Here is a 52,950-nt window from a genome sequence, read left to right as displayed (position 1 = left end):
GCTCGATTTTTCGGTATCTCGCCGCGCGAGGCGGCGCAAATGGACCCGCAGCAACGGCTCCTGCTGGAAGTGGCCTACGAGGCTATTGAAGACGCCGGACAGCCGCTCGACCGACTTTCGCAACGACGCACCGGCGTCTTTGTCGGCATCTCCACGAATGACTACGCGCAGATTCAGTCTACCCATCAGGAGCGCAATACAATTGACACCTACACGACGACGGGCGGCGTCATGAGTATCGTCGCCAATCGCCTTTCGTACTGTTTCGATTTCAAAGGCCCGAGTCTGATTGTTGACACGGCCTGTTCATCGTCGCTCGTGGCGGCGCATCTAGCTTGCCGTAGTCTTTGGACAGGTGAATCGGATGTGACGATAGCTGCCGGTATTAACATCATCATCTGCCCGGAGGCATTCATTGGATTCAGCCGATTATCCATGCTGTCACCGCACGGACGATGCAAGGCGTTTGACGCCGATGGCAATGGGTTCGTTAGAGCGGAAGGCGTCGGCGTAGTGCTCCTGAAGCCGCTCTCGCAGGCGCTGGCCGATGATGATCCGATTTATGCGCTCATTCGCGCGACGGCCATCAACCAAGACGGACGCACCAACGGCATCACCGTCCCCAATGAACAAGCGCAAGCGGCCATGTTGCGCGAGGCCTGCCAGCAAGCTGGGATTGCTCCAGAACAGATTCAGTATATCGAAGCGCACGGCACAGGCACGCTCGTCGGTGACCCTATCGAAGCCAACGCGTTAGGTCAGGTCTTGTCGGCCAATCGGCCTGATGGCGATTATTGCCGTGTTGGCTCGGTCAAAACCAATATCGGTCACCTGGAAGCCGGATCAGGCATTGCCGGCCTGATTAAAACGGCGCTGGCGCTGCACCATGGCATGATCCCTCCCAACTTGCATTTCAACACGCCCAACCCTTACATCAATTTCGAGCAACTCAAATTGCGCATTCAAGACCGACTGGAACCGTGGCCGCAAAACGGCGGTGGGCCGCGCCTGGCCGGCGTCAATTCGTTTGGCTTTGGAGGAACCAATGCGCATGTCTTGTTGCAAGGCTTTGAAGACCACAGACGTCAGACATCAGAAGTCAAACATCAGAAGTCAAACATCACAAGCCAAACATCAGACATAAGCCTTCAGACGGTGCAATCAATTTCAAGTCGGCCATCTGACGTGTCCGGTCGGCAGGAGCAACATGCAGCGGCTCATGCAGAAGCGCCATTGCCAATCCTTGTGCCACTTTCGGCTCGCAGCCCTGAAGCGTTGAAGGCACTAGCACAATCCTACGTCACGTTCTTGCGTGAGCAGGCTGGGGCAATTTCCTTAGCGGAGCTGGCCTACAATCTCAGTCATCGTCGAACTCATCATGATTACCGACTCACGATCGTCGCTGAGACGATTGACGAGCTGATTGCGCAGCTCGAAGCATTTGTGGCCGGCGAAACGCGCCCTGCCATGCGCGTTGGGCAAGCCGCGCTCGGCCCGCGACCGCCGCTTGTTTTCGTCTTTTCCGGTCAAGGGCCGCAATGGTGGGGCATGGGTCGTCAACTGCTGGCGCAAGAGCCTGTCTTCCGTCAGGTGATCCAAGAGTGTGACGAGTTGCTACGGCCGATTGCGCCATGGTCTTTGCTCGAAGAGCTAACCAAAGACGAAGCCAACTCGCGCATGCATGAAACGGCTATCTCGCAACCTTCCATTTTCGCCATACAAGTGGCATTGGCAGCTCTGTGGCGCAGTTGGGGGATTGAACCTGATGCGGTCATCGGCCATAGTGTGGGTGAGGTGGCCGCCGCTCACATCGCCGGCATTTATGATCTGGAAACGGCGTTGAAGGTGATTTACCATCGCGGTCGCTGCATGGACCTCGCCTCATCTAAGGGTCGGATGCTCGGCGCCGGCGTCACGGCTGAAGAGGCGCTCCAGTTATTGCAACCATACGGAGAGCGTGTCTCGCTGGCTGCTATCAACAGTCCTACGTCGGTCACGCTGTCGGGCGAGGCTGAGGCGCTCGAAGAGATTGCGCAACAGTTGGAACAGCGACAGCTCTTCTTCAGCTTCCTTCGCGTTCAGTATGCGTTTCACAGCGCCCAGATGAATCCGGTTCGTGATGAATTACTTGCCTCGTTGGATGGATTGCGCCCACAGCCGGCCGCCCGACTGATGTACTCGACCGTGACCGCTCAACCGACAGATGGATCGCATCTGACAGCCGATTATTGGTGGAGCAACGTGCGTCAGAGCGTGCGGTTCGGTCCGGCCATCAACGGGCTCATTGAGCAAGGCTATCGGCATTTCGTGGAAATTAGCCCTCACCCGGTGCTTGCTGGCTATGTCAATGAATGTCTGCAACACCAGCAGCAACGCGGCTTGGTGATTCACTCGTTGCGCCGACAAGAGCCTGAGCGCCTTCACCTGTTGGGTTCGCTGGGCGCGTTGTTTGGCGCCGGCTATCCGATTAACTGGGACGTGGTACATCCAGAGCGAAGCCGACCGCTCAAGCTGCCGCTTTATCCTTGGCAACATCAATCCTACTGGCATGAGTGCGAAACGGTGAAAGCGACGCGCTTGGCCACTGTTGCTCATCCGCTGTTGGGTCACCGGCAGACCGCTGCCGATCCGACCTGGCATGCAGAAGTCAGCCGTGTTCTCTTCCCGTACCTGCTTGATCATCGCGTGCAAGGTCATGTGGTGTTTCCTGCGGCGTGCTACATAGAAATGGCCTTGGCGGCTGCTCAAGAAATCTTCGGCGCCGGCACATTGATTGTCGAAGATGTAGATTTTCATCGAGCGCTGTTTATTCCCGAAGCGGGGCCATCGCCAATCATTCAGACAGTGGTTTATGCGACTGACTCTTCATTTGCCATCAGCAGCCGTCCTGCTACTCAACACACCTGGACGTTGCATGCCACCGGCAAAATCCGCTGGGAACCGGCGCAACAACCCACAATTGATTTCGAGATTGAACAAGTACAAAAACGCTGCCCTGAGCGCGTTTCACGCCAGACGCGCTATCAACGCTTTCGCGACAACGGCCTGGAGTTCGGTCCCTGCTTCCAGGGCGTCGAACAAATCTGGCGTCGCTATGGCGAAGCTATTGGCATCGTCGTACAGCCCGAGGCAATCGCTGCTGAGTCAGCGTCCTACCTCTATCATCCGGCATTCCTCGATGGTTGTTTCCACGTCTTTTCTGAAACAGTGGACGCCGAATCCGATGTGTGCTTGCCTGTGCAGGTGGAGCAAATTCGGTTTTACCATCGCCCCGAAGGCCGCATGTGGAGCCATGCCCAGTTGGTACAGAAAACTGATAAAGCGCTCGCCGGCAACATGCGCTTCTTTGACGCTGAGGGTAGGCTGTGCATGGAGATTCGCCGACTCACGGCTCAGTCAATTGACACGGTTCGCGACATCTCATCCGAGTCGCTTGAAAACTGGATATACGATTACCCCTGGCGACTCAAAGAGAGAGCAACCGCTTCTACATCGCCGCGCGTCGTTGATTTTCTGCCACCGGCAGCAGCGATGCGCGATCAATTGCAAGCTTACGTTGATCAAACTACCGAAGAACTGGGCTGGCTGCGCCGATTCCGTGAAATTGAGCCAGACCTAGACCGCTTGTGCGCCGCCTATGTGATCAACGCCTTCCGCCAGCTTGGCTGGGATTTTCAACCCGGCGATGAAGTGACCATTGCGTCACTGACCGAACGATTAGGGATCATCCCACCACATCATCGCGTGGTCGGCCGTTACCTGGACATGCTGGCGCGCGATGGATACCTCGAAAAGCAGGATCAGCGCTGGCGCGTTCTGCAGACGCCCCCGCCGCTGGAGACCGAATCGTTGTGGCGTTCTCTGGTCTACCGGTTCCCGGCGGCATATTCGGAATCAATGTTAGTCAGCGAATTCGGCCAACGATTAGCCGATCTGCTGACAGGGCGGATCAACCCGCTGCACCTGTTGTTCCCCGATGGAAATCAAACCACGGCTGAGCATCACTATCAAGATTCGCCGTCGTTCAAAGTCTACAACCTGCTCGCGGCGAAAGCCGTGTCGCTGGCGCTCGATCAACTGCCTGAAGGACGACGGGTGCGCATCCTGGAAATCGGTGCCGGCACAGCCGGCATGACATCCTACATACTGCCGGCGCTGCCCCCCGACCAGGTGGAATACGTGCTCTCAGACATCTCACCCGTATTTCTTCACAAAGCTGAAGACAAATTCCAATCTTATCCGTTCCTCAGCGCGCGCCTGTTGGACATCGAGAAAGACCCTACCGAACAAGGCTTCACGCCTCATTCGTTCGATTTCATCATTGCTTCAGATGTGCTTCATGCCACGCAGGACTTGCGCGTCAGTCTGCAACATGTGAAACAGTTGCTGGCGCCCGGCGGATTGTTCATCTGTTTGGAAGTGGACATTCCGGTGCGCTGGGCCGACCTTGTCTTTGGCTTGATGGAAGGCTGGTGGCGCTTCACTGATACCGACCTGCGACCCTCGTATGCCCTGTTGACCCGCCAGCGTTGGATCGCGTTGTTTGAGGAGATGGGATTTTCAGACCCGTTTGCTATCTCTGATACCGACGGCGTGACCGAGACAGGACAGGTTGTGTTGTTTGCTCGTCTTCCGCTGGCGGCTGACACAGCGCCTACCGAGATCACCTGCGCGCCAGCCGCGGCTGAGCAACCATCGCGCCGCTGGTTAATCTTTGCCGACGAGGGCGGCATCGCCGAGCAATTGGCCGACCGATTGATCAAAGCTGGCGATCAGACAACGCTGGTCACTCACGGCGAGAGTTTTCAATGCTACGACGGGCGACGCTATCAGATTCGCCTCAATCAACCAGACGATTTTGAGCAATTGCGTCAGGCTGTCGGCGGTTCACTTGACGGGTTGATCTACTGTTGGAGCCTGGATAGCCCATCAGCGGCCACTGCGGACGCCGCCGCGTTGGAACGATCCGTTGATCTGAGCTGTCATAGCGTGCTGCATCTTGTTCAAGCCTGGTTGCACGCCTCAGCCGGTCCGCAGCCGCGACTGTGGCTGATTACCAACGGCGCGCAGCCCGTCGGCCGGCAGGGCCAACTGGTTTCGCCGATGCAATCGCCATTGATCGGCCTGGGCCGCGTCATCAGCAATGAGCTACCCGAATTCGAGTGTCGGCTCGTTGACCTCAGCCCAACGATCACGCCGCGTGACATTGACTCACTCTGCGAAGAACTGCTCAATCCAGATGAAGAAAACGAGATTGCACTGCGGGGAGCGGCTCGCTATGTGTCGCGCGTAGCGCGCGCTTCGTTGCACAAATCCTCGGCGCGCGCGAAAAAGCAGCTTGATCCGCAACGCGACGCGATTCGCCTGCAAATCACCACGCCGGGCGTGCTCGATGACCTGATGCTCACAGAAGTTGAGCGCCGGCAACCGCAAGCGGATGAAGTCGAGATTCAGGTGCGGGCTGTTGCTTTGAACTTCCGCGATGTCATGAAAGCGCTCGGCATTTATCCCACCGATGGTGACGATTACCTGTGGCTCGGTGATGAATGCGCTGGCGTGATCACGGCTGTTGGCGATGCCGTGAAGGAGTTTGCGGTTGGCGACGAGGTCATGGCCATCGCGCCGCAAAGTTTTGGTTCGTTTGTCATCACCAAGGCAGCGTTCGTCGCTCGCAAGCCAGCCCATCTGAGTTTTGAAGAGGCCGCGACGGTGCCGATTGCGTTCCTCACCGCGCATTACGCGCTCTCTCACTTGGGCCGCTTGACAGCGGGCGAGCGCGTGTTAATACAGGCCGGCACCGGCGGCGTTGGATTGGCAGCCATTCAACTGGCTCAACGCGCGGGCGCTGAAATTTTCGCCACTGCAGGGACGCCCCAAAAACGAGCATTCCTCAAAGCGCTCGGCGTCGCGCATGTGATGGATTCTCGCTCATTGGCCTTCGCCGATGAAATTCATGCGATCACCAATGGCCGCGGTGTTGACCTCGTGCTCAACTCGCTGGCCGGCGAAGCCATTGCCAAAGGACTGGCCTCGCTCGCGCCCTATGGACGATTCCTGGAAATCGGCAAGCGGGACATTTATCAAAACAGCAAATTGGGATTGCGAGTGTTCAAAAATAACCTGTCGTTTTTTGCGATTGATCTGGCCCGCGTGATGGCTGACCGTCCCAGCTTGATTGCTTCGCTTCTGCGGGACATCGTTGGCTTGTTGGAGCAACGAGAGATTCACCCGTTGCCTTACCGGGTGTTTACTCTTGGCGATGCCATTCAAGCCTTCCGTCACATGGCGCAAGCCAAGCACGTCGGGAAAATCATCGTCTCGCTCTCGGACAAGCGCGTGCCGGTCGAACCGTTGGTTGAACAGACAATCTCGTTCTCGCCGGAGAGTAGCTATCTGATCGTTGGTGGCACAAGCGGCCTGGGATTGGCCATCGCTGCGTGGATGAGCGAGCATGGCGCGCGCCACCTGGCGCTGATGAGTCGTAGCGGCCCGAGCACGGATGAGGCCCAAGAGATCATCGGTCGGCTGGAGCAGCGCGGCCTCAACGTTCGCGTCTTCAAGGGAGATGTCAGTCGAGCAACAGATGTTGAGCGCGTCATCGCCGAAATAGATCGCGCCATGCCGCCGTTGCGCGGCGTGATTCACTCGGCGTTGGTGCTCGACGACGGCGTCCTCATGCAGCAAACAACGGAACGGTTCAAAAAGGTGATGCAACCAAAAGTGGCCGGCGCGTGGCATCTGCATCGCTTGACGCAAGACCGACCGCTCGACTTCTTCATCATGTTTTCTTCGCTCACGTCAATCTTGGGCAATCCTGCTCAGAGCAACTATGCGGCAGCCAACGCCTTTTTGGACGCCATGGCCTATTATCGCCGGACGCATGGTCTGCCGGCGCTCACGATCAACTGGGGGCGCGTGGCTGATACCGGCTATGTGGCGCGACATGAGGAAATCGGACAACACGTGAGCAACTTCGGGTTCAAGGGCTTCACGGCTCGACAAGCCGCTGAGGCGATGGCCCGATTGATGCTCAAGCACGCTGTCCACGCCGGCGTGATGAACGTGGATTGGCGACAATGGTCGCATACGGTCGCCGCGCGCACCTCGCCGCGATTCTCGTTGCTGGTGAATCCTCACGCCACTGATCAGCAAACAGCGCAAGATGGTGTTCGGCTCCGTGACCTCGTCATGGCTGCTGAACCGGCAGACCGTCAGCCGTTGATTGAAGCGCACCTGAAAGAACAGGTGGCTCGTGTGCTCGGCGCTTCAGCAGCCCATCTTGATGCGGAGCGGCCGCTCAATGAATTAGGTCTCGATTCGCTCATGGCCGTTGAACTGAAAAACCGCATTGAAAAAGAGATCGGCGTCACGCTGCCGACGGTGGAATTGATGCGAGGGCCAACCGTGCTCAAATTGTCCCACGTCGTCTTAAAACTGTTGACCGGCGCGGACGCGGCTGCGCCGACCGAAGCCGACATCCGGCCCAGCGTGGTCGAACAACAGCCGGAAACGTTATTGCAGCAACTGGATCAACTCTCCGAACAGGATGTTGATCAACTGCTCAGCGACCTCGTTGATGAAAATGAACTAGCCCAACTGCTGGACGATAACGTGGACATGAGCAAAGCTCAACATGCTGCCGGCGATTAGACGCAGCAGGGGGCGACACCACGGAGGTAACTGGTGGTATCAGCATGAAACCACGACCAGAGCGCCTATCGGGTGTCGTGGTCTTACCCAGCTCTGATGAACTCTGACCATGGCAAAACGATTCGCTGATCTTAGTCCTACGGAAAAACGCGCGCTACTGGCCAAAGCGCTTCAGCAGAAAGCGCGTCAGAACACAACCGCGCCGCTCTCGTTTCATCAACTGCGTCTCTGGTTTCTCGACCAGATGGACCCGGGCAGCCCCGTGGCCAACGTCAGCGGCGCATTGCGCGTGATCGGCCACGTCAATCTGAACACCGCTCAACGCGTGTTCCAGGAGATCGTCCAGCGGCACGAGATTTTGCGCACCACCTTTCATTACCAAGATGGCGAACCGCTCCAAGTGATCGCGCCGGCGCCAACCGTGCCGCTCAGGCTGATAGACCTGAGTGAACTTCCCACCGAACAACAACAGACCGAGATCAACCGCTTGGTGAAAGAGGAGGCGCGCACGGCGTTCGATTTATCCACCGGCCCATTATTTCGCATCCTCTGGGCCCGCTGCGGCCCTGATGAACACGTCGTTTGCATTACGTTGCATCACATCGTCTCCGATGGCATCTCGATGGCCATCTTTGCCAGCGAACTTGGGCAGCTTTACGACGCGTTCTCGCGTGGCGCGTCATCGCCCTTGCCGGCTCTGCCGATTCAATATCGCCATTACGCGCGCTGGCAGCGAGAGCATCTGCAAGGCGAGCGCCTGGCCACGTTGCTGGCCTACTGGCGCAATCACCTGGATGGAGCGCCTCAGACATTCGATCTGCCCTCTGACCGACCGCGACCGGCCATCCGAACATTCAACGGCGATATTCATCCATTCGCGCTGCCTCCCGGCCTGATTCAATCGCTCAAAGCCTTTAGCCGTCAGGAAGGCGTGACCATGTTCATGTTGCTACTGGCAGTGTTCAGTCTGCTGCTGCACCGCTTGTCCGATCATGACGACATCTTAATCGGAACACCGGTGGCCGGACGCGACCGTGCGGAGACGCAGAGTCTCATCGGATTCTTCGTGAACACGCTGGTGGTGCGGACTCGCTACGCCGGCCATCTGACGTTCCGACAATGGCTCCGCCACATTCAAGACGTCGCGCTCGGCGCATTCGCTCATCAGGATTTACCATTCGAGAAATTGATCGAAGCGTTAAATCCTCCGCGCCAGTTAAACCGGCCAGTGTTGCAGCATGTCGCGTTCGTCCATCAACCGGCGATTCAACCGACCGTTGAACATCAGGGCTTGACCGTCAGCCCCCTGCATGTGGACAACGGCCTCACCCCGCTCGACCTGTCGTTATTCGTCTGGGAGGGACCGACCACACTCTACGGACACTTCAAGTATCATACCGATCTATTCGACGCCGAGACGATTGCTGGCTGGGCAGAGCAGTTTCAGACACTGCTTGAACGCGTGCTGGACGCTCCCGAACAATCCCTGACCGAACTCTCCTCGTTCATCGGGAGCGCAGCTCCATCAACGGCGTCAACCAACCTCACAGCTTCATTCGACGAATTTGCTGAGCAATCGGACCTGACCAAAAATCAGTTACTCATCTGGCTGGGCCAGCAACTCATGCCAGACGTGCCACTCTACAATCAACCACGAACGTTCACCATCCCAACACGGGTTGACCTCGACCACTTCCGGCGCGCGTTCCAAACGCTGGTCAATTCCAGCGACGCGCTGCGCACTGTCATTGACACTGTTGACGGCGTGCCGCAGCAACGGGTGCTTGCTCACCTGAGAGCTTCAGTTGAGTATGTGGACTTTTCTGGAGAGCCGGACCCTGACCAGCGAGCGGCAATATGGTTAACCGAGCACGCCCAGATGCCGTTTCAGTTGGACCAACGATTGTTCTACACGGCCCTGATTAAGCTCGCCGAGGAGCGATTCATCTGGTTCATCAATACCCACCACATCGTCAGCGACGGTCGCTCTTCCATCGCCATTGCTGAACGATTGGCCGAGCTCTATCAGGCCTCGCAGCAGGGCGCGCTGCCGGAGACGATCCCGCTCCCACAGTTCCAAGAGTACGTCGCCGAGGAACGCGCTTATCGTCACTCGGACCGTTACCGGCAGGATCACGAGTACTGGACCAAAAAGCTAGCTGAGCCGGTTGACGCCATTACATTCTACGGCCAAGCGCCGTTGATCAAAACGACGCGCGTGCGACGCATCTCGATTGAGCTGAACGCCGAGCGAACGAGCCGCATTAAAACGCTCGCGGCGCAGCCTCCATTCACGGCAAAGACGCCGGAAGCTTCCGTATTCAATCTCTTTCTCGTCGCGCTGTGCGCCTATTTGTCACACATTGGCGATCATCGGCGCCTTTCCATCGGCACAGCATTTCATAACCGCCGATCCCGGGCGTTCAAAGACACCATCGGATTGTTGATGCAGGTTGCGCCGTTGCGCATCACTGTTGACCAGACAGATACATTCGCCTCGCTCGCCGAAAAAGCGCGAGCCGAAATGCTGGCAACGGCTCGCCACGCGCAATATACCATTCGCAATCCGGCGCAAGAAAAAACTTATGAGGTGCTCATCAATTATCGAACGGGCACAATGCCGCGGTTTGCCGGCGCGCCGATGCACTATGAACCGATTCACAATGGCCATGAAGTGGATAGTCTGGCCCTGCTCATTCATGACCTGAACCAGACGGGCCGACTGACTCTCGTATTCGATTTTCACGAAGATGTGTTCTCACCGGAGCAGTCGGAACTAGCCACGCAGCACTTCCTGAGCGTGCTTGACGCGCTGCTGAGCGATAGCGCCGCGCCGATCAACCAGATTAGTCTGTTGAATGAAAATGAGCGACGTCGGCTGCTGGTCCAGTTCAACCAAACCGCTTGGCAGCCGGCGGCGCGCGAGCGAACGTTACCCGCGCTGTTTGAAGCGCAAGTGCGTCAACACGCAGCTCGCACGGCGATCATGGACGAAGCGCAGTCGCTGACCTACGATCAGTTGAACCGTCGCGCCAACCAACTGGCTCACTACCTGCAAAAGCGTGGCGTCGGCCCTGAGGCGATTGTGGGCGTGTGCTTGCAACCAAGCGTTGAGGCGGTCGTCGCGCTGCTGGGCATCCTCAAAGCCGGCGGCGCGTTCATGCCGCTTGATCCGGAGTATCCCAATGAACGGTTGGCCTTCATGCTTCGCGACGCTCAGGTTTCGCTCGTGCTGAGCCAGCAGACGGTTCGTTGCGCCCTCCCCGACGTGATGGCGCCAGTGATCTCTCTGGAGGACGAACTAGAGGCCATTGCCGCCGAGCCTGAACAAAATCCTATCAACGATCTAGCCGCGCATCATCTGGCATACGTCCTTTACACGTCCGGCTCCACCGGTCAACCCAAAGGCGTCATGATCGAACATGAGGGCTTGTGTAACCGCTTGCTCTGGGGCGTGCAGACGTATGGCATCAACCCGTCTGATTGCATGCTGCAAAAAAATTCGCTGGCCTATGATGCTGCTTTGCAGGAGCTGTTTGAACCACTGCTGGGCGGCGCGCGCGTCGTCATCGCTCGTCCGGGCGGTCGCCATGATAGCACCTATCTGGCGCGACTCATCAAAGAAGAACAGGTGACCCTGCTGGAGTGTGTCCCATCATTACTGCACCTGCTGCTGGACGAGCCCGACTTCAAGCAATGCCGCGCGCTGCGTTACGTCTTTTCCGGCGGCGAAGCGCTGCCCGTCAACCTGATCGAACGGTTTTATCAATGCCTCAACGCGCAACTGGTCAACACCTATGGCCCGACGGAAACGACCATTGACGTGACACATTGGATTGCCGAGCGCGGATGGTCGCATTCAACCGCTCCCATCGGACGCCCTATCGGAAATGTCCAAGCCTACGTGCTCGACACGCACGGACGGCCAACACCGACAGGCGTTCCGGGTGAATTACATATTGGCGGCGTGTGCGTGGCGCGGGGCTACCTGAATCGGCCTGAGCTGACCGAAGAAAAATTCATTCAATGGTCAGGCTTCGATGGTCAATCGGCCACCAATGAGAAAGAACTCCGGCTCTACAAAACTGGCGATCTTGCGCGTTATCGGCCTGATGGGTCTCTTGAATTCCTGGGCCGCCTTGATCAACAGGTCAAGATTCGCGGTCAGCGCGTCGAACTCGGTGAGATTGAGAGCACACTGCGACAACATCCGGCAGTGCGCGATGTGGCTGTCATTGGCACGTCTGAGGACAGCTCTGCCACCTCCATTGGCGCCCCGCTCAACGTGACGCGGCTGGTCGCTTACATCGTCCCGCATGACGGGCAGGGCTTGTCAGTCGGCGACATGCGCGCCTACTTAAAACCGATCTTGCCTGAGCACATGATTCCCTCAGCCTGCGTCTTGCTGGAACAGCTTCCCAGGTTACCCAACGGGAAACTGGATCGCGCGAAGCTGCCCGCGCCGGATCGAGCCAATCTGGCACGTGATGGCGTCTATGTGCCGCCGCGCACGCCGACGGAAAAAACATTGGCCACGATGTGGGCAACAGTGTTGGGAGTTGAGCGCGTCGGCGCGGATGATGATTTCTTTGAATTGGGCGGACACTCGCTGCTGGCCATGCGACTTGTTTCGCTCATTCGCAAACAATGGGACGTCAGCATTGCTGTGAAGACATTGTTTGAGCATCCGACGGTCGCCGGATTGGCTCGAATCATTGACACAGCCTGCCTCCACTCGGCGAAGCCAGCTCAGCCCATCCAGCCGGCCCCGCCTGACGCGCTCTTGCCGTTGTCCTACAGTCAACAAGCGCTGTGGGCCATTGAACTGTATGAACGCGGCATGCGCTACGAACGCCCCATCGCCTATGATTCTCCGGTCGCCCTCCGGCTGCAGGGTCAACTCGACATCCCTGCGCTCGAACGGAGCCTCAATGAGATCGTTCGGCGTCACTCCATTCTGCGCGCCACGTTCACCACGCACAAAGGACAACCGATTCATCGCATCCATGACTATGCGCCGTTCCCGCTGGCGGTGCGCGATCTACGCAACTCCCCGCCGAACAAGCGAGAGGACGAAGCGTGGCGACTGGGCCAAGAAATCATCAACACGCGATTCGATCTGACGCGCGGGCCGCTGTTTCGCTTCTTGCTGGCGCGGCTGGCCGACGATGACTTCATTTTGTTCATCTCGATTCACCACTTGCTGTTCGACGGCTGGTCAGCGGGTGTGTTGGTGCGAGAACTGACCACGCTCTATGAGGCTTTCGCGCATCAGCGCTCATCACCATTGCCCGATCTGAAGCTGCAATACACCGATATCGCCTACTGGCAACGGCAGCAACCGCCGATTGATCTGACGGAGGCAATTTCCTACTGGAAGCGACAACTGGGCGGCGAGCTGCCGATTCTTGACATGCGCACGGATTTTCCTCGACCGCCAGCCATCAAGCTGGATGCTGACAAACGCGCCGCAGAGATTCCAGCCTCCACGCTGCACGCGCTCGAAACGCTGAGCCGACAGGAAGGCGTCACGCTCTTCGCCTTGTTGCTCGCTGCCTACCTGACGCTCCTGTACCGTTACTCAGGACAGGAGGACTTGATCGTGGGAACGCCGGTGGCCAATCGAACGCGCCCGGAAATACAGGAGTTGATCGGCTTCTTTGCCGGCGGCCTGCCCTTGCGCGTGAATCTATCGGGCGATCCAACGTTTCGCCAGTTGCTGCATCGTGTGCAGGCTGTCTGCCTGGAGGCGCTCTCGCATCCTGACATCCCGTTTGATCATCTGAGAGACGCTATTCTGCCGCCATCGGACCCCAGTCGGATGCCTGTCCTTCATACGTTCTTCACCCTCCAGCAATTTCCTACCGAGCCGATCACGCTCGGTCAGCTCACGGTGACGCCACTCGAATTTCATAACAAGCCGATGACCGGCTTCGACCTGATCCTCAGCGTCAGTCAGCGCAATCAGAAGACGACGACCACACTGTTTTATCGAACGGATCTGTTTACCGATCAAACTGCCGAGCGCCTCGTCAAACATTGGATGACATTGCTGGAATCAATCGTCGCTCAACCTGAGCAACCGCTCTCCCGCCTCGCGCTGATGAGCGATGAAGAGCGCCGGCGCATCCTCGTTGAGTGGAACCAAGCCGATGTTCCGTTTCCTCGTGATGCCTGTTTACACGAGCTGGTTGCAGCGCAAGCCGAACGAACGCCGGAGGCCATCGCCATCGTCAGCGAAGGCCAATCGTTGACCTATGATGAGTTGAATACACGCGCCAATCATCTGGCGCATCATCTGCAATCGCTGGGCGTCGGCCCTGACGTGCCTGTCGGCATCGCGTTGGAGCGCGGTTTTGACGTGATCGTCGCCATGCTGGCGACACTCAAGGCTGGCGGAGCTTACGTGCCACTGGACCCGGCGTACCCACGCGAACGGCTGGCATTCATGTTGCGCGATTCACAGTGTCCTGTGTTGCTCACCGATGAACGCTTGCAAGCCCGACTCTTTGCCAGCAGCGAGTCCAGCGGGTCAGCTCCCACAGAGACTGAGCAAGATCGGCGCGCGCCGCGCGTTGTGTGCCTCGCCACATTCCCGTGGGAAACGAACAGGCAAAATCCTACATCGCCCGTCACAGCCGACCATCTCGCCTACGTGATGTACACCTCCGGCTCCACCGGCGCGCCCAAGGGCGTGATGATCCCCCATCGAGCGATTGTCAATTATTTGCTCACCAGCCGGACAATGTCGGGCATGACGGCTCACGACCGGATTCTTCAGAAAACGTCCATCAGCTTTGATGTGTCGGTGTGGGAAATTTTCGCTCCCCTACTTGTCGGCGCGCGCATGGTGCTCGCCCGAGCAGGCGGTCAACGAGACAGCGCCTATCTGGTCAAGTTGATGGCCGAGCAGCAGATCACCTACACTGGCTTTGTCCCTTCGATGCTGGAGCTGATATTGAACGAACCGGAGCTGCACAGGTGCGATGCTCTCCGTGTAGTCATTGCTGGAGCCGAAGTGTTGCCCATGTCGCTTGTGCGTCGCTTCCACCAGCGCCTGCCAATGGCAGAGTTGCGCAATGCGTATGGACCAACGGAAACGACCATTGACGTCACCTGCTGGGTGTCGCCCGGCAGCGTGGAACGCCGAACTGTGCCGATTGGTCGAACCAATGCCAACATGCGCGTCTACATCCTGGATGAGCAGATGCAACCAACACCCATCGGTGTGCCCGGCCAGTTGTATATTGCCGGCGTTGGCCTGGCGCGAGGCTATTGGAATCGGCCGGAACTGACCGCCGAACGATTCATCTGGTGGCCGTGCCCTGATGGAAGCAGCAACGGTCTGGTGCGCCTCTACAAGACGGGCGATCTGGGGCGCTTCCTGCCGGACGGCAACATTGAGTTCCTTGGCCGCAATGACGAGCAGATTAAAATTCGAGGGTATCGCGTTGAGCCGGGAGAAATTGAAACGGCGATCCTGCGGCATCCAGCCGTGCGAGAGGCCGTTGTGGTCTCTCGCGCAGACGGCGACAGGCCGGCGCATCAGTTAGTTGCCTATCTCGTCCTGCATGAGGGTGAGGCCGTGACGCCTGATCACATGCTCCAATTCCTCGGAGCCACATTGCCTGAGTACATGATCCCTTCAGCTTATGTCACGCTGGAGCGACTGCCGCTGACGGCGACCGGCAAGCTCAATCGGCGGGCGCTGCCGCCGCCTTCGTCGGACGACGTCGGGCGAGCAAAATCCTATGTGGCGCCGCGAACGCCGCTGGAAGCTACACTGCAAACCATCTGGTCGGAAGTGCTCAAAGTGGACAGGATCGGGATTCATGATAATTTCTTCACACTTGGCGGCCACTCGCTGCTGGTCGTTCAAGTCGTCTATCGCATGCAGGAAGTGTTGCAGCGAGACATCCCTGTGAGCATCCTGTTTGACGCTCCCACTATCGCTGAGTCAGCCGCCGTCATTGAAAGCCTTAATACCATTGAGGCCTCGCCGACGCTGGCGCCGATGACCGTCACGGAACTCACCAGCGAGGCCGTGCTCGATCCGGCTATTCAACCGGCAGCGCCAGCGCCCGATTTGAGCCGCTTGCCGCAGGCGGTGCTGCTGACCGGAGCGACCGGTTTTCTGGGCGCCTTCTTGCTTCATGAACTTCTCTGTCAAACGGAGGCTCAGATCAACTGCCTTGTTCGCGCAGCGGACGCCGAAGCCGCTCGGCGCAAGATTCAAACGAGCATGGAATCTTACCGCATCTGGCAGCCGAGCTACGCTGATAGGATTTTGCCGGTGCTCGGCGATCTTACGGAACCACGCCTGGGCTTGACCGACGCGCAATTCGACGAGCTAGCGCGACGCATTGACGTGATCTACCACAACGGCGCAGCCGTCAACTTCGTCTATCCCTATTCAGCCTTGAAACCGACCAATGTGCACGGCACGCATGAAGTCTTGCGGCTGGCCTGTCATGCGAAAACCAAACCGTTGCACTATGTTTCCACGCTATCCGTATGGGCGCTGCCGGAGCGCTCAGCCGATGTGAGCTTCCGCGAAGAAGACCACATTGAGACCACGGGGCCGCTCTACGGCGGGTACGCGCAAAGCAAATGGGTCGCTGAAAAGCTGGTCACACTAGCGCGACAGAGAGGTCTGCCGGTGACGATCTATCGGCCTGGTCGGGTAACCGGCCACAGTCAAACAGGCGTCTGGAACCACAGCGATCTGCTCTGTCAAATCATCAAAGGTTGGATTCAATTGCAATCCGTGCCCGACCGAGAAATCCAGCACCAGCTTGATCTGACGCCGGTGGATTACGTCAGCCGAGCGATTGTCTACCTGTCACGACAACCCGAAGCAGTTGGTCAATCATTCCACCTGCTCAACCCGGAGCCGATGCCAGTCCAGATGTTGGTCGAGTGGATGCGCACGTACGGCTATCGGCTGCGCGTTGTGCCAACCGAACAATGGCAACGAGAAATCGCCGAATTGGCCGCCACGCTGGCGCAGGCATTGATAGGCTCCTCGACGGCGATGATAATGGGCGCTGCTCATTTCGATAAGCTACGGCTGACGGAAGGGCTCTTCACGCCTGCGCGCGTCATCATTGATCAACAACGCGCCAGAGCCGGCTTGGCCGGGTCGTCCATCGTATGCCCGCCGGCTGACGAAAAGCTGCTTCAGGTCTACTTCCAGTATTTAATTGACAGCGGCTTTCTGGAGGTGCCACCCGCACTTTCCGCCAATTCCGAGGGAGCATGACAGTATGGGTCGGCCATCAACAGACGCAACAATTGAGCAGATCAAATTGCCCTGGCTGCTGCGAGCCGTCAATTGGATGGCAGAGCGCAAGCCACTTGGCCATCGCTCATGGGTAGACCTGTCGGAAGCAGGATTGCTGAACGCAGCAGAGCGCATCGCGGGTCTGTCAGACTGGGGCGACGAAGAGTTCCAACCTCAGTTCAGATTGCTGCTGGAGACCTACCAAAACGATGCTGATCTGACGTTGATCGGTCGTCTGATGATTCGTCAGATGTTTCTCCGCATGCTTTTCAATCGGCTGAGAATCCAGGATACATTGAAACGGCATCCGGACATCCGAGCCATCCCCATACGACGGCCGATCTTCATTATCGGCCTGCCGCGCACAGGCACGACGCTGCTGCACAACTTGCTGGCCCAAGACCCGTCAGCGCGCGTTCCACGGTACTGGGAATTGCTCTACCCGTGCCCACTCGTGGTCGGTCAACCGCCCGCCAAAGACCCACGTCGCCGCAGAATTCAAATCGTCAATTGGATGATTCGCCAATCACTGCCTGCGCTGCGCCGGATTCATCTGTCAGGGGCGCTTGATCCTGAAGAGTGCATCATTCTGCTGCAGAACCAGTTCATTGATTTTCTCCCGCTGGGACTGCAGGGCGGCGCGGGGTATCGGCATTGGCTGGTCAACCACGATATGATCCCTGACTACCGCTACTATCGCCGCCAACTCCAATTGCTGCTGTCACGGCAATTCGGCGAACCGTGCATTCTCAAATCACCATGCCATTTGTTCTGGCTCGATGCGCTGCTCACGGTGTTCCCTGACGCCAGTCTCGTGTGGACCCATCGAGACCCGCAAAAAGTCATACCCTCGATGTGCAGCTTGGCCGCCGCCTATAGGAAATTGGGAAGCAACCGCGTTGAGCTGTCACTGATCGGCGAACGTGTCGTTTCGATGCTGCGCCTGGCGCTCAGCCGCGCAATCGAAGTTCGTGAACGAGCCAACCCGTCCCAGTTTCTCGATGTGGACTATCACGCGCTGATGGCCGATCCCATCGGGACCGTACAGCACATCTATCAGTTTTTCGATTATCCGTACAGTGCTGCCATGCAGCGCGGCATGAAGCGTTGGCTCGATGCCCATCCTCAATACAAACATGGAGTCCACCGTTATTCGCCGGACACATTTGGCTTGAGCCGCGCCACGATTGATCAACAATTCGGTGAATACAGCCGCAGGTTCGACATCAAACCTGAATAACTGCGATATGCCATCGGAGTGGGCTGCACCGCCAGAAGGGTTGTTGTTGCTACCCGATCACGTGCATGTGTGGCGTGTGACGTCGCGCCAGCCGGATACGGTTGTGGCATGGCTCCGCTCACTGCTGGCATCAGATGAGCAGCAACGCGCCGACCGATTTCACTTTGAGAAGGACCGTCGCCAGTTCATCGTCGCGCGCGGCGTTTTGCGAACGTTGCTCGCCGGCTACCTGAACATCGAGCCGGGCCAGATACGATTTTGCTATAGCCGCTATGGAAAACCTCAACTCGATGGTGATGATCCCAATAACCTGCTTCGCTTCAATCTCTCGCATTCGCACGGCTTGGCGCTGATGGCGTTTGCGCTCAATCGGGAGCTGGGCATTGACGTGGAATGGCTTCGAGCTGACCTGGCCTGTGATGATATTGCCAAACGGTTCTTTTCACCGGCAGAGCAAGCGGCCCTCCGAGCATTGCCCGCCGCTCAGCGTTTGCAAGGCTTTTTCAATTGCTGGACGCGCAAAGAAGCGTACATCAAAGCCATCGGCACGGGTCTCTCGATGCCGCTCGATCAATTTGATGTATCGCTCGCACCGGGCGAGCCGGCTCGCTTGCTGGCAGTAAGATCACAGCCGTCACAGATGCAGCGGTGGTCGCTTGAAGCGTTAGACCTGGGACCGGACTTTGCAGCCGCGGTCGCCGTTGAAGGCCATGGTTGGCAGCTCCGTTGCTGGCAATGGAGGCCTCATTGCCACTGGGTTCAACGCGGCTGATTGCAGCCGCCGCTCAACAGACTTGCCAATTGATCCCATTATGTGTAACAACACGCCACGAACGATGAAAATGGAGATTTCTCCGTCGTTCACATGTGTTAAACCTATTGAAGGAGGAAAGTGATGATAGAATGGAAAAATGCCCTCATCGTCATTGTATTAAGCTTGTCATTGCCTGCTTCGGCATTGGGGCAGGCTGGCGCGACCGGTCAAATCAGCGGGTTGGTGAGCGATCAGACCGGCGCTGGGATTGCCGGTGCTCTGGTGAAACTCACCAACATCGGCACGTCCGAAGAGCGCCAAACAACAACCAACAACTTCGGCGATTATGTCTTCTCGCTACTGGCGCCCGGCCGGTATAAATTGGAAGCATCAGCGCCAGGATTTAAGACCATCGTTGTCGAGAACGTCGAAGTGCGTATCACACAGACAACGTCGGTTAATATCACATTGCCGCCGGCAGCGCAGATCGAAGTGGTCACCGTGACAGCCGAGCCGCCACTCGTGCAAGAGACGACCTCGCAGCAAGGTCGTGTGGTAGAGGAACGAAGCATTCGTCAACTGCCGCTGCCGACACGTAACTTTCAACAATTGCTCGCGCTCTCTCCCGGCACGGTGGCCAGTCTCTCCAACAACACGGAGATGGGGCGTGGCGACATTACCATCTCGGTCAACGGTCAGCGCACGACCAGCAATAATGTGCTGGTCAATGGCGTGGAAATTAACAGCCCCGGAACGAACTCAACGCCGAATCTGGCCTCGCCAGCCCCGGATGCCATTCAGGAATTTATCGTTCAAACTAGCCTGTATGATGCATCGCATGGACGCAATCCGGGCGGCAACGTGATGGCGGTAACCAAATCCGGCTCCAATGAATTTCACGGCAATCTGTATGAGTTCTTTCGCAACCGCGTCCTGAATGCCAACGATTTCTTTTTGAACGCATCGGGTCAGGAACGACCGATTCTGACACGCAATCAATTCGGCGGGACATTGGGTGGACCGATCGCTCGTGACAAACTGTTTTTCTTCGGTTCGTATCAAGGCACACGCGAGCGCAACGGCGCATCGCTCTCCAATAGCCTCGCCTTCCTCAACCTCAACTTTCCCGTCGGCAATCAACTGGTCCCATTGACGAATGATCGCACGCGCGCCGGATTGGCGGCGCGGTTTGGCGTGCCGGAAGCGCAAATCAACGATGTGGCGCTGGCCATTCTCAATGCGCGATTGCCCAACGGACAATTTGCCATCCCCTCCTCCACCAATCCAGCCGGTCCAACGGCTGTATCCGGCATATCCCGATTCCGTGAAGACCAATTCAACGCCAATCTGGATGCGCAACTGACCGTCAACAATAAGCTATCGGGGAAATTCTTCTTCTCTCACGCGCCGGCCTTTCAAGCTTTATTCAGTTTTGTCGGCATCAACCCATTTCAAGTGCCCGGCTATGGCGGCGATTTTGAACTGGGGCATCGGGTCTTCTCGCTTGCCGACACGCACGTGTTCGGATCAAACGCCGTCAATGAAGTTCGGTTCGGCTTCAGTCGCATTCGTGCTGAATCGGCGCCAGAAGAGCCGTTCACTGCGGCTCAGTTCGGGATTCGGAATCCGTTGGCGAATCTCTATCGCGGCATGCCAACTATCGCCGTGACGGGCGCATTCACCATCGGCTCGACCGCGCTGTCCGATCAAGCTTCGGCCGTCAACACCTATCTGGTCGGTGATACGCTCTCGCTCATACGTGGGCGACACACGATGAAGCTGGGAGGCGAAGCGCGGCGCTATCGGGTTGATTTCTTTTTCAACTTTTTCTCGCGCGGTCAATTGACGTTCAATACTTTCTCCGATTTCCTGCGCGGCAGTGTGGGAACGGCGTTGCTTGGCTCTGGCGTTCCGGATCGCGGGATTCGCGCTAATGACTACACTCTCTTCTTTCAGGATGACTTCCGCGTGAACAAGCAATTGTCGCTCAACCTTGGTCTCCGCTATGAGTTCTTTGGCGGACTGACCGAGTATCGTGGCCGATTGGTGAATTTTGATCCGAGGCAGTTTCGCGCCGGCACGGTCACAGCGCCAGCCGGTCCTCCTAACGGGCTTGTGCAACTGAGCAACGCCACTCGACCATTGCCCGGCGTGCCCACCATCGGCGACACGATTAACGATAATACGTCGAATGTGGCGCCGCGATTTGGTTTTGCCTGGAAACCTTACTCGCGCTCCGACACGTTCGTCGTGCGCGGCGGCTACGGCATTTACTATGATCGCTTCGCCACGCGCTTTGCCAACTCGCAGGTGTTCAACTATCCGTATGGCATCATCGCGGTCGGTCTGGGTTTGCCCGGCGCTCCGCTGCCTTTTGCCAATCCGTTCCCTGATGTTCCGCCGCCAACAGCGTTTCCGCTGCCGCCGGTCAACCCGTCCCCGATTGCGATCAACGTTGGTGGGCGGCCTGTGCCGACACTGCCTGTGCCCATCAGTGGATTGTTTGTTTCGCTTGATCTAAGCACGCCGTATGCTCAACAGTATACGCTCGGTTTTCAGTGGCAAGTCGCCACGCATTACCTCGTTGAAGTGAACTATGTCGGCTCAAAAGGCACAAAGCTGATCACATTGTTCAACCTCAATCAAGACCCGCCAGGACCGGCGCCGGCGCCATTTGCCGGCTACGCCAGCAACAAAGGCGCCGTCAACGGCCTGCAAATCGTTTCAACCAACGGCGTCTCCAACTACAACTCGCTTCAGGTGAGCTTGACTCGACGTTTCGCGCGCGGTTTGCAGATGCTCGCTTCATACACCTTGGGCAAGTCCATTGATGAGTACTCCGGCGAACCGGCCAATGATTTGACCACGCTGCCAGGCGATCAAACCAATAATCGCAGTCATCGCGGTCTGTCCAACTTTGACCGGCAGCATCGGTTCATCACCAGCTTCGTGTACGATTTGCCAAATTTCTATGACGGCGATTCGGCAATCGGCAAGTACCTGCTCAACGGCTGGCAAACGAGCGGCATCATCACCCTGCAATCAGGATTACCGTTCACCGTGTTTCAGGCGGTCGGCGCCAGCGTTTTCAACCGCGCCGACTTTGCGCCCGGATTCACTGGCTCGGCTGAGCTAGGCGGCTCGGTCCACGACAAACTCACCCAGTTCTTCAACACCAACGCCTTTGTGGCGCCGGCCGCATTTGGCAACGCTGGTCGAAATATCTTGCGCGGACCCGACCAACGCAACGTGGATTTTTCGCTGGTGAAGTTCATCCCGATTGTTGAGCGCCTTACCGCCGAATTTCGCACCGAGTTTTTCAATCTGTTCAACACGGTGAATTTTGCCAATCCGAATGCCAACATCGCCGTGCCGGCCACCTTTGGGCGTATCACCGCCACGAGCGCCGGCCCGCGGGTGATCCAGTTTGCATTCAAATTGAATTTCTAAGGACGGCTGCGCTCTGAAGGGGGAAACCTAACGCGATTCGAGATTCGTGATTCGTGGTCCTTGATGCGTGGTTCGTGATCCGTGATTCGCAGGATCGTGACCCGTGGTCGGTGATCCGTGATTCGCAGGATCGTGGTCCGTGATTCGAGGTTCGTGATTCGAGGTTCGATTCATGAGGCTCGATCCTCACTGCCTCTGGCGTGTTTCGCCGGCAGAAATCACTTTGACGTTCGGCCAACAAATAGGTAATGTTGTAGGCCCGGTTAAAGTAGAAAATAATTTGGAGGAGAATTGATTATGGTACGTTTGAGAGTCATTCGGCTTAGCATTGTCTTCGTGTTTGTCTGCTCATGGCTCATGCCGGCGGCAATCGGAGCGCAGCAGCTACCGCCCTCTGTCACGCTGCGCTATCAAACCGGTGAGGCAGGTCAAATCGGCGCGGTCATCGAGAATCTGGGCGCTGGTCCGGCGACCACTGATCTGCTCGCTTTCCTCACCGGACAATTGATCCAGCCGATTGCCCTAACCAGAGTGACCGGCTCAAGCATTACACCTCTGTATGACGAACAGGAATTTCCCAATGGCCCCAAGCGCGTCACCGTGACATACGCCGAGGTGACGCTTCCTGCCGGCGTCACCATCATTCCCGGATTCGTCGGTTCATTCTTGCCGGCCCGGCTGGGAGCCAATCTGACGCCACAACAATTCATCAACTCGTACATCTCCGACTACACGCTTGAAGTCAACGGCGTCCGGTTCATGGACAGTGATCTGCTGACGCCACAAAACATCGCCGTTCTCGGCCCGATCACCAACGCGATCCTGCCGACGCTGCCCCCTGGTGAATTCTATATCTACGGACTGAATGTCACGATGAGATTCCCTGGGCCAGGCACATACAGGATTCGCAACATCATGCGAATTCCTAAGACGACGCCCATCCCTGAGCTGAATGCCGCCTTTCTGGCCGGTGAGTTTATCAATGAAATCACGGTGAGAATCGCTTCGGCTGGATCAGCAACGACCGAACTGAGCGCCCATCCGGGTCTCAACTTGTTCGGCGCGTTGCCGACGTTGGAGCAAGCGGGCCTCAGATAAACCAATCGAACCCGGAGATCATGGCGAAGGTCGCATAGAAAGCGCCATCTATGCGCCTTCGCCCCCAGTGGGGAGAACTCGTTATGATGCTGCTCACTTGTCTTGTCACGCTCGTTTCACTACAGGTTGCTCCGGCGGAGGCCTCGGCGCGCAGCGTGCAAATCTCCAACGTCGCCGTTTCCAACATCACCCACCGCATCGTCACAATCACCTGGAAGACGACAAGCGAATCAACCACGCAGGTGACCTACGGAAAGAGTCATCCATACGAACGCCACGCTGCCTCGGCAGGCCTTCGCACCGACCACACGCTCATTCTGACAAATCTTGAACCGAATACGAGCTACCTCTATCGCATTGTGGCGGTGGACGCATCGGGACAGACAGCGCTCAGCCCAACACAGTCCTTCCGCACGGCGGCTGTTCCGGCTGTGCCCAGTAGCTTGCCAAGCGATTTTCCATCCCCTGTTGACACGACGACCCGATTGCCCATGCCAGGCGTAGGCGGTGGGCCCGGCGTGCTGTATCACCATCCGATCATCTTCGTTCATGGCAATAACGAATCGGCCCGCTTCTGGCTCGGCGAGTCATATTCGCTGGCTCGGCTCTTCGGCAATTTCGTGACACCTGTGCCGATCATCAGCGCCGGAGAAGTGCAAGCCCAGAACTTTTTTGAACGCTTCATCGCCGAAGGATATACGCCGGCGGAACTGTGGGCAATGAGTTACTTGGGTCGTGATGGAGTCAATAACTTCAGCGATTTCGCGAGCGCCAGCATTGGCCATTCACACGCTGCGAATGTGCCGGATGTCGGCGCTTTCATTGAAGCCGTGCTGGCCTACACAGGCGCAGAGAAAGTGGACATTGTAGCTCATTCGCTCGGCGTCACCATTGTGCGTGAGTGGATTCGTCAACAACTCAGCCGTGGCGCCGATCCGCTCTCCAAACTGGACGATCTGGTCTTCATTGCAGGCGCTAATCATGGCGCTCACTTCTGTGGCTTTCCCTATGTGCGCGGCACGGAGCCGCCCTCATTGCTCCAGTTGTGCCAGGAAGTTGGACAGCCCGATTCACCATTTCTTCGCGCCCTGAACGCCAACGAAACGCCGCAGTCCAACGGCAAGCCCGATTACATGACCATTTTCGCGGCTGGTCCATCGGAGGACTTCGCCTATCCGTCAGACGGCGTGGACAGCGCGAACCGGCCGGTGAATTTGCGACTCAGTCCCGTGTTGAACGGCGCATTGAACGTCGGTTTGGCCTTCTCGCTGCCGCCAGACCCGCGCTTTCCGTTTATCTTGCCGGGCACGCCCCCGCTGAATCTCGGTGATCCACGAACACACTTGCTGCTCGCTGTGAGTCGGCAAACATTTGACATCATTTTTCCCTTCGTCAGCAACCTGAGGAAATAAACTATGCCGAAAGCACAAACCAATGGGATTGAGCTCTACTACGAAATTCATGGTCACGGCGAGCCGCTCGTGTTGATCGCCGGATTCGGCGTCGGCCTATGGGTCTGGTATAAGCAAATTCCTACGCTCTCACAATCATTCCAAGTAATCGTCTTTGACAATCGCGGCGCCGGTCAGTCGGACAAGCCCGAAGAGCGACACACCATCCGAACTATGGCTGATGATCTGGCTGGGCTGCTCGTCGCATTGGGCATCCAACAGGCCAACATCCTGGGAGCATCGCTTGGAGGATTCATTGCCCAAGAATTCGCCCTCGCTTATCCGCAGATGACGCGCCGGCTGATCCTCTGCGCTACTGGCTTCGGCGGCCCTCACTACGTGCTCCCATCAGAAGACGTTCTATCAGCGATGTCTGACATGGAAGGCCTCGGCACTGAAGAACGCGCGCGGCAAAACATCCGCCTCTTTTACTCGCCGACGTTCATCCAAGAGCACCCCGATGAAATCGAAATGCTGATCCGGCTGTATCTAGAGAACCCAATGCCGGAACACGCGCGGATGAACCAACTGATCGCGGCAATGGCCTTCGATACCGAAGCGCGCCTCAGCGCCATTACGGCGCCGACGCTGGTGCTCACAGCCGATCAAGACATCTGCGTCCCACCGGAAAATAGTAAGAATTTGGCTGAACGCATCCCCAACGCCACATTGATGACGATCAGCGGCGCTGGTCACGGCTTTTTCATTGAGAAAGCCGATGAGTTCAATCGCCTTGTCACTGAGTTCATTCAGCAACACGGATAAACGCCTATGGCTCGATTCGCGCAGATTATCGGCACTGGATCATACGTTCCCGAACGGGTCGTCACGAACGAAGACTTCAACAGGATGCTTGGCGAAAACATTGATGAATTCGTCTCCCAAGTCGTCGGCATCAAGCAACGTCATTTCTGCGCCGAGCACGAGAGCACGGCTGATCTGGCCACACAGGCGAGCCTCCGGGCGCTCGACGCCGCCGGCATCACAGCGCAAGCATTAGACCTCATCGTGGTGGCGACCGATACGCCTGAATACATCTCACCGGCTACGTCGGTCGTCGTTCAGCATCGGCTCGGCGCTCGAAACGCAGGCACATTCGACATCAATTGCGCCTGCGCTGGCTTCGTCACCGCGCTGGACGTGGCTGCCAAGTACATCATCGCTGATTCGGCCTACCGACACATCTTGGTCATCGGGGCTTACGCAATGAGCAAATTCCTCGACTGGACCGAGAAAAAGACGGCGACGATCTTCGCTGACGGCGCCGGCGCGGTGGTTCTTCGCGTGTCAGAGGAACGGCCCGGCTTCTTGGCGTCCAAGCTCATCGCCGATGGTCAGTACCACAACTATCTGGGCATCCTCGCCGGCGGCGCGTTCATGCCGATCACAGAGGCGGTCCTGCAAGAAGGCAAGTACAACAAAGTTCGATTTCTCCAGAAGTATCCACCTGAAGTCAACATTGAAGGCTGGCCGGCGATCATTCACGATGTGTTGAATAAGGTAGATTTGACGCTCGACGACGTGAACATGTTCTTGTTCACACAGGTCAACTTGACCGCTATCAAAGCCGTCATGCAAAAGCTGGGGCGACCAATGCACCAAACCCATACGATCATGGACAAGTGGGGCTACACCGGCTCCGCGTGCATCCCGATGGCATTGGATGACGCTCTTCATCTTGGCAAAATCCAATCAGGCGACATCGTGGTGATGTGCGCCTCAGGCGGTGGCATGAACATGGCGTGCGCAGCTTTTTGCATGTAGTCGTGGTTGAGGCCTTCGGCTTCAGCTCGACCAATCTGGAGTCGAGGTTGAGGCCTTCGGCTTCAGCTCGACCAATCGTTGGTGTTATGAACTATCCGAACATCGCCACACTCTTTTGGGAACGCATTGACCGGTATCACCACCGTGAGGTGTTTTATGTGCGACAACAGGGCCGCTGGGTTGGCATCCCGTGGTCACAACTGGGTCAACAGGCGCACGAATTTGGCTGCGCTTTGATTGCCGACGGGCTAGCCCCTGGCACGTCCGTCTGTGTGCTCATGGGGCAGGTCCCCGAATGGCCGATCAGTGACCTTGGCACGATCCTAGCCGGCGGCGTGACCGTCGGGATTTATCCAACAGCATCGGCTGAGCAGTGCCAGTACATCATCAATCACTCAGACGCGGCATTCGTGGTTGTGGATACCGCATCGCAACTGGACAAAATCCTACTCGTTCGTCACACGCTTCCCCGTCTCAAACGCATCATCGTGCTCGACGAAGCGTTAGCCGACGCCGGCGCCGACGTGCGCAGTTTTCAACAATTCCTTGCCCACGGACGCCAACATTGGCAGATGGCTTATCCGGTCTTGCAGCAGAGAGCCGCCAGTGCCCAGCCCGACGACACTGCCATCATGGTTTACACGTCAGGGACCACCGGCCCGCCAAAAGGAGCCTGCTTGAGCCATCGCTACATCATCAACAGCGTCGAGTCATTGCTGGCCACCATTCCCATCTATGACACCGACCGCTCATTTTCCTATTTGCCGTATTGCCACGTTGCTGAGCGGATCGCCGGCTTTTATAACCGGCTCTACGCGGGAGCGCCGGCCTACTTTGTGGATGATTTGACAAAACTCTGGACATACATGCTGGAAGTGAAACCGACAGTCTTTGGCAGCGTGCCGCGTTTCTATGAGAAGATTCACGCGCGCATCATCGCCGATCTTGAACAGGCTTCCGGAGCAGAACGAGACCAATTTTACCAGGCGCTTGAACTGGGCCGTATCATCAGCCGACGCCGACAAGCCCGACAACCGATACCCTCTGATCTTCAGCAACGCTATCAAGACTGGGCGCAGCCTCTGCTCAGTCGTGTGAAAGATTACTTTGGCGGCGAGATTCGCATTACCACGTCAGGCGGCGCGCCGCTTCCGCTAGACATCGCCGAATTCTTCGACGCTGCCGGCATCCCCATTCTTCAAGCGTATGGACTCACCGAAAACATCTGCGTCGCTTTCAATCGGCCAGACAACAATAAATTCGGCACAGTGGGGCCACCGATGCCCGGCTGTGAAGTCAAATTAGCCGACGACGGCGAATTGCTCGTTCGTAGTCAGATGATGTTCACCGGTTATTACAAAGACCCTGAGCAAACCGCTGCGATGTTTCAGGATGGTTGGCTGCTGACCGGCGACCTGGCAGAAATTGACGATGAGGGCTTCATCAAGATCATCGGTCGCAAGAAAGAATTGATCGTCACTTCAACAGGCAAAAACGTATCGCCCATGTTGATAGAAAACATGCTGAAAGAACATCCGTTGATCAGCCACGCCATGGTCTACGGCGATGGAAAAAGCTATCTGGTGGCGCTCATCACATTGAATCAGATGGAGACCGAAGAATATGCCCGCTCGCGAGCGATTCCCTTCTCTCGGTTTGCTGAATTGACACAACATCCGGAGATCGTTTCGCTCGTCGAGCAGATCGTGACCGCAGCAAACAAGCGCGTGTCATCCACTGAAGCGATCAAGAAATTCGTCATCTTAGACCACGACCTGAGCATTGAAGCCGATGAGATTACGCCCACGTTGAAGGTCAAGCGAGCTGTCGTCGCTCGCCGTTACCGGGCGCTGTTGGAGCGTTTGTACGAAGTTAGCGCGTGACCGAAAGATAGCCTAGCTGCTGGGAAATGCGTCGCGCCGATTCCATCAACACGCCGGCCAGCTTCGAGATGGCGCTTCGCTCCATTTGAGCAGTCGTGCCACTGACGCCCAAGGCTGCTTCAACCCGACCAAGCCGATTGAAAATCGGCGCAGCCACACAGCGAACGCCCAGATTGTTCTCCTCATCGTCCACAGCAAAGCCACGCGCGCGCACGCGCTCCAGCTCTCGAAGAAATTCATGGACGGTGGTGATCGTCTTGGGGGTGATCTTCCGCAAGCCGCGCTCTTTGATAATCGCTTTAATCTCCTCATCGGGCAGATGAGCCACCAGAACTTTCCCTACGCTCGTTGAATGAACCGGCAAACGGCGTCCGACCCAGGTGTCCATCTTGATGAAGCCGGGCGCATCTGCTTTCTCGATATAAACCACTTCGCCCTGATCGAGAATCGCCAAATGCGCGGTGATGTTGTACCGCTCAGCCAGCGAGCGCAGCACCGGCATCGCCACATCAGTGATGTCCAATCCGCGGAGCGCGCGATGACTGAGACTGACCACCCGCAACCCTAAGCGATATTTGTTGGCTTGATCCCGTCGAAGATAGCCATGCGTTTCTAACGTTCGCAGGATGTAACTGGCCGTGCTCTTGGGGATGGCCAGCTTTCGACTGATCTCGGAATTGGTCATCCCGCCATCCCGTTGAGAGACGGCTTCAAGGATGGCGAGCGCGCGCTCGACGGCTGTCGAAGCGCTCTCCTTGGTCGCGGCGGTTGCTTTTTTGGACTTGAGCGTCACGCTCGTTATGTTAGCAAGCTTGGCTGACACGTGTCAAAATGTTCAACAGTCTATCGCTCCGATTGCGCATGGCGAGGCCCCGCGTGTTCTACATAATGAATTTTTGTTCAATATATCGAACACACGATAAGTTTTCGCTTGACGCCGCAAAGTCATCGCCTTATCATAATGCCGAACGTTTGTTCGATATTTTGAACAACGGGACACGACGCGAAACCTCTTCGGGCGCTCGCCAATACGCGAGCATCGCGGGGGTGGAGGCTCAACACGATGCAATGAAACAACCAAGGAGATTCGCATACCATGAGGAAGGAGAATGTCATGATTGATCAGCACGGACTATCAGAGGTTGAACGCTTGAAGGAGACATGGAACACCGACACACGTTGGCACGGCGTGCAGCGTCCGTACACCGCCGAGCAAGTCGTTCGATTGCGAGGGTCGCTTCAGATTGAGCACACACTGGCGCGGCTGGGAGCCGAGCGATTCTGGCGGCTGCTTCACACGGAACCATACATCCACGCGCTCGGCGCATTGACGGGCACGCAAGCCGTACAAATGGTGCAAGCCGGATTGAAGGCCATTTACGTCAGCGGCTGGCAGGTTGCCGCCGATAACAATTTGTCGTGGCAGACCTACCCGGATCAAAGCCTCTATCCGGTTGATAGCGTCCCGGTCTTGGTGCGACGCATCAATGCCGCGCTACAACGCGCTGACCAAATCCAGCACGCTGAAGGACGCCACGACGTCTATTGGTTTGCGCCAATTGTGGCCGATGCCGAATCGGGATTTGGTGGCACGCTCAATGCGTTTGAGTTGATGAAAGCCATGATCGAAGCCGGCGCAGCAGCCGTACACTTTGAAGACCAACTCTCGTCACAAAAGAAGTGCGGACACATGGGTGGAAAGGTGTTAGTGCCGGTGCGCGATTTCGTCCAGAAATTGATCGCCGCGCGATTGGCGGCGGACATCATGGGCGTTCCGACGATCATCATTGCCCGGACCGACGCACAGAGCGCGAAATTGGTCCGCGCTGATTATGATCCCGTTGATCAACCCTTCCTGACCGGCGAGCGCTCAGTTGAAGGATTCTTCTACATCAAAGGCGGTCTCGAAGCGGCCATTGCCAGAGGTCTTGCGTATGCGCCGTATAGCGACATGATCTGGTGCGAAACGTCGGAGCCGGATTTAGGCGAGGCGCGGCGCTTTGCTGAAGCCATTCATGCTAAATTCCCCGGCAAGCTGCTGGCCTACAATTGTTCACCATCGTTCAACTGGAAGCGAAAACTGGACGACGCCACCATCGCCAAGTTCCAGCGCGAACTGGGAGCGATGGGATATAAGTTTCAATTTGTGACGCTGGCCGGCTTTCATGCGCTCAATTACAGCATGTTTGAGCTCGCCAAAGCCTACAAAGAAACCGGCATGACAGCCTACGTCGCATTGCAGGAGAAGGAATTTGCCAGCGAGCGAGAGAGTCAGTATACAGCCGTCAAGCACCAGACATTTGTCGGGACCGGTTACTTTGATGAGATCGCCCAAACCATTGCTGGCGGCGCGATCTCAACGACGGCGCTGGCCGGCTCGACCGAGACCGAACAGTTCATCGAGGCAAAAGTCGCATAGCACGAGAACTCATCCACGCCGTTGGCGACAAACCCTAAACACGATGAAAAACAAGCACAGATTCACTGATGACGATTGAAAATCTGTTCATCAGTGGCTCTGTGCCTGCCTTTTCAGAGGAATACATGGCTATGAGCACAGCAGGTGTCCATCACCCCTCACATCACGCGCTTGAAGTAGACGGCGTTACTGTCACAGGTCGCATGCCTGAGGCCTATGAACAGATTCTGACGCCATCAGCTTTGCGCTTTCTTGCCCTGCTAGCCCGGACGTTTGAAGACCGGCGACAGGAATTGATGACCCGTCGGCACGTCAGACAACACGAGCTGGACGAGGGACACAAACCTGATTTCCTTGAAAAAACAAGGTGGATTCGCGAGTCCTCCTGGACGGTTGCGCCCATCCCGGCTGATTTGCAAGATCGTCGCGTGGAGATCACCGGACCGGTTGATCGAAAAATGATCATCAATGCGTTGAACTCCGGCGCAAACGTGTACATGGCCGACTTCGAGGATGCCAACTCACCAACATGGGATAATAACCTGCAAGGTCAACTCAACCTGCGCGACGCCATAGAAGGAACTATTTCGTTTGTCAATCCGGATGGCAAGCGCTACCAACTCAATCCACAGACCGCCACGTTGATGGTCCGACCGCGCGGATGGCATCTGCACGAGAAACATCTGCTCGTGGACCATCGTCCCATCTCAGCCTCGTTATTCGATTTTGGATTGTTCTTCTTTCACAACGCGCACAAGCTGATTGAAAAAGGGACGGGTCCCTATTTCTACTTGCCGAAACTGGAAAGCCATCTGGAGGCGCGTCTGTGGAACGACGTGTTCAATCTCGCTCAAGACTCTCTGGACATCCCTCGCGGCACGATCCGGGCGACGGTGCTCATCGAAAACATCCTGGCAGCATTCGAAATGCACGAAATCCTCTATGAGCTGCGCGAACATTCGGCTGGGCTTAATTGCGGGCGCTGGGACTATATTTTCAGTTACATTCGCAAGTTCCGGAACCATCCAGCATGTATCTTGCCGGATCGCGCGCAAGTGACGATGACCCGGCATTTCATGAAATCCTATGTTGATCTGTTGATTCAGACTTGTCACCGACGTGGCATTCACGCGATGGGTGGAATGGCGGCGCAAATTCCTATCAAGGACGATCCCGTCGCCAATGAAGCGGCATTGGAGAAGGTGCGGCAAGACAAGCGGCGTGAAGTCGCTGCTGGTCACGATGGCACATGGGTTGCGCACCCCGGCCTTGTTCCAGTCGCCAAAGAAATTTTCGATACGCACATGAAGGAGGCTCATCAGTTGACGGTCACCAGAGATGATGTGCGCGTCACAGCCGAAGACCTGCTGCAAACGCCTGACGGAACAATTACCGAACAGGGGCTTCGGATCAACATTGATGTTGGCATTCAATATCTGGAGTCGTGGCTCCGCGGCAGTGGCTGCGTCCCAATCTACAACCTGATGGAAGACGCTGCGACGGCCGAGATTTCCCGCTCACAGGTCTGGCAATGGATCAAGCACGGCGCCAAGCTGGACGACGGTCGCACAGTAACGCCTGAGCTGGTCCGGCAAATCATGCGCGACGAGTTGGGGAAAATGCGCGAGCGGCTCGGCGCGGAACGCTTTGACGCAGGCCGATTCGACATCGCCTCGCGCATCTTTCAGGACATTGTGACCCGTCAGCACTTCGTTGAGTTCATGACGCTCGTCGCGTATGACTACCTGGAATGATGGATGGATATAAATTTGTCTGTCACTCAGCCAGAAAATTTGCGATAATAACAGCGCATGAGCAATCAACAACGGCGTTGGCCGAAAATTGGATTAGCACTGGGCGGCGGCGGCGCCAAAGGGTTAGCCCACATTGGCGTATTAAAGGTTCTTGAAGAACTCGAGATTCCGATTTCCTACATTGCCGGCACCAGTGTTGGCGCGTTTGTTGGCGGCGCATACGCTTGTGGCATCCCGATTGAAGAAATGATCCGAAAGGTGCGCAAAATGCGCTGGAGCGATCTGGGAAAACTGGCGGTCTCTCGACTCGGACTCCGCGATGGCTCACGCATGGAAGCTTACATTCGGACGCACTTTCGCGCGACGACGTTTGAAGCGCTGCGCATTCCGCTGGCTGTAGTTGCAGCCGACATCATGTCGGGCGCGAAAGTGGTTATTCGGCATGGCGATCTAGCCCGCGCGATCCGCGCCAGCACGGCTATTCCCGGCTACTTCACGCCGGTGCCATACGAGGGGAACCAACTGCTGGTAGATGGCGGCATTGTGGATTGCTTGCCTGTTTCAGTGGTCAAGTCAATGGGAGCTGAGCGCGTCATCGCGGTTGACGTGCATCCATTTTCGCGCCTGGAACAACCTCCAACGAATCTCTACCAGATTTACAGTCAGGCGTATGCCATTGTTGGCTACAACTCAGGCAATCAGGCTCGGCAAATGGCTGATCTGCTGGTTGCGCCGAATTTGAGCCATGTGGCTTGGGACGATCTGAGTCGAGCTGACGAAATCATTCGCATTGGCGAGGAGACCATGCGCCGACTGGCGCATAGATGCCAACAGTGGCTCAAGCAGGAAGAGGCCGGCCTCTTTGCCCGCTGGCGCTTGGCATGGACGCACCGCGATCCTGAAACGAGTTAATACCACCGCAGGTTGGTATAAGTCCATGGAGCGAGCCGAGCGATGCGTCCGGAAGATTGACTCAGGGTTCACCCAACGGCGCGCCAACCAACGTCTCTAACACATGGATCGGCGCCTTCTCGGGCGCGACCATCGCGTGTCGAGAGACAATGTAAGTTTGTTCCAACGCATATTGGCCTGACAACACTGCATGAGCCAGCATGTCAGTGAACACGATCCAAGTGGAATTAGGTGGGAACTCCCAAGCGTCTTTTGTGCACGATAATTGATAAGCGTGATTCTCTTTCATGAAGTGATGGAGCCGTAGCATGAACTCATCGTAGGGAGAGCGCAACGCCAACGGCAGACCCAATGCTTGCCCGCGCTTGAGAAGCGAACGCCACCGTGTGCGCCATGTCGAGCGATCAGATGGTCGAGGCGACGGCAACTCAGAAGCGCCAACAAACCGTCGGATCAATACATCTGCCGTCTCGGCCGTTAACCAACGACGTGGCTCAGTAGGATTGATGTTGGTGAAAACACGGAGAATGCGGTCGCCATAAGTTGGTCGCGTGGGAAAGGCATCAACGTGCAGCAAATCATTGCGCAACCGGCGTCGCAAATTCCTTCCCTGTTCCTCCTGCGGCCGGAAGCTGGCGTAGTCCAGTCGCCATGAGGAAGCATACGGCGCGAGAAACTGAGATAGGAACTCGGTTACGCGGCAAGAATACGCCTGCATCACTGTTTTGAGTTGCTCAATCTGCGCGCGGGCGCGGCTGGCAACACCCGTCACACGATGTTGCAGTGGACGATAGGCAATGTTCTTATGATAGCCAGCGCCTGTTTGTTGCTGACCGAGAAGAAACTGGCGTTCCTCAGGCGTCAGCTCGAACGGCGTTTGAGGAAAATAGAGGATATGACCTTCCTCCAACTGTCGGCAGCGCCACAGAGCGGCCTCCAACGCGTTGGTTACTCCGCCAATGCGGTTCAGCCCAGTAGTTTCAGCAACGATGATGCGTCCCATACAGACGCTGCTCAGTGTAGGCTCACGTGAAGCAAAAAGCAATTGAGAGCGCCCCGTGCGGCCTCGCTCAGACCTCGCCTGCTCATCGGGCACCAACTGCTGATTGATTGCTGATCGCTGGTTTGTAAGCTACACTTAAGCTTCACCAATCAAGGTGCGACACAGTCATGGCTGAAGCAGTAGTCACAGAAACAACGCTCCGTGAAGACCAGCTCCGCGCATTGATTACGGCCTTTCGGTTGGTGAGTGTTTCACTCGACCAAACGGAAGTGCTGCGAGGCATTTTGAAAGCAGCGAAAAAGCTGATTGATTACGATGCGGCGGCGATCTTCGTCTTCGATCCAACGACCAAAACACTGCGTGGCCAGGAATCAATCGGCTACGACATAGACATGAGCGAGCCGACGATCTGTTGCTCAGAGAAAGGGATCATCGGCCGGGTGATGGAAACTGGCGTCGGCGAAGTCGTACCGGACGTGAGCGTTGATCCAGACTACATCCGCGCTCGAGCGACAACGCAATCGGAGTTGGCAGCGCCGATCATCGGCAGTGGGGATCGAACCATCGGTGTCATCAACCTGGAATCAGACCGGCTTCAAGCCTATGAGCGATTAGACCTTCAGTTACTGAAGATGTTTGCCAGCATGGTGGCAGTGGCTATCGAGAAAGCTGAACTGCATAAGGAGCTGATGGAGAAGCGCCGATTGGAATATGAGCTGACGGTGGCCAGTCAACTGGTTGAGATGCTGATGCCGCATCGTCCACCTGAGGTGAAGAATTTTGATATTTGTGGGCGGTCAATCCCGTCGGCGGCTGTCGGCGGGGACTATTTCGACTTCATTGACGCCGGCGATGGACGCTGGGGGCTGGTCATTGCCGACGTGTCCGGCAAAGGGATTCCGGCTGCATTGATGATGGCCACGTTCCGCGCGTACCTGCATGCCATGATCAGCAATGACTTTTCGCTGCGCGGCGTATTCAGCCGATTAAATCGGTTAATGCTGAAGACAACAGAGGGCCGCCATTTCGTGACGGCATTTTTTGCTCGCTTTGATCCTGACGAGCGCCGCTGCTTTTACATCAACGCCGGACATAATCCGCCGTTGCTCATCCGCGCCGGCGAGCCGGTCAAGCCGGTGCCTCGCAGCGGGCTGCCGCTTGGTTTATTCGAGGATGTCTTGCATTCGGAAGACCTGCTGACGTTCCAACCGGGCGACACGCTGATCTTGTACACAGATGGCGTCACTGACGCGACGAATGGACAAGGGCAGATGTTTGGACTGGCGCGATTAATTTCATTAGTCAGTCAACAAACGGACCCAGAAGCGCCTCGTTTGTGCGAGCGGATTATTGAAGAAGTCAAAGCATTCAGCGCGCCCGAAAGCCCATCCGATGATCTCACGGTCGTGGTGATCCGCGCCGTGTGAATCTGTCAGACAAACCACGCCATGCTATGAGCCGCGAAAAGAAAAAACCTACAGCCCAGCACACATCGGGACCGAAAAAGCCTCTGGAAGGCACTGTGAGAAAACCATCCGCATTCGTTGCACCCATGAGAGCGCCTGAACGAATACGCCTTATGCATCCATCACACGTGGAATCCGACCCGGAGCCTAATGTAACCAATGTGATAGACCTGCCATTTGACCCCAGCTCGTTGGTCGAACTGCCCCTGCTGCCGCTCCGCAACACGGTCGTGTTTCCATCCATCACGGCGCCGCTGGTCGTCGGGCGACCACGTTCGGTGGCCGCCGTCGAAGCCGCTGTGACGACTGAAGAGAAACTGATGGTCGTCGTCGCCCAACGCGATCAGGCGGTTGACGACGTGGGCTATGATGACCTCTATCATGTTGGCACGCTGGTGGTGGTCACCAAAATGTTGCGCACCTCCGACGACACGATCCAAATTGCCGTGCAAGGTTGGAAACGAGTGCGACTGGTGGAATTTGTGCCTTCGGATGAGTACCTGAAGGCGCGCGTCCAGGTGTTGGAATATCCACAGGGCGAAGACATCGAAATCGAGGCGCTTCACAGAAACATTCTGAGCCTGATCCACAAAAGCCTGAGCTTGCTGCCAAACGTGCCGGAAGGCGTAGCCGCCGTGTTTACCAGTGAAGCTGATCCGGTCGTGTTAGCGTTTCGGCTCGGTACACTGCTGAACCTGGACGTGGAAAAACAACAGGCGCTGCTGGAAGCGGCCACGCCACGCGAGGTTTTACAACTGATGAACTCCTACCTGACGCGTGAAGTGGAAATCCTGGAAGTCAGAAGAAAAATTGCCGGCGAAGCTCAAGCAGAAATGGACCGAGCGCAGAAGGAATACATCTTGCGGCAACAAATGAAGGCGATTCAGAAGGAACTCGGCGAAGAAGAGCCGGAGATGGCTGAAGTCAACATGCTGCGAGAACGCCTGGAAGCGACCGCGCTGCCTGATGAGGTCCGTAAAGAAGCTGAACGGGAGCTGCGACGGATGGAACGACTGCCGTCGGCGGCGCCCGATTATCACGTCATTCGCACCTATCTTGAATGGGTGCTGGAACTGCCTTGGTGCGTCAGTACTGAGGATAACCTCGACCTGAATCATGCCGAAGACGTGCTCAACCACGACCACCACGATCTGGCGGAAGTCAAAGATCGCATCCTGGAATTCCTTGCTGTGTTAAAACTCAAGCCAAATGCCAAGAGCCCGATCATTTGCTTTGCGGGTCCGCCCGGCGTGGGGAAAACCAGCCTGGGTCAATCCATTGCCCGCGCCTTGGGACGCAAGTTTGAGCGAATGAGCCTGGGCGGCGTGCGCGATGAAGCTGAACTGCGAGGCCATCGCCGCACTTATGTAGGCGCGTTGCCAGGCCGCGTGATTCAGGCGCTCCGACGGGCCGGAACCAATAATCCACTCATCATGCTCGATGAAGTTGACAAGCTCGGCATGGACTTTCGCGGCGACCCGGCATCCGCTCTCTTAGAAATACTAGACCCTGAACAGAATCATACATTCCGCGACCACTACCTTGATCTGCCGTTCGATCTCTCGCGCGTCTTCTTCATCTGCACCGTGAACAATCTGGCCACCGTTCCACCCGCCCTACGCGACCGCATGGAAGTGATCCCATTGCCCGGCTATAGCGAAGAGGAAAAATTGGAAATCGCCAAACGCTACCTCGTGCCCCGGCAAATTGAGCAAAATGGCCTCCGGCCTGATCAGTTGATCCTATCTGACGAAGTGCTCAAGCGGATCATCTCCCGTTTCACCCGCGAAGCCGGCGTTCGCCAATTGGACCGCTGCATCGGTAAAATCGCGCGCAAAGTGGCTAAGAAAATCGCCCAAGGAACGGCTCAGTCCGTCACCCTTCAACTGGATGAGATCAAAGACTACTTGGGCGTGGAAAAATTCTTTCAGGAACAAGCCCGACCGGTCCTGCCAATCGGCGTGGCGACGGGACTGGCATGGACCGAAGTGGGCGGTGAATTGCTATACGTCGAAGCCACGTTGCTGCCGGGCGGCAAAGGACTAACCTTGACAGGCCACCTGGGCGAAGTCATGCAAGAATCGGCCCGCGCTGCCCAGAGCTACATTTGGGCTCACGCCAAGGAACTGGCCATTGATCCAGCTCAGTTCAAAAATAACGGCGTTCATCTGCATGTCCCCTCAGGCGCCATTCCCAAGGACGGACCCTCGGCAGGTGTGGCCATGGTCTCCGCGCTCACGTCGCTCTACACGAAGCAGCCTGTCCCACCTGACATCGCCATGACCGGAGAGATTACGCTATCGGGTTTGGTCTTGCCCATCGGCGGCGTGAAAGAAAAAATCCTTGCCGCGCGCCGCGGCGGCATTAAACGTGTCATCATCCCGAAACACAATCTTCAAGACCTCGACGAATTACAACCTGAAGTACGCCAGGACCTCACATTCATCCCTGTCGAATCTATTGATGAACTCTTGCAGGTCTTGTTCAACCAGACGCTCTCGGAGCAGAAAAAGTCACCCAAGCCTCCTCGCCGGACAACCGACACTGCTAGCAAGACCGCAAGCGATTCAGAACATAAAGATAAGGGCGCTACCGTCCATAGCGAGCTGCCATGAGAGGTGATAGGCGAGGTCAAAGAAATTGATAATCCCTACGGATTGGGCATCTCCATTGCTAGAAGCGACATATAATAGCCGGCACGAAAACGCCCCCGAAACGTGCTGATCATACTCACCGGAGGAAAAGCAATGACAAGAAACTCATATAGCCGATATGTTATCAGCATTGTTGCCGTATGGCTCACCTGTCTTTGGCCCAGCGCGGCTCATGCTCAAAAATTCATCAATTTCTCTACAGCAGGGACGATTCGATCTACGCTTGTGTTCGGTAATCAGATCGTTCCCGACGTCTACATATTCTTCGCCCAAATCGGCGAAACAATCCGTGTCGAAACCAGCAATAGCTCGTTTGATACAACGCTGCGTGTCGTCGGTCCTGACGCTGCTTTCGACATTTTTGACGATGATAGCGGTGTCGGCACGAACTCACGAATTCGCTTCACCGCACCCGATACGGGAGGCTATATCGTGATTGTCTCCAGCTTCAGCGGCAATCCTGGAGGCGGCACGTATGATCTGACACTGGCTCGTGGGGCAGCCGCGAAAAGCGACATAATCGCAGATGAGCCCACAGGCCAATTCATGCCGGAGCTGGAAAATCCGGTCGAGGTGAAGACCAAACCACGAACCTAACAAGCGCAGCAGGGTACGTTGGGCATTGACGGCGGAGGTGCAGTGTCACATAAGTTTCGAGAAGCTGCGCGGCGCTGAGCGAGCATGTCGAGCGTTAACGGCAGAGGTGCAACGCCACCGGGGCGTTGAAGGAGCGTGCTCTACCACGTCAACTCGTCGCGACGTACAAGGCGGCAATCATGATGGTGACACAGTTTCGCTGAACAAGCTCACTGTGCCACCTGCACACGCGCCGGTCGCAGTAACTTGTCATGCCAGCGGTATCCCTTCTGAAATTCTTTGACGATCACACCTGGTTCGACGCCGGCCTCACGAGCATCGAGGCGGCCAACGGCTTCGTGCCAAGCCGGATCAAAGAGCTGGCCAACGCTGTCAAAAGGACGTACCCCGTGAGACTCTAACAGCGCCAGCAACTGACGATGAATGGCTTGAATCCCTTGAGCAACCTGCTGGTCAGCGCACGCCCAAGCGGCCGCTTGGTCAAAACTGTCCATCACGTTCAGTAAACCGATAATCACCTCGCGCTTGCCTAAATGACCGCGACTGTCCATTTCCCGCTCCATGCGACGGCGATAATTATCGAAATCAGCGAGCGTCCGGAGCAACTGGTCACGCGTCGCTTCCAGCTCCTGCTCCAACCGTGCCAGCTCGCTGAGCGGCTCCGATGGCGCTTCATCAGTTGCAGCAGATGGCTCGCTGACCGAAGCAGAGCCAATCAGATTCAATTGCTCCGAATCACGATCTGACGGTCGGGCTTCCACAGGTTCCATCGCTTCTTTAGGCATCGCTCTCATCTCCGATTCAGCACACGCCGCCATCCTCATGTCAGTTGGCGGCGGATCGCATTACTTACTCGTTTTGAACTCAGCATCTATAATGTCATCCTCTTTGGGAGCCGTCGTCGTCTCGGAGCGACCGGCTGACGCCGAGCTGGCCTGTTGATAGGCTTGAGCAGCCAATGCGTGAGCGACCTGTTGCAGATCGCTGGACAATTGCCGGATGCGATCAATCGGGGCCTGCTCTTTGACCGCCTGACGGATTTCACCGATCAATTGCTCGGCCCGCGCTTTCTCATGGGCAGGGACTTTGTCGCCGAGGTCTCTCAGTGTGCGCTCAACTTGATAGGCCAATGCATCCGCATTGTTACGAGCCTCGACCTCTTCACGACGTCTCTTATCCTCATCAGCATGAAGCTGAGCGTCCTTGATCATGCGGTCAATCTCATCTTTCGCTAACGAGGTGGACCCGCTGATCGTGATCTTCTGTTCGCGTCCTGTCGCTTTATCCCTGGCCGAGACATTCAGAATGCCGTTGGCGTCAATATCAAATGTGACCTCGATTTGAGGCACACCGCGCGGCGCCGGCGCAATCCCATCAAGGCGAAATTGCCCCAATGTGCGGTTGTCGCGCGCCATCTCACGCTCCCCTTGCAACACGTGAATGTCCACAGCCGTCTGATTGTCTTCAGCCGTGGAAAAGATCTCACTGCGCCGCGTCGGGATCGTCGTGTTGCGTTCAATGATACGTGTCATGATACCGCCGAGCGTCTCCACACCCAGCGACAACGGCGTTACATCAAGCAGTAAAATGTCCTTGACTTCGCCGGCTAACACGCCCGCTTGAATGGCTGCGCCGACAGCGACCACTTCATCAGGATTCACCGATTGGTTCGGCTCCTTGCCGGTCAACCGCCTGACTAGTTGCTGAACAGCCGGCATCCGTGTCGCTCCGCCCACCAGGATCACCTCATGCACATCGGCCTCCGTCATCTTCGCATCGGCCAATGCCTGCCTGACCGGACCGATGCACCGCTCCACCAAATCCTGCGTCATCTGCTCAAATTTCGCCCGCGTCAACTTCATCTCCAGGTGCTTGGGTCCGGTTTGATCAGCAGTAATGAAGGGCAAACTGATTGTTGTTTCAACAGTGGACGACAATTCAATCTTGGCCTTCTCGGCAGCCTCTTTCAGTCGCTGCAACGCCTGACGGTCTTTTCGCAAATCAATCCCTTGATCGCGCAGAAATTCTTCTGCAATCCACTGAACAATCCGTTCGTCAAAGTCGTCGCCGCCCAGATGCGTATCGCCGCTGGTCGCCTTGACTTCAAAAACGCCGTCGCCAACTTCCAAAATAGAGACATCAAACGTGCCGCCACCGAGATCAAACACCAGGATCGTCTCATGCTTTTTCTTATCCATGCCGTAGGCTAACGAAGCTGCTGTTGGCTCATTGATGATTCGCAGCACGTTGAGCCCGGCGATCTTACCAGCATCCTTGGTGGCTTGCCGTTGAGCATCGTTGAAGTAGGCCGGGACAGTAATCACTGCATCCGTCACCTTCTCGCCAAGATATTTGGACGCATCATCAACCAACTTACGCAGCACCATCGCCGAGATTTCTTCGGGCGCGTACTGCTTCCCTTGAATCTCCACACGCGCAGCATCATTGGGTCCGGCCACCACCTTGTAGGGAACCTGCTTGATCTCAGAGGTCACTTCACCATACTTGCGCCCCATGAAGCGCTTAATCGAATAAACGGTGTTGTCCGGATTCAGTACGGCCTGGCGCTTGGCCAACTGCCCGACTAAACGCTCTCCCGTCTTTGTGAAGGCCACCACCGATGGCGTGAGCCGGCTGCCTTCACTGTTGATAATGACCGTCGGCTTGCCGCCTTCCATCACGGCCACGACTGAGTTTGTTGTTCCCAAATCAATGCCTACTGCTTTAGCCATTTCCTATTTTCCTCCCATGTGAGTTGCTCCTGCTGGCCAACATATAGGCGCGGCTGACCACCACGCCTCGGTCAGCAGTTTTTCACTACCTGCCATCGTTCATTTGACCTGAATCTGCTTGGATTTCGCTCGTTCCTGCTTGGGCAGGCGAACGCGAAGCACTCCATCCTTAAATTCGGCTTCGATTCTGTCGGCCTGCACCGTGGACGGAATGGTAAAGTTCCGAGCAAACGATCCATAAGCCCGCTCGATGCGATGATAACTTCCGCGTCTCTCTTCCTGAGGTGGCTTCCGCTCTCCTTCGATTGTCAGGACATCATTCTCCAACCGAACCGTCACATCCTCTCTGGTGAGTCCAGGCAGATCGGCTTCAATGAAAATTGCGTCCGCCGCCTCATAAATATCAACCGAGGGCGACCAACTGGCCCGTGCCATTGGCTCACGGTCACCTCGCGACATCTCTTCAAAAAGCTGATTGATCCGGTGTTGTAAATCAATTAGGTCTGCAAATGGGTCAAATCTCATCAATGCCACTTCCCTTCACCTCCTCTACTGATTCGGTGAAATCCGAACATTTTTCTTTCGATCATTGCATTCATGATCGAGTCATTATAATAAAATCTGAGCATATTAATGTCAAGTATTAGAGAAAATTTTGCAGAATAGGGTCAACTCATGGGTTTCTCACACTTGTCAGCAGCTACAAGGGAATAGCCCATGAGCTCCGCGCTCGCCACGAACGATGAAAATACAATTGTTTCGTGAGTTTCGTGTGTTTCGTGGGCTATTTTCAAAGGAGTCGGAGGTTCCAAAGCTCGGAACGAAGTCATTGCCTGACACGCTGCGTCGCGTGAGCAATGGTTGAATCCGGGGGTGCAGTTCAATCGTGGCTGATGTGACGAAGTCCAAGTTTTGATCCGTCAAAGTAGGTGACAAAAGTTCCGGGACATTTTGGGGGACGAGTTGGAGGGAGGGGACGTTTTGGAGTGCGGTGACTTGTCACTGCTTTCCGGCCAAAGCTGCGACACGTCGCAGCACTCCAAAAACGCCCCGAACGTGTGTCACGTTACCTAGCAGGCCTCAACGACCTGCCTTCAGGGGGTGTCGCTGGCGCAGCGAGAGGCTACAGGCTTACGAGACTTGTGCAAAAAACAAGAGGCCACAGCTACTCAATGACCCTAGAGCGATTTTCAATTGCCTTTAGCTTAGGGGTCCGCATCTTGCGGGCTAATGCATGCTGGAGCGGGCGCTCCCAGTGTAAACTCACTCACAAACCGCTCTACCTCCTTCAAAGCTCGTTCAAAGCGTGAACTTCTTTTGCCCTTCACTCTGGTTTTCAGTTAGTTCCTCTAAAAGCCGTTCCGCCTCTTGCCGATAGCGTCGGGTACTGGCCTCGTCAATTTGAATTGAGACCAGCAGATGGTCCCCTTCCTGCACATGGCTGGGAAGGTATTGAATCGGCACGTGAATGGTAATGTGCTCATTATCGGCGGGAATACAAACTGCTAGGCCCTCCTCAATACGATCAACAATCCATTTCATAATCACCTCATGGGTGCATCCATCATACGAGCGGGCTGGTTGCTGCCATCATCACGTTGTGGTGAGCGGCCGGCCCACAAGTCACTGTAGGCAGTCCGTTCGGTTTCGATATGATAGGAAGCACCGTCGGTATAAATCGTGATGGTTCCTTCCAGGTCGGTTCGATGCAGGGTACGAACTACAGACCTGAGGCGGTCAAGTGTTCGTTGAGCTGGATGACCATATTCATTGTCAGCGCCACAGGAAATAATGGCCACTTCCGGTTGCACAGCTCTGAGAAAGGCTAAGGTGGTGGAGTATTTCGAGCCATGATGAGCTACTTTCAGAACGGTGGCTGACAGGTCTGTTCGCTCAGCGAGAAGGCGGCGTTCGGTTTCTTGCTCGCTGTCGCCGGTCAGGAGCATTGCGAATGAGCCGTAGGTCAATCGAATCACGATTGAATTAGCGTTGTGCACGCTTCCTTGCGACTCTGTGATAAACGGCTTACGGGGAGCCAGCACGTGGAGTTTGATCCCCGCGTCGAGTTCAAATTCTTGGCCAGCCTCGGCAGTGAGGAATCGGATGTTTTTTTGCTGGATCTTCTTGAGCATATTCGTATAGGTTTTTGTTGAATACGGCTGACCACTATCAAGAAACAGTTTCACTGGGATGGCATCAAGCACGCGAGCCATTCCGCCGATATGGTCCGCGTGAGGATGTGTGGCAACTACTAGATCGAGCTGACGCACACCGGCAGCTACCAAAGTATTCACGAGCGACTGGCTCATGTCAGGCGGCCCTGCATCAATTAGGACATGTTTCCTCGCCGGCGATGTTAACAGGAAGCTATCGCCTTGCCCCACGTCAATGGCACGAATGACCAAGTGATTGGAAGAGGATTCTTGTGTTTCACTCGTGTCGTGTAGTTTGCGACATTGACTGACTGCCCCGCAGATGATCAGCAGGGCAACCACCCAACAAACTCGTGTCAGACGATTCATCATAGAAATTCGCTTGCTCAACCACGGCTGTGATCAGCCATGATGGAAGCTTCAGCACTGACTAGCTCGTGCCAGCAGACCTCTCATTTCATGCACGGTGTCAATCTCCGTTGGGTAGCGACCGGTAAAACATGCCGTGCAATATCGCGTATCAGCTCGATCGCCGCAGGCCTCAAGCAGAGACAGATAACTCAGGTAGCCTAAGCTGTCCGCGCCGACAAATTGGCGGATCTCTTCAACCGTGTGTTGAGCTGCAATCAACTCGGCCTTGCGGGGCGTGTCAATGCCGTAATAACACGGGGCAATGGTCGGAGGGCTACTAATGCGCAGATGGACTTCACGAGCGCCGGCGGCGCGCACCATCTGAACAATCTCTTGGCAAGTGGTCCCGCGCACGATGGAATCATCCACGAGCACGACGCGGCGGTCCTTTAGCAGGTCACGCACGGGATTGAGTTTCACTTTCACGCGCAGGTGGCGAATCGCTGCCTTAGGCTCGATGAATGTCCGTCCGACATAATGGTTGCGGATCAGGCCGAAGCGCAACGGCAAGCCTGATTCAGCAGCATACCCGATAGCAGCCGCGACGCCAGAATCAGGAATGGGAACAACCATGTCTACGTCGGCAGGATGCTCGCGAGCCAATAGCCGCCCCAGTTGATAGCGCGACTGACTGACCGAGCGCGCATAGACGATGCTATCCGGACGAGAGAAATAGACGTGTTCAAAGATGCACTGTGTCGGCCTCACGCGTGGAAACGGGAAGAAGGATTGCACGCCGTGTTCGTCAATCTTGAGCACTTCGCCTGGTTCGACATCGCGGATGAGCGAGGCGCCAATCAGATCAAATGCGCAGCTTTCAGAGGCCAGCACATACGCGCCATTCACTTGACCGAGCGAGAGTGGACGAAACCCTCTGGGGTCACGCGCAGCGATCAGCGTCGTTGGCGTTGCCAATAACATCGAATATGCTCCCTCGAGTTTCATGAGGGCTTCAACAAACGCCGACAGGATGTCTGATGCGCCAGAGCGCGCGATTAAGTGCAAGGTGACTTCGGTATCACTGGTTGATTGAAAGATGGCTCCTTCTTGCTCCAGCCGTTGCCGCATTCTCAGGGCGTGGGGGATATTCCCGTTATGGCAAAGGGCGATTTGCCCGCCATGATAGGACACGAGGAACGGTTGCGCTTCGCGCAGACTCACTTCGCCAGCCGTTGAGTAACGAACATGGCCGATCGCCAAACGTCCCGGCAATCGGTCCAACGCCGCTTCATCGAAGACCTCGCTGACGTAACCCATGCCACGGATGGCCGACAGTGACTGCCCGTCTGATGCGACGATGCCGGCTGATTCCTGCCCACGATGTTGCAAAGCATACAACCCAAGATAGGTGAGTTGAGCTGCGTGTTCATGATTGAAGATGCCAAACACGCCACACTCATCATGAAATTTGTCGCGCATGTCTTGCCTAACCCCTAGGGAGTCATCTGGTGAGGGTAAGTTTTATCTCAGTTGGGTGACGAAGTCAATCAACGAGAGTCCCCATGTTTAGAGTCCCCATGTTTACGGAATCTTGGGGCTATGTCATAATTACGCACTCTTGTTGTATGTGTAACGATTGATAGTAAGCGGAAGAGTTCGTGCCAAGTCGAGCATGTGCTCAGGCGGCACTCGCTCGAATGCACGCTAGCATTTTCAGGGATTCAACGATGAGCGCGTTGAGAACAGACGAACAATCACAACCCAATGGTGAGCGACTCAATTCACCGAGGAATTTGGTTGAAAAAGTAGCCGAGGCGCGGCTGCCAACTGAAGTCGGCGTCTTCCGGCTGATGGGTTTCATCGCCCGACAGAGTGGCGAGGAATATGTCGTGTTGGTCAAGGGGCAGTTGCCATGTCCGCGTTCATGCCTCGTCCGGATTCATTCTCAATGCATAACCGGCGATGTCTTTCACTCGATCAAATGCGATTGCGGCCGCCAGTTGCGTCGCGCAATGGAGATGATCGAACAAGAAGGCTACGGCGTCATCATCTACCAATATCAAGAAGGTCGAGGCATTGGTATTCTCAATAAAATTCGCGCTTACGCGTTGCAGGATCAGGGCCTGGACACCGTCGAAGCGAATCTCTCGCTCGGATTTGACGTTGACGAACGCTCCTACGAAGAGTGTGCCGCTATCTTGAATGCGCTCGGCCTGCAACGCATTCGTCTGCTGTCGAACAATCCCGATAAGCTGCGTGCGTTGCAGAAAGCCGGTATCCAGGTTGTTGAGCGCATCCCCTTGGAGGTTGAACCGATTGGAGAGATGATTCGGTACTTGCAGACCAAAAAGGAAAAAATGGGGCACCTGCTCTCATTTCAGCTACAACATGACCAATGAACCGCGCTGATCTTCATGTCCGCATTCACCAGGTCATGGAACGAATTGCCGTGGCAGCGCGTCGCGCGGGGCGGCGGCCTGAGGATGTCACGCTGGTGGCTGCTACTAAAACAGTTCCATCACAGCTCATTGAGCAAGCCATCGAGCTAGGGCTCCGTCATTTTGGAGAGAATCGCGTGCAGGAAGCCGAAGCCAAGCTGAAAAACCTCCCGGTCGCGCTGCGCCGGGCCTCAACCTGGCACCTGATTGGCCATTTGCAATCCAATAAGGCGCGTCGCGCGATGGAGCTATTCGACGTAATTCAAACGGTTGATAGCGAGCGATTAGCTCACCAACTCAATCGCCTAGCGGCCGAAGCCAAACGGACTGTGCCAATTTATATCGAAGTCAAAACAGACCCGTCGGCAACCAAATCGGGTATCCTCCCTCATGAGCTGTTCGAGCTTGCCCGCAGCGTCGCTCAATGCGCCCATCTTCGCTTGGAGGGGTTGATGACCGTGCCTCCCTTTTTTGAGCGCGCTGAGGACGTCAGGCCTTATTTCCGAGAGCTTCGTCTGCTGAGAGATCGGTTGAACCAACAACGGCTAGTTGAGTATCAGGTCAACGGTCTGTCAATGGGCATGAGCCACGATTACGAAATTGCTATTGAAGAAGGCGCCACGTTGGTTCGCCTTGGAACAGCCATCTGGGGGCCGCGTCCGGTCCAGGAGTGATTGAATGATTGATGGTATTTTCGCTCTAGCTGCGTGGATGATCCGTATTGGTGTTGGTGTTGTCATTGCCCTGATCCTCTTACGTCTGTTGATCAAATGGCTCAACCTGAACCCATTTGGAACACTAGCCTACCATGTCCTCCGCCTGACGGAACCGATGATTGCGCCTCTTCGCCGAAATCCCCTCGGCATGCATGCAGGCAAAGATTTAGCGCCCATTCTGCTGATCGTACTCGTCATTGTCATCGCCTATTTTTTGCTCGGACTCCTGGGTCAATTTCATGAGGTTACCTATCTCATGCTCAATGGTCTTAGCTTCATTTTGGCAGGTGAGAGCCTGCCGGGATTGTGGCGTTGTCTGGGCGCCGTTGTGCTAGGCGGCCTAGCGTTGGTGACAACATGCATTGTTGTGCACGTTGTTTTCTCCTGGGTTGGCGTTTACGGCTACAGGCTGAGCCGCTTTGTTATGCGAATGAGCGAACCGGTGCTCAGCCCATTTCGGCGGATGATCCCTCCCGTTGGCGTGATTGACATCTCGCCGCTGATCGCGATTATGATCTTGTCGTTGCTATCGGAGGCGATTCGGGCGCTCATGTTTTAAGCGCGATGAAAGTCAGCAGCCGCGACTGGGGCGTCACTCTTGAGGTCATCGTTCAACTGGGCGCGAGCCGAACCGAACTTATCGGCGAGCTCGATGGAGCTATCAAGCTTCGCATTGTTGCGCCGGCTCTGGCCGGTCGAGCCAATCAAGAATGCATTCGCTGGCTCGCTAAATGGCTTGGCGTTCGTCGCTCCGCCATCACGATCATCGCCGGAGTCACGTACCGAAGAAAAACCATTCACGTCAAGGGAATCACTCCATCAGCGTTGCTTGAAACGCTCAACAGAGAAGGTTCAACCCGACTTCAACTGCTCAATGAACAACAAACCACCAATACCAAATAACAACTTGCTAAAGCTATATCCTTTTGGCTAGTATAACGCTTCACTGAGAGACGGAAGCAATAAACTGAATGGGGCTGAGTAAACCAAAGATCGCTGCATCCACCTATTTGAACTCCTTGCCGCTCTGTTGGAGTTTCATGTATGGTTCCCATCGCCGTAGCTGCGAGTTCATCGCGGATGTCGCCCCGGCCCGATGCGCTGATATGCTTCGACAGAAACAGGTGGACGCTGCTCTCATTCCCTCGATTGAGTACCAGCGCTTGGATGATGTGCTGATTGTGCCGGGCCTTGCCGTGGCTGCTGACGGCCCTGTGCGCAGTGTCATCCTTGTTCATCAAAAACCGCTCGAAGAAGTCAACTCCGTATCGCTGGATTTGTCCTCGCGCACGGGCGCTGCCTTAACGATGATTTATTTCCGCCACTTTCAACGGCGAGAGGTTCGGTTTGAGCCGCATCCGCCGCATCTGGTGGAGATGCTTCGCAAAGCCGACGCGGCGTTACTGATCGGCGACCCGGCGCTGCTGGCCTATCATCATTCAGTGCATCTGCCGTCTCCTACCTCTCCTCAGATCACCGACTGGGGAGAGCTCTGGAAGCAACTAACCGGATTGCCGTTCGTTTTTGCCGTGTGGGCTATCCGTCGGGAATCAGTTGATCGGATGGCAGGCATTGATTTTTCTCTTGTCAAGAAGGAAGCGGGGAGCAGTTTGCCTCACATTATTGATGAAGCGGTCAATCGCTTACAGCTTCCCTACGAGCTGGTCCACGATTATTTGACTCGTTCTCTGGTCTACGACCTGAACCACGGGTGTCTTAGCGGACTCAACCATTTCTACACATTAGCCTGGCGGGTCAATCTGATTGATGTTCTCAATCCAATCAGGTTTTATGAAGTGACAGTTGATGTTTGAAGGTACACGATGCTCAATGCCCTAACGGAGGTCGCCATGAAACGATTCGCGCTCGTTCTTGTGATAATGTTTTTTGCTCGCACGACAATGCTGGCTCAAACCTCGGATTGCATTGATCCATGTTATCAAACAGCCCCGACCGTTACAGGTGGCACAGGGTTATTTCAAACGTTCACCACGCGCACGCTGCCACGTGGCCAGTACAGTTTTGGTGTGTTTTGGCACAATTACGACCGCGACCCCGGCGACCTTGACATCAATCGTGTTCCCGTCAATTTCACGTTGGGCCTGACCCAGCGGTTAGAAATTTTCGCCAACATCAATGCCTTTCAACAGGTGACAACCCGGCAACCGTTTTTGCTCAGCGGCTCCAGTTTCAACCGCTTCCGCTTGACCTTTGGTGGGCGAGGGGCTGATCCCTTTGTGGCGTTTGGTCAGCCTATCAGGCGAGGTGGTGGCGCTGCTTTCTTTCCGCGATCAGGTAATCTGACCGGCAGCATCCTGCCGCCCGTAGGCGCTGTCGGCACGCCCATTACCGGCGTGCGGTCACCATTCAATCGGGCTGGGTATTACAACGAATTTCCATTCTTCCCATTTGCTGATGCTGCCGGCCCACGCATGTCGTCCAATGGGCTTGGCGATGCCAGCGCCGGCCTCAAGATCAATTTGCTGAACCCGAACAGGCGCTTTTCGTTGGCCGCGCTCGGCCTGATCAAAATTCCTACAGCGCGACATTATGATGCGCTCGCTGACGGTCGTGGCGCCGGCACTGTTGATGGCGGTCCCATGCTCATCATGAGCCAAAACTTCCTCCGTCAGCGCATCAGGTTTCACCAGAACTTCGGTTATATGCTCACCGGCAGCATGCGTCGTCATGACGTCACATTACTTGATCGGCGCGACGAACTTCTCTTGAACGCTGGCCTAGAAATCGCTCCCTGGACGCCGCTGGTTTACATCGTCGAATGGAACAACACAGTATACGTCGGTGGCGGCACGCCCAATCTGAATCCGGTCAACCCGATGGACCTGCGCATTGGCGCGCGGTTGTTCCTTTGGCATGGCCGCGTGCACTTGGGCGGCGCCTGGCAAGGCTTTCTGACCAACGCCGATGATCGCACTGTTGTCATCAGTCCGACATTCACACCGATCAATCTTCGCGCTGATGATGCCAACGGATTTGTCTTCCACATCGGGTATGGGCGTCGGCCGCCTCGCGCTGAGCCACCACCGCCCAATCGGGCTCCGACGCTTAATCTGGAAGTTGAGAAACTGGAGGTCACCGACGGAGAGAGCGTTCAACTCTACGCGCGCGCGACCGACCCGGACAATGATGTTTTGATCTACAACTGGACAACCACTGCCGGCCAGATCATCGGCTCCGGCGCCAATGTCTCATTGGATACCACCGGCGTCAATCCGACGGTCGGCGCGCCGGCGCGTGAGGTTAAGGTATCGGTCACTGTGGATGATGGTCGTGGCTGTTCTGATTCGGCCAGTCAGACCATCAAGGTCAACAGCCCACAGCCGCCGCCGAATCTCAATCCAACGGTTGCTTTCGCTCCTGAATCCTGCACTGTCATCGGTCAGCCGCAAATCCAAGGCCAGGTCACCGATGGAGAGCGCATCCGGCTGGTAGCCCGCGCGAGTGATCCAAACAATGACCCGCTCACCTACGAATGGCAAACCTCAGCCGGTCAGATCATCGGCTCTGGACCTGTTGTCACGCTTGATACAACGAACGTGACAGCCGGCCCCGGCGCTCCACCTGTTGATGTGGTCATCCAGGTGAGGGTCAGCGATGGCCGGGGTGGCTCGGCGGCCGCCAGTACAACCTGCCGCGTCTCATCGGTGCCGCGTCCCTTGCCAATCCAACTCGATGATTTGAGGTTTAATTTCAATAGCGCCCGCGTTGATAACACGCACAAGGCGATCTTAGACGACGTGGCGTTGCGCTTGCAGCAAGATCCTACAACCATCCTCGTGCTCGATGGCCATCAAGATAAAGCTGAACGCCGCAACGTCAGTCGCCAACGCGCCGAAAACGTCAAACGCTATTTAGAAACAGAAAAAGGCATTGACCCGAATCGAATCATCGTGCGCGACTTTGGAGCTGGTCGTCCTGATCCCAGTGGCGATCCGAAACGCAACCGACGCGTTCAGATGTGGATCGTTCCACGAGGGGCCGAGATGCCTCAGTAAGCTGTGCGATGAACAAAAAAGAGCGATGGTTGATTCATCGGCGCTCGGCCGCCGCTATGATCGAGTTATAGCGATTGACCGATGAGCCGGTGAATTAATCGTCGCTCATTGATGAATCATACCTCTAGAGCAATTTTCAATTCCCTTTAGCCTGAGGGTTCCGCATTTTGCCGGCTCATGCAGGGTGGAAGCATGCGCTCCCAGGGTAAGCTCATTCGCAAACCCCTCTAAGAATGTGGCACAGGCGTTCCCGCCTGCGATCCATTTTCATCGTTCTGGGCGTCGGCTGGACGAAATGCACAGCTCCTCCTCAAGCCCTCTTCAGAAGTGGCGTGCATAGAGCGCGAAACGCAGCTCCAGGAAAGACTGACAGAAAAGCGGTACTCGGAGAGCGGGTCGGTTGCCACTGAAGGGCCACCACGTTCGCCTTGCACGCACTTCGAGTAAGGCAAAACAGGCGGGTATAAGTCCACGAGGCCCGCTTCTAGCTTCCCTGTCGCTCCCCTCGGTCTTCTCCCCAGGCGAGCGGCTGGCGAGGTGCTGCTGCGATCAGGTGATCGGGCAGTTCATCCAACGGCAGAGGAAAAACGACCCATGTGCGCACGCCACGATGCCGGAGCGCGCGCTGATGATCCCATAGCTCCAGCGCCTTCAATGAAGACAGATGTATGGCCCTCTCCCATGGACAGAGCAGAAGCCCCCAATGGGGCGGGTCTTGATCCTGCAGAAAATCCACCGGATCCCCGTGATACCGACAACCCATCTGGTAGCCCAGTCCTCGCCGTTCTAGTTCCGTCACAATTCGAGCAGCCAGAGCATTCTTTTCGATCGGCATGGCTCCTGATACCACTGGCCCTGTTCGCAGGAGCTGCTTGGTCAAAAACAACCGATGCTCGAACGCGGGGCTGACCAAAATCAGAAGCTGACGCCGCGCTCGCGTGATCGCGACATTGAACAGATTGGGCGATTCGATCCACTGGCGTTGATGATCGGTGGCGTTGTCCCCGGCGACAGTAGCGAACACAAGATAGTCCACTTCGCTACCCTGAAACCGATGGGCGGTCCCGATGATGAGCTGTTGCTGCATGCGCTTTTTGTGCAGTCCACCCAGTGCCTGATCCTCATGCAATCGCTCAAATATCTCATCCACGAACGCTCGATAAGGG

At 56.2% G+C, this 52,950-nt stretch carries 30 protein-coding genes and 1 pseudogene; 22 read left to right on the top strand and 9 right to left on the bottom strand.

All coding sequences use genetic code 11. The annotated features are described in order from the left end of the window. The first annotated feature begins 15 nt into the window (after nt 1-15). The 10 genes from NZ823_15045 (at nt 16) to NZ823_15000 (ending at nt 28,573) form a co-directional block, all read left to right on the top strand. The gene (locus tag NZ823_15045) at nt 16-7,650 is read left to right on the top strand and encodes an SDR family NAD(P)-dependent oxidoreductase (protein ID MCS6806446.1); all 7,635 of its coding nucleotides are present in this window, start codon (nt 16-18) and stop codon (nt 7,648-7,650) included. 109 nt (nt 7,651-7,759) lie between these two features. After that, nucleotides 7,760-16,912 (top strand): amino acid adenylation domain-containing protein, encoded by a 9,153-nt coding sequence (locus NZ823_15040; protein ID MCS6806445.1) that lies wholly within the window; start codon nt 7,760-7,762, stop codon nt 16,910-16,912. 4 nt (nt 16,913-16,916) lie between these two features. Next, on the top strand, nt 16,917-18,173 hold the full coding sequence (locus tag NZ823_15035) for a sulfotransferase (protein MCS6806444.1): 1,257 nt from the start codon (nt 16,917-16,919) through the stop codon (nt 18,171-18,173). Between the two features lie 7 nt (nt 18,174-18,180). After that, a complete protein-coding gene (locus NZ823_15030; protein ID MCS6806443.1) occupies nt 18,181-18,945 on the top strand; it encodes a 4'-phosphopantetheinyl transferase superfamily protein in 765 nt (254 codons plus the stop codon). Nucleotides 18,946-19,068: 123 nt separating this feature from the next. Then, the gene (locus tag NZ823_15025) at nt 19,069-22,377 is read left to right on the top strand and encodes a carboxypeptidase regulatory-like domain-containing protein (protein ID MCS6806442.1); all 3,309 of its coding nucleotides are present in this window, start codon (nt 19,069-19,071) and stop codon (nt 22,375-22,377) included. Between the two features lie 297 nt (nt 22,378-22,674). Next, nucleotides 22,675-23,475 carry a hypothetical protein gene (locus tag NZ823_15020; GenBank protein MCS6806441.1) on the top strand — a complete coding sequence of 267 codons (801 nt, stop codon included), beginning with the start codon at nt 22,675-22,677 and terminating at the stop codon, nt 23,473-23,475. Nucleotides 23,476-23,558: 83 nt separating this feature from the next. Beyond that, nucleotides 23,559-24,887 carry a fibronectin type III domain-containing protein gene (locus NZ823_15015; GenBank protein ID MCS6806440.1) on the top strand — a complete coding sequence of 443 codons (1,329 nt, stop codon included), beginning with the start codon at nt 23,559-23,561 and terminating at the stop codon, nt 24,885-24,887. Nucleotides 24,888-24,890: 3 nt separating this feature from the next. Beyond that, complete coding sequence (locus NZ823_15010) at nt 24,891-25,691, top strand: alpha/beta hydrolase (GenBank protein ID MCS6806439.1); 801 nt, start codon at nt 24,891-24,893, stop codon at nt 25,689-25,691. 6 nt (nt 25,692-25,697) lie between these two features. Continuing rightward, complete coding sequence (locus tag NZ823_15005) at nt 25,698-26,690, top strand: ketoacyl-ACP synthase III (GenBank protein MCS6806438.1); 993 nt, start codon at nt 25,698-25,700, stop codon at nt 26,688-26,690. 86 nt (nt 26,691-26,776) lie between these two features. Continuing rightward, nucleotides 26,777-28,573 carry a long-chain fatty acid--CoA ligase gene (locus NZ823_15000; GenBank protein MCS6806437.1) on the top strand — a complete coding sequence of 599 codons (1,797 nt, stop codon included), beginning with the start codon at nt 26,777-26,779 and terminating at the stop codon, nt 28,571-28,573. Here the strand turns inward: NZ823_15000 and NZ823_14995 are convergent. After that, nucleotides 28,563-29,366, bottom strand: coding sequence for an IclR family transcriptional regulator (locus NZ823_14995; GenBank protein ID MCS6806436.1), 804 nt, complete (start codon nt 29,364-29,366; stop codon nt 28,563-28,565). The two genes, NZ823_15000 and NZ823_14995, sit on opposite strands and share 11 nt — an antisense overlap. 321 nt (nt 29,367-29,687) lie before the next feature. Between NZ823_14995 and aceA the strand changes: the two genes are divergently transcribed. From aceA to NZ823_14980, 3 genes are all read left to right on the top strand, one after another. Next, complete coding sequence (gene aceA / locus NZ823_14990; GenBank protein MCS6806435.1) at nt 29,688-30,992, top strand: isocitrate lyase; 1,305 nt, start codon at nt 29,688-29,690, stop codon at nt 30,990-30,992. A gap of 131 nt (nt 30,993-31,123) precedes the next feature. Further along, a complete protein-coding gene (aceB, locus tag NZ823_14985; GenBank protein MCS6806434.1) occupies nt 31,124-32,746 on the top strand; it encodes a malate synthase A in 1,623 nt (540 codons plus the stop codon). Nucleotides 32,747-32,803: 57 nt separating this feature from the next. Next, nucleotides 32,804-33,658, top strand: coding sequence for a patatin-like phospholipase family protein (locus tag NZ823_14980; GenBank protein MCS6806433.1), 855 nt, complete (start codon nt 32,804-32,806; stop codon nt 33,656-33,658). A gap of 61 nt (nt 33,659-33,719) precedes the next feature. On the opposite strand, the gene NZ823_14975 is transcribed toward NZ823_14980, so the two are convergent. Beyond that, a complete protein-coding gene (locus NZ823_14975) occupies nt 33,720-34,661 on the bottom strand; it encodes a Kdo hydroxylase family protein (protein MCS6806432.1) in 942 nt (313 codons plus the stop codon). Between the two features lie 167 nt (nt 34,662-34,828). Here NZ823_14975 and NZ823_14970 point away from each other — a divergent pair, with 167 nt between their 5' ends. The 3 genes and pseudogenes from NZ823_14970 (at nt 34,829) to NZ823_14960 (ending at nt 39,378) form a co-directional block, all read left to right on the top strand. Then, nucleotides 34,829-36,088: a SpoIIE family protein phosphatase gene (locus NZ823_14970; protein ID MCS6806431.1), complete on the top strand. Its 1,260-nt coding sequence runs from the start codon at nt 34,829-34,831 to the stop codon at nt 36,086-36,088. 152 nt (nt 36,089-36,240) lie between these two features. Next, nucleotides 36,241-38,601 (top strand): annotated as a pseudogene (lon, locus tag NZ823_14965) (endopeptidase La). A gap of 273 nt (nt 38,602-38,874) precedes the next feature. After that, nucleotides 38,875-39,378, top strand: a complete 504-nt coding sequence (locus NZ823_14960) for a pre-peptidase C-terminal domain-containing protein (GenBank protein ID MCS6806430.1) — start codon at nt 38,875-38,877, stop codon at nt 39,376-39,378. Between the two features lie 209 nt (nt 39,379-39,587). Here NZ823_14960 and NZ823_14955 read toward each other — a convergent pair whose 3' ends face one another. The 6 genes from NZ823_14955 to purF all read right to left on the bottom strand — a co-directional run bounded on the left by NZ823_14955 (nt 39,588) and on the right by purF (nt 46,093). Then, complete coding sequence (locus NZ823_14955; protein ID MCS6806429.1) at nt 39,588-40,163, bottom strand: nucleotide exchange factor GrpE; 576 nt, start codon at nt 40,161-40,163, stop codon at nt 39,588-39,590. A 60-nt stretch (nt 40,164-40,223) separates the two neighbouring features. Further along, nucleotides 40,224-42,110, bottom strand: a complete 1,887-nt coding sequence (gene dnaK, locus NZ823_14950; protein ID MCS6806428.1) for a molecular chaperone DnaK — start codon at nt 42,108-42,110, stop codon at nt 40,224-40,226. Between the two features lie 99 nt (nt 42,111-42,209). Continuing rightward, the gene (locus NZ823_14945) at nt 42,210-42,635 is read right to left on the bottom strand and encodes an Hsp20/alpha crystallin family protein (GenBank protein MCS6806427.1); all 426 of its coding nucleotides are present in this window, start codon (nt 42,633-42,635) and stop codon (nt 42,210-42,212) included. A 774-nt stretch (nt 42,636-43,409) separates the two neighbouring features. Continuing rightward, entirely contained in the window at nt 43,410-43,652 is a 243-nt protein-coding gene (locus NZ823_14940; GenBank protein ID MCS6806426.1) for a DUF3006 domain-containing protein, read from the bottom strand. Between the two features lie 2 nt (nt 43,653-43,654). After that, a complete protein-coding gene (locus tag NZ823_14935) occupies nt 43,655-44,635 on the bottom strand; it encodes an MBL fold metallo-hydrolase (GenBank protein ID MCS6806425.1) in 981 nt (326 codons plus the stop codon). 48 nt (nt 44,636-44,683) lie between these two features. Further along, nucleotides 44,684-46,093: an amidophosphoribosyltransferase gene (gene purF / locus NZ823_14930; protein ID MCS6806424.1), complete on the bottom strand. Its 1,410-nt coding sequence runs from the start codon at nt 46,091-46,093 to the stop codon at nt 44,684-44,686. Between the two features lie 248 nt (nt 46,094-46,341). Here purF and ribA point away from each other — a divergent pair, with 248 nt between their 5' ends. From ribA to NZ823_14900, 6 genes are all read left to right on the top strand, one after another. Then, nucleotides 46,342-47,013, top strand: a complete 672-nt coding sequence (gene ribA / locus NZ823_14925; protein MCS6806423.1) for a GTP cyclohydrolase II — start codon at nt 46,342-46,344, stop codon at nt 47,011-47,013. Continuing rightward, on the top strand, nt 47,010-47,726 hold the full coding sequence (locus NZ823_14920) for a YggS family pyridoxal phosphate-dependent enzyme (protein MCS6806422.1): 717 nt from the start codon (nt 47,010-47,012) through the stop codon (nt 47,724-47,726). Before ribA ends, NZ823_14920 begins: the two co-directional genes overlap by 4 nt. Nucleotides 47,727-47,730: 4 nt before the next feature. Next, nucleotides 47,731-48,327 carry a YggT family protein gene (locus NZ823_14915; GenBank protein MCS6806421.1) on the top strand — a complete coding sequence of 199 codons (597 nt, stop codon included), beginning with the start codon at nt 47,731-47,733 and terminating at the stop codon, nt 48,325-48,327. 5 nt (nt 48,328-48,332) lie between these two features. Further along, nucleotides 48,333-48,671: a DUF167 domain-containing protein gene (locus NZ823_14910; protein MCS6806420.1), complete on the top strand. Its 339-nt coding sequence runs from the start codon at nt 48,333-48,335 to the stop codon at nt 48,669-48,671. A 68-nt stretch (nt 48,672-48,739) separates the two neighbouring features. After that, a complete protein-coding gene (locus NZ823_14905) occupies nt 48,740-49,582 on the top strand; it encodes a menaquinone biosynthesis protein (protein ID MCS6806419.1) in 843 nt (280 codons plus the stop codon). Between the two features lie 36 nt (nt 49,583-49,618). Continuing rightward, nucleotides 49,619-51,784 (top strand): OmpA family protein, encoded by a 2,166-nt coding sequence (locus NZ823_14900; protein ID MCS6806418.1) that lies wholly within the window; start codon nt 49,619-49,621, stop codon nt 51,782-51,784. Nucleotides 51,785-52,268: 484 nt separating this feature from the next. Here NZ823_14900 and NZ823_14895 read toward each other — a convergent pair. Further along, nucleotides 52,269-52,950, bottom strand: a 682-nt coding sequence (locus tag NZ823_14895) for an AAA domain-containing protein (protein MCS6806417.1), incomplete at its 5' end; no start/stop codon positions are given.

Source organism: Blastocatellia bacterium, assembly GCA_025054955.1.
Classification (GTDB): Bacteria; Acidobacteriota; Blastocatellia; order HR10; family J050; genus JANWZE01.
This window is presented reverse-complemented; position numbering and strand designations above follow the sequence as displayed.

What these genes read in the sequence shown, in the direction of transcription:
- NZ823_14980 (MCS6806433.1), top strand. Translation starts at nt 32,804, where the DNA reads ATGAGCAATCAACAACGGCGTTGGCCGAAAATTGGATTAGCACTGGGC.
- dnaK (MCS6806428.1), bottom strand. Translation starts at nt 42,110, where the DNA reads ATGGCTAAAGCAGTAGGCATTGATTTGGGAACAACAAACTCAGTCGTG.
- NZ823_14975 (MCS6806432.1), bottom strand. Translation starts at nt 34,661, where the DNA reads ATGGGACGCATCATCGTTGCTGAAACTACTGGGCTGAACCGCATTGGC.
- NZ823_14940 (MCS6806426.1), bottom strand. Translation starts at nt 43,652, where the DNA reads ATGAAATGGATTGTTGATCGTATTGAGGAGGGCCTAGCAGTTTGTATT.
- NZ823_15035 (MCS6806444.1), top strand. Translation starts at nt 16,917, where the DNA reads ATGGGTCGGCCATCAACAGACGCAACAATTGAGCAGATCAAATTGCCC.
- NZ823_14960 (MCS6806430.1), top strand. Translation starts at nt 38,875, where the DNA reads ATGACAAGAAACTCATATAGCCGATATGTTATCAGCATTGTTGCCGTA.
- aceB (MCS6806434.1), top strand. Translation starts at nt 31,124, where the DNA reads ATGAGCACAGCAGGTGTCCATCACCCCTCACATCACGCGCTTGAAGTA.
- purF (MCS6806424.1), bottom strand. Translation starts at nt 46,093, where the DNA reads ATGCGCGACAAATTTCATGATGAGTGTGGCGTGTTTGGCATCTTCAAT.
- NZ823_15030 (MCS6806443.1), top strand. Translation starts at nt 18,181, where the DNA reads ATGCCATCGGAGTGGGCTGCACCGCCAGAAGGGTTGTTGTTGCTACCC.
- NZ823_14910 (MCS6806420.1), top strand. Translation starts at nt 48,333, where the DNA reads ATGAAAGTCAGCAGCCGCGACTGGGGCGTCACTCTTGAGGTCATCGTT.
- NZ823_14955 (MCS6806429.1), bottom strand. Translation starts at nt 40,163, where the DNA reads ATGCCTAAAGAAGCGATGGAACCTGTGGAAGCCCGACCGTCAGATCGT.
- NZ823_14900 (MCS6806418.1), top strand. Translation starts at nt 49,619, where the DNA reads ATGAAACGATTCGCGCTCGTTCTTGTGATAATGTTTTTTGCTCGCACG.
- NZ823_14915 (MCS6806421.1), top strand. Translation starts at nt 47,731, where the DNA reads ATGATTGATGGTATTTTCGCTCTAGCTGCGTGGATGATCCGTATTGGT.
- NZ823_15040 (MCS6806445.1), top strand. Translation starts at nt 7,760, where the DNA reads ATGGCAAAACGATTCGCTGATCTTAGTCCTACGGAAAAACGCGCGCTA.
- aceA (MCS6806435.1), top strand. Translation starts at nt 29,688, where the DNA reads ATGATTGATCAGCACGGACTATCAGAGGTTGAACGCTTGAAGGAGACA.
- NZ823_15005 (MCS6806438.1), top strand. Translation starts at nt 25,698, where the DNA reads ATGGCTCGATTCGCGCAGATTATCGGCACTGGATCATACGTTCCCGAA.
- NZ823_15010 (MCS6806439.1), top strand. Translation starts at nt 24,891, where the DNA reads ATGCCGAAAGCACAAACCAATGGGATTGAGCTCTACTACGAAATTCAT.
- NZ823_14935 (MCS6806425.1), bottom strand. Translation starts at nt 44,635, where the DNA reads ATGATGAATCGTCTGACACGAGTTTGTTGGGTGGTTGCCCTGCTGATC.
- NZ823_14905 (MCS6806419.1), top strand. Translation starts at nt 48,740, where the DNA reads ATGGGGCTGAGTAAACCAAAGATCGCTGCATCCACCTATTTGAACTCC.
- NZ823_15020 (MCS6806441.1), top strand. Translation starts at nt 22,675, where the DNA reads ATGGTACGTTTGAGAGTCATTCGGCTTAGCATTGTCTTCGTGTTTGTC.
- NZ823_14945 (MCS6806427.1), bottom strand. Translation starts at nt 42,635, where the DNA reads ATGAGATTTGACCCATTTGCAGACCTAATTGATTTACAACACCGGATC.
- NZ823_15015 (MCS6806440.1), top strand. Translation starts at nt 23,559, where the DNA reads ATGATGCTGCTCACTTGTCTTGTCACGCTCGTTTCACTACAGGTTGCT.
- NZ823_15000 (MCS6806437.1), top strand. Translation starts at nt 26,777, where the DNA reads ATGAACTATCCGAACATCGCCACACTCTTTTGGGAACGCATTGACCGG.
- ribA (MCS6806423.1), top strand. Translation starts at nt 46,342, where the DNA reads ATGAGCGCGTTGAGAACAGACGAACAATCACAACCCAATGGTGAGCGA.
- NZ823_14920 (MCS6806422.1), top strand. Translation starts at nt 47,010, where the DNA reads ATGAACCGCGCTGATCTTCATGTCCGCATTCACCAGGTCATGGAACGA.
- NZ823_15025 (MCS6806442.1), top strand. Translation starts at nt 19,069, where the DNA reads ATGATAGAATGGAAAAATGCCCTCATCGTCATTGTATTAAGCTTGTCA.
- NZ823_14970 (MCS6806431.1), top strand. Translation starts at nt 34,829, where the DNA reads ATGGCTGAAGCAGTAGTCACAGAAACAACGCTCCGTGAAGACCAGCTC.